Genomic DNA, 42,964 nt, shown 5'->3' with positions numbered 1-42,964 from the left:
GGCAACCGCCCGTTCGCGTCGTGCCGTCACGAATCGTCGGTGATCGTCAGGGCTCGATCACGCGACTACCCTGAATCAGAGGAGGTGCGTCGTGATCTACCTGTTGGCGCTCGTCGGGCTGGTGACGCTGGCCGTGTTGCTGTGGAAGGCCTTCGGGCCGGACACCCAGGCTCCGCCCGCCGGCCGAGTCGTGGGACCGGACGACGATCCGGAGTTCTTGTGGCGGATGAATCGACGGAACCACCCGCGATCCGGCGACACCCCGGACAGCAACCCGGGTGACCACTCCGACTGAAAGTCGCGCGGCCGATCAGGCCGGCGGCTTGGCGAGCGCCTTGAACATCCGGTCGGTCATCTTGACCGCCTGATCGCCGCCGTCCGCGTTCTGCACGAAGACCGCAAACGCCAGGTCACCGCGGGAACCGTAGAACCAGCGATCGTCGTCGTGCGCGCCCGTCGCGCCGACCAGGTCTCCGTAGCCCGCGAGCAGGTTGGCGCTGCCGCGCTGCACCGTGTCGCGCATGACCCCGCGCAGCTGGTCGACCACCGCCGACGGCAGCGCCGGCGCCGTCTCCGTGGTCGTTGCGGGCTGTCCCGCCGCGATCACCGGGACGGTCGGGGCGCCACGCGAGATCGCCGCGGCCACCAGCGCCATCCCGAACGGGCTGACCATCACGTCGTCGGACTTCTTGTCCGACGCCGCCCGCATCAGGTTGGGTCCGCCGCTCGGGAAGGTCGCGGTCTGCTGGTCGAGGCCGGGAATCTTGTAGCCGAGCGCGAGTCCGAGCTCCTTCGCCGCATGCTCGACGTCGGTGTTCTGCGCGGCGGCGGCGGTGCGGACCAGGTCGAGCGCGGACCCGGACGGGTACAGCCCGGTGAACGCGATCGGCCCCTGGTCGCTGGCCTGGTTGTTCTGTGCGACCGCGAGCAGGGCACCGGTCGACGGCTGGATCGCGACGATCGCAGCGGGCGTGCCCACGCTCACCACCGCGTCCTCGGCGGCCAGCTGCAGGCGCGGCTCGAGGGTCGACCGGATGTCCGGCCCGGGCGGACCCTGGTAGCCGGTCAGCGGAGTCCGCGAGCCGTCCTGGGCCACCGCGTTCACCGCCCACCCTGCCGTCTCGTCACGGTTGGCCTGCCAGACGTTGCGCATCGCGTCCACGACCGGGCTGGTGACTCGACGGTCCACGGTGATGAGCTTGGGCTGGGTGTCGATCACCACACCGGGGATCGCCCTCAGGTCGCTCTCGAGGACGGCGAAGTCGCCGTCACGCAGGCTCACCGCGGTGACCTGCTTGCCGTGCGCCGCGGCGAGGTCCTGCTGCATCGACTCCGGGGTGATCAGCGGCGCGACCGGTTCGATGACCTTCGCCAGCCGGACGGTGGTGCCGACCGGATCGGGCATGGTCGCGGGATCGAGCTTCACGGCGTTGATGCGCTGCTCGGTCATCATCGGCACGCCCGCGATGTCGAACACGGTCGGCGGTGCGGCGTCGGTGCGGTCCAGCCGGAGGATGCGGCCGTTGCCGATGCCGGGGGCGACCGTCTGCGGGTTCCACGACACCCGCCAGCCGACGGACAGCTTCCGGACCCACCCGTCGACGTTGTACTTCCAGGTGCGGTCCTTGCCGAGGTCCCAGGTCGCCGCGGCGTTGAACATCCCGGAGTCGGCGCCGAGGCTGATCACCTGGTTGACGTCGAAGTCGACCTTCTCGGGTTCGAGCGCATCGAACATCTGCTTCATCGACGCCTTCGCGGCGCTCGGGTAGGAGGTCAGATCGGCGGCGGCGTCCACGTCGTGGGCGTTGAGTGCCCCGACGAACCGCGCGACCACCGTGTCGGGATCGTCAGTCGGTTTGTGCAGGACTCCGGAGACGACGCCCACCCCGAGCACCAGCGCCGTGCCCAGCGCGATTCCGTTCCAGACCCGAAGTGACCCCCGAACCGTGCGCATGTATCGATCATCGGGTATCCGCGGCCCCGATGTCGGACGACCGAACCTCCGAAGTGGTCACAACTACGCCACAGTTCCGTGACCTTCGGGCGCGATGGCGGCTCTTCCGAAATCAGCTCGTGACCTTCCGCCGATCACGCGCCCGAACGGTGACGATTCGCCCCGATTCCGGGCGGCGATCAGCTCAGGCCGGCGTAGGAGTGCAGGCCCGAGACCACCATGTTGATGATGAACAGATTGAACAACATAGCCACGAAGCCGGCGATGTTGATCCACGCCGCACGGGTGTTCCGCCAACCCGAGGTCGCGCGCGCGTGCAGGTAGGCGGCGTAGATGACCCAGGCGATGAAGGACACGGTCTCCTTGGGGTCCCATCCCCAGAACCGGCCCCACGCGGCCTCCGCCCAGATCGCACCGAGGATCACGCCTGCGCCGAACAGCGGGAAGGCGATGATCGTGGTCTTGTAGGCGAGCCGGTCGAGGGTCTGGGCATCGGGCAGTCGGGACGCGAGCTTGCCCCAGAAGCTGCTGGACTCCTCGCCCTTCGGCTGGCGCAGCCGCAGCAGGAACATCAGGCTGGCGACGCCGGCGACCATGAAGATGCCGCTGCCGACGCTGATGATCGTCACGTGGATCGGCAGCCAGTAGGACCGGAGCGCGGGCACGACCGGAGCGGCGTCGGCGTAGAGCACCGTGGCCGCCAGGAACATCAGCGGAATGACCACGACCAGCACGTACACCCACAGGGACCGGTACGCCTGGCTGCGCAGCGCGATCAGCCCGACCACCATCGAGGCGGCGGTGGCCATGGTCACGAACTCGTACATGTTGCCCAGCGGGAACCGGTCGGTGGCGAACCCGCGCAACACGATCGACGCGATCTGGAGCGCGACACCGACGACGAGGACGGCCATCGCCATGTTGCCGAGCCGTTCGGACCAGGGCTTGCTGGGCTCCTCGACCACCCGACCGGGTACCGCCGCGCTCGGTGCGGGGCTGGGCCCGCCGGCCCCGACGAGCTCACGCGCCTCACGCTGCGCCGCCGCGTCGGCCTTGGTCGTGGCGAACTGCGCGATCAGCAGCACGAAGGCCAGCACGTAGATCGCGAACGAGGACTGGAATGCCAGGTCGCTGTAGCGGGCCAGGGTTTCGTTGATCGGCATCGTGTGTCTCCTGCGCTCAGGCGCGGTTCTGCGGGGTCGACTGGTCTGTGTTCGCTTCGCCGGCGCCGCCTCGCAGGTCGCCCAGCAGGCGGCCGGAGAGGCGGTCGAACTCGTCGCCCCAACCGGCCTGGTCGGTGCGGGCGAGCCCACCCAGTTCTACTACGGTACGTCGTCGTTGCGGGTCCAATGTATCCGACACGGTGTCGGCATCAGCCGGCGCGGGGTACACCCGAACCCAGATGCGCCTGCGCTTGACCACCAGCGAGACCAGCAGCCCGGCCATCATGGTCAGCGCGAACACCAGCACCCACCCCTGCGCCGGATCGTGCGAGACCTGCAGGTTCACGAACTCCTTGGCGCCGTCGAACCGCACCTGGGTGCCGTCCGGCAGCGTGGAGCTCTCCCCCGGCCGCAGGTTGACGCGATCCTGCTTCGTCAGCCGGCCCTGGTTCACCAGTTCCTTGCTCAACGAGAAGATCGACTGCGGCAGGCCGGTGTCCAGGCCGGTGTCGCCCTTGTAGATGTCGATGGCGACCGCCGGGTCGCGCATCGCCGGGTAGCTCGACGAGAGCAAGTTGCCGTGCATCAGCGCGGTCGGCGCGAACAGCCCCTCGAGCGCGATCTGGTTCTTGCGGCGCTCGGCCGAGTCCGGATACATCCCCCCCGGCGGGTCGAACCGCATGGCACCGCTGGACAGGAAGGTCACCGCGTCGTCGGGCCGCCACTGCAGGGTCTCGGTGCGGGTCTCGCCGTTCGGGAAGGTCACCGTGAACGTCGGGGCGAACCCGTGTCCCTGCAGGTAGACCCGGTCGCCCGCGACCCGGAGCGGATGGTTGACCTGCAACTGGTCGCTGCGCCAGGTGTCCGACGCGATGTCGTCGCCGGACTGGTACTCGATGTTCGAGGTGAACATCTCGGCCTGCCCGTTGTCCAGGTAGTCGGCCTTGAAGTCCTTGACCCGCACGCACAGCGGGGTCATGCCGGTGCCGTCCTCCTCCAGGCCGGCCCGGAACGAGTCGAACACCGCGGTCGACGTGGTGCAGATACCGGGGCCGTCGTCGGCGATCACAATGACGTTGCCCTCGTAGCTGAACAGCTTGCCGATCGCGATCGCAGCGAGCAGGCCCACCAGCGACAGGTGGAAAACCAGGTTGCCCGCTTCCCGCAGGTACCCCTTCTCCGCCGACACCGTGATCTCGCCCGGCCTGCCCGCGCGCAGGTCCGCTCCGGTGCGGGTACTCGTCTTCCAGCCCCGCAGCCGCGTGCGGACCGCCTCGGCGACCGCCTCGGGCTCGACGTCGACCGTCGCGTCGGTGTGATGCGGCAGTCGGGCCAGGTTGCGCGGCGCGGCCACCGGCTTGGCACGCAGGGCCTGGTAGTGCTCCCAGCAGCGCGGCGTGATGCAGCCGATCAGGGACACGAACAGCAGCACGTACACGGCGGTGAACCAGAAGCTGGCGAACACGTCGAACAGTTCGAGCTTGTCCATCAGCGGCCCGAGCGTGGGCCGGTTGGCGATGTACTCGTCGACCTTGCCCGCGTTGAGGCTGCGCTGCGGCAGCAGCGCGCCCGGAATGGCCGCGAACGCGAGCAGGAACAGCAGCACCAGCGCGGTCCGCATGGAGGTCAGGCCGCGCCAGGTGTTGCGCACCAGCGCGACCGCCCGGCGGGCGAGCGACTGTCGCGTCGGCGGAGTCGGCGCGGCGGCGTCCCCGTCCACGATCTGTTCTTCGTTGACCGTCATATCGGCAACGTCACCTCCGATATGAACGCGTCCCGAACCCACCCGACAAAGACGTCCCACATGCCGGTGACCAGGGCCAGGCCCACCGCCACCAGCATCACGCCGCCGAAGATCTGAATCAGCCGCGCGTTGCGTCGCAGCCAGCCGACGCCGCGCAGCGCGCTCACCGATCCGAAGGCCAGGATCACGAACGGCAACCCCAGGCCGACGCAGTACGCCACGATGAGCGCCACCCCGCGCGCGGCGGTCGCGCCCTCGGTGCCCGCCGCGACCGACAGCACGCCGGCCAGCGTCGGCCCCAGGCAGGGCGTCCACCCGAGCCCGAACACCGCGCCCAGCATCGGCGCCCCGATCAGCCCGGACACCCGCCGCGGCTCGAACCGGACGTCGCGCTGCAGCGCGGGCACCAGACCGATGAACACCAGACCCATCGCGATGGTGACCACGCCGCCGATCCGCTGGAGCACCTCGCGGTTGACCGTGACGGCGGAGATGAGGCCGAACACCGAGACCGTGGCCAGCACGAACACCACGGTGAAGCCGAGCACGAACAGTCCCGCCGCGCCCGCGACGCGCAGTCGAGCCGCGGCCTTGGTGTCGGTTCGGCTCTTCAGCGCGCCCGCCTCGGCCGCGGTGACCGCGGGGGCGTCGGCGCCGACGACGCCGGCCAGGTACGACAGGTAGCCGGGCACCAGCGGCACCACGCACGGCGACGCGAACGAGACCAGCCCGGCCAGCATGCACGCGCCGAGGGCGAGCAGCAGCGGTCCGGAGGCCGCGGTGTTCTGGAAGCTCTCGCCTATCCCGGCTGCGAGCGTTGCGGTACTCACTGTTCTCGCGCGACCCTCTCCACCACCGGCTGCAGATCCTCCGCGAGCAGCGCCTTGAGGAACACCGCGGCGACCCGGTGCTCCCGGTCGAGGACCAGGGTGGACGGGATGACGCTGGTCGGGAAGCTGCCGCCGAGCGCGGTCAGCGTGCGCATGGACGGGTCGTAGATCGACGGGTAGCCGACCTTGTGGTTGACGATGAAGTCCTGCGCGGCCTGCTTGCTGTCCTTGACGTTGATACCGAGGAACTCCACTCCGAGGTCCTTGGTGTTGTCGTACACCGTCTCGAGGTCGTCGGCCTCACCGCGGCACGGGCCGCACCACTGACCCCACAGGTTGACCACGACGACCTTCCCGTCGAAGTCGGACAGCGCGGTGGTCTTGCCGTCGACCGTCACGTCGGGCCCGGACATCTGCCCGAGCGTGCCGCGCTCGCTCGGCGGGTCGTAGTAGATCTCGGTCTTGCCGCCCGGCGAGACGAAGTCGAAGGTGCCGCCCTGCGCGACCGCGTCGGAACCGGTGCCGCAGGCGGTCACGAGCACGGCGGTCGCCAGGACCGCCGCCACCCCCGCCAGCGCACGGGGTGCGGCCGCAAGTCGCCTCATGCCCCGGTCACCCTCGGATCGGACGCGCCCGCGGGCTCCGAGTAGACGATGTCGACGAGGGTGTCGCCCTCGTACACCAGCGAGGTGAGCGAGGCGAGGCCGCACTGACGGTGCCGCGGGTCGTGCCAAAGTCGCTCGCCCTGCAGGAACCGGCGCAGCGTCCACACCGGCAGCTGATGGCTCACGCAGACGGCCTCGTGCCCGACCGCCGCGACGCGGGCCGCGTTGACCGCGGCGAGCATTCGGTGCGCGATCTGCAGGTACGGCTCGCCCCAGGACGGGGTGAAGGGATCGCGCAGCTTCCACCAGTGCCGCGGGCGGCGCAGCGCGCCGTCGCCGACGGAGACCTTGAGCCCCTCGAACTCGTTGCCCGCCTCGATCAGGTTGTCGTCGGTGGCCAGCGTCAGACCGTGCTCGTCGGCGATCGGCGTCGCCGTCTCCTGCGCCCGCTGCAGCGGCGAGGCCACCACGTGGGTGATGTCGTGGCCAGCCAGCACCGACGCGACCGTGCGCGCCTGCGACTGACCGGTGACGGAGAGCCGGTAACCGGGGAGCCTGCCGTACAGGATCCCCTTGGGGTTGTGGACCTCGCCGTGCCGGAGAACGTGCACGATGGTGCGGGATTCGGCCGGGTCTGCGGGCGGCGTCTGCTGAAGGCTGGTCACGTGGTCTGCTCCGTGAGCTAAGGGGCGGGAAGAACGGTCGGGTCTAGCTGGTCGGCTTCGCGGCTGCGGCTGCCCGCGCGGCGGCGGGCAGCGCGTCCGCAATGCGGTCGAACGCGGCGTCGTCGAGGGCGGCCGAAACGAACCACGCCTCGTAGGCACTCGGGGGCGGGTACACGCCGCGGGAGAGCAGCGTGTGGAAGAAGGCTGGGAACCGCCAGGTCTCGCTGGCCTTCGCCGCCGCATAGTCGGTGACGGGGCGGTCGGCGAAGAACACGCTCACCATGGTGCCTGCAAATTGCACCTGGTGCTCGACCCCGGCCTCGGTGAGGGCGTCACCGAGCAGTCGGCCGAGGGTCGCGGCGTTGCGCTCGAGGGCGTCGTAGACGCTCTGGTCCGCGGCGCGCAGGCTGGCCAGTCCGGCGGCAACGGCGACAGGATTCCCGGACAGCGTGCCGGCCTGGTAGACCGGACCGGCCGGTGCCAGGTGTGCCATCACGTCGGCGCGACCGCCGAACGCGGCCGCGGGCAGTCCACCGCTCATCACCTTGCCGAAGGTCGTCAGGTCGCCGGCGACGCCGTCGAGCCCGTACCAGCCGGCGGAGCTGACGCGGAAGCCCGTCATCACCTCGTCCATGATCAGCAGCGCGTCGTGGGCGGTGCACAGCCGGCGCAGGCCCTCGTTGAAGCCGGGCACGGGCGCGATCGCGCCCATGTTGCCCGCGGCGGCCTCGGTGATCACACACGCGATCTGACCGGGGTTCGCGGCGAAGACGCGGGCGACCGCGTCGAGGTCGTTGTAGGGCAGCACGATGGTGTCCGAGGACTGTGCGCCGGTGACACCGGGCGAGGTGGGCAGGCCGAAGGTCGCCAGCCCCGAGCCCGCCTCGGCGAGCAGCGCATCGACGTGGCCGTGGTAGCAGCCGGCGAACTTGACGATCTTGGTGCGGCCGGTGAAGCCGCGGGCCAGGCGCACGGCGCTCATCGTCGCCTCGGTGCCGGAGTTGACCAGCCGGACCGCGTCGACCGAGCCGACCCGGTCCACGATGGTCTCGGCGAGTTCGATCTCGCCCTCGGTGGGGGCACCGAAGGACAGTCCGGTGGTCGCCGCCTCGCGCACGGCCTCGACGACCGCGGGGTGCGCGTGACCGAGGATCATCGGACCCCACGAGCACACCAGGTCGACGTAGTCGTTGCCGTCCACGTCGGTGAGGGTGCAGCCGGAGGCGCTGGCGATGAATCGGGGCGTGCCGCCCACCGAGCCGAACGCCCGAACCGGGGAGTTGACTCCTCCGGGGATGACCGCACTGGCACGTTCGAAGAGCTGGGCGGACTTCGCGGGAACATGCCCGGCGCCGCCAGGAGTGGGCTGCGCGGATGCGCCGGTGGATACAGTCACGGCCCCCAGTGTCCCAGTTCCTGCGATCTTGACAACGACAGGGTGTAGGAGATTGGGCCGGAACGAGGCGAAACACCGGACCGCACCCTGCACGGCGGCCCGAAACACCAGGTGAGCGGTCGGCGCCTCGACTCGGCGGAGGTGCGGAGTGACATATCAGACAGTCCGGTCACGCAGAATGTCCGCATGGAACCCACGATCGACGCGTTGCAGGACCACCGCCACGAGCTCTACGAACGATTCCAGGTCGCCCAGGTGGCGGTGTCCGCCGACGGTCGCGAGGTGTCCTTCGCGGGACCGCTGGAGACCGGCGTCGAGGTCGGCGGGTTCGCGGTGATCGAGTTCGACGGCGGCCGCGGGGTCGTGGTTCAGATTCGGGAGGTCGGCCTGGTCGAGCGCGAGGGCCCGCAGCTCGACTTCACCGTGCGCGACGGAATGGCCCGGCTCGGCGTGGTCTCGGCCAGCGCACGCCCGCTGATGCGCGCGCTGCACGGGGCCGCGACCACCCTCGGCGAGTTCACCGACCGCGGTTTCGTCGAGCAGCGTGCGGTCGAACCGTTCGGCGAGCGCCCGATCCGGCCGGCGAGCGGCGCTGAGACCGCCGCGATCGCCGCGGGCCTGACCGGGACCGCCGCGACCATCGAGATCGGCGTGCTGCGCCAGGCGCCGGACGTGCCGGCCCGGCTGCGGGCGAAGGGGTTCGCGCGGCACACGTTCATGTGCGGTCAGTCCGGCTCCGGCAAGACGTACACCACCGGCGGCCTGCTCGAGCGGCTGCTCGGCTCGACCGAGCTGCCGATCGTGGTGCTCGACCCGAACTCGGATCACGTGTTCCTCGGCTCCTGCGATCCCGAGGACGGGTCCGAAGCGGCGGCGCGGCACCGAGAGGTCGCACCGGGGGTGCACGTGGCGCGGGCGCGCGGCTACGGCGCGAAGCACACCCTGTGCATCGACTTCAGCGACCTCGACCTGGACGCGCAGGCACTGCTGCTGCGGATGGACCCGATCCGCGACCTCGACGAGTTCCGGGCGCTGCGCCAGGTCACCGCGACCCTGGCCGCGCCCTACTCGATCCACGACCTGGCGGCCGCGGCCGCCGGTCACCGGGACACCGAGCGGCTCGCCGCCCGGATCGGCAACCTGCGCATCGCGGAGTGGGACCTGTGGCGTCGCGGCGACGAACGATCGGCGATCGAGTACGACATGAGCGCCGCCCGCTGCGTCGTCGTCGACCTCGGGAGCCTGTCGCGCCCGGACGAGCGGACGGCGGTCGCGCTGGCGATCCTCGGCAGGCGCTGGGCGGGCAGGCGTCGCCGCGAGCCGGTGCTGCTGGTCGTCGACGAGGCGCACAACGTGCTGCCCGCCGTCACCGACGACCCGCTCCTGCGGGCCACCGCCGACCTCGGCGTCCTGATCGCCGGGGAGGGCCGCAAGTTCGGCCTGCACCTGTTCGTGGCGACGCAGCGACCCGGGAAGGTGCACCCGAACGTGGTCTCCCAGTGCGACAACCTGGTGCTGATGCGGATGAACGGCGCCGCCGACATCGAGGACCTGAGCACCCTGTTCTCGCACGTGCCCGCCCCGATGCTGCACCGGGCGACCGGGTTCGGGCTGGGACAGGCCCTGTTCGCCGGGCCCATCGCGCCCGTTCCGCTGCTGACTCAGGTGGGGGTGCGGGTCAGCCCCGAAGGTGGCGGGGACGTGCCCACGACGTGGGCACGGGTGACTAGATGACGGGCGTGGGGTTGTCCACGATCAGCCCGTGGCACACGCCGGTCGGCAGGCAGAACTCGTTGACGCGGACCATCCCGATCCGGACGCCGTCGACGACCCGGTAGAAGGAGAAGCTGCGGCCGTCGATGCTGTGCGCCCGCACGTCGGGCAGCGTGGTGAGGTCCTTGTTCGTGTTGAACAGGTCGTCCTGGTTGAGGACCGGGTTGACCAGGAACTCGGTGTGCGAGCCGTCGGCCAGCGGGGTGAACCGCTCGGCGCCGGGGGCGGCCGGCGCCGCGGTTGCGATGGCGGCCGAGGCGGCCAGCACGGCGACGGATCCGGCAGTGGCGGCGACGATGCGGGTGACTCGGGTGACTGCGCTCATAGTTCACAGATAGAACACGACCGGCGCATCATTTGCCAGGCCAACCAATACCGATCGGGTCACGGTGCCCCGATCCGGGGCGGACGTGCTCGGCCGTATCCGGGTGGGCGTGCGGCTCACAGGTTCCCGCGCGCGGCCTGCTCCCGCTCGATGGACTCGAACAGGGCCCGGAAGTTGCCCTTGCCGAAGCCGAGCGAGCCGTGCCGCTCGATCAGCTCGAAGAACACGGTCGGCCGGTCGCCGAGCGGCCTGGTGAAGATCTGCAGCAGGTAACCGTCCTCGTCGCGGTCGACGAGGACGCCGCGCGCCTTGAGCTGGTCGACCGGCACCCGGACCCGCCCGATCCTGGCCCGCAGCTGCGGGTCGTCGTAGTAGGCGTCCGGGGTGTCGAGGAACTCCACCCCCGCCGCCCGCAGGGCGTCGACCGCGCTGAGGATGTCGTCGGTGGCCAGGGCCAGGTGCTGGCAGCCGGGTTCGCCGTAGAAGTCGAGGTACTCGTCGATCTGCGAGCGCTTGCGTCCGACCGCAGGCTCGTTGAGCGGGAACTTCACCCGGTGGTTGCCGTTCGCGACGACCTTGCTCATCAGGGCGGAGTACTCGGTGGCGATGTCGTCCCCGACGAACTCGGCCAGGTTCGTGAACCCCATGACCTCGTTGTAGAAGTGCACCCAGTCGTTCATCCGGCCCATCTCGACGTTCCCGACGGCGTGGTCGAGCGCCTGGAACAGCGGACGCGGCCCGCCCTCGAATCCGCTTGTCCGCGGGACGAATCCGGGCAGGTACACCCCGTGGTACCGGGACCGGTCGACGAGGGTGTGCCGGGTGCTGCCGTAGGTCGCGAGCGCGGCGAGCCGGACGGTGCCGTGCTCGTCGGTCTCGTCGTGCGGTTCCTCGAGGACAGTGGCGCCGTGGGCGCGGGCGTGCTCGACGCAGCGGTCGACGTCGAGGACCTCCATCGCCAGGTCCACCACGCCGTCGCCGTGCCTGCGGTGGTGGTCGGCCAGTGCGCTGCCGGGGTCGACGGCGCCGGTCAGCACGAACCGCACCGAACCGGACTCGAGCACGAACGACTTGTGGTCGCGCTGACCGGTTTCCGGTCCGGCGTAGGCGACGAGTGTCATCCCCCAGGCGGAGGCGAAGTAGTGCGCGCTCTGGGTGGCGTTGCCGCACACGAAGACCACGGCGTCCATCCCGACGACCGGGAACGGGTCCGCAGCGTCGTCGTGGTCGACGAGCCCGACGAGGCGCCGCAGCCTGGCGCGGCCCAGGTGGGCGGCACGCTCGTGCGGGGTGAGCCGCGCGGTGGTCATGTCCCCACTGTGACCCCGCGCCGACGACTGCGCAACGACACCGGTTGACGCTGGTCACCATGTACAGAATGCTGGCCTGTGAGCGGGTTCTGCTGGACATGTTGACCACCGATCCCGCCGACGGGAGGGCACCGATGAGCATCGACCGCCTGGACGCGGACCTACTGGACCTGCTGCACGCCGAACCGCGGGTGGGGGTGCTCGAGGCCTCCCGACGACTGGGTGTCGCGCGCGGCACCGCCGCGGCGCGCCTGTCCCGCCTCGAGCGCACCGGGGTGATCGCCGGCCTCGCCCCGACCCTCGACGCCGCGGCCATGGGCTTCCCGGTCACCGCGTTCGCCACGCTCGAGATCGCGCAGGGTCAGGGGCACGGCGCGGTGGTCGAGCACCTCGCGGCGATCCCGGAGGTGCTCGAGGCGCACACCATCACCGGGGCCGGCGACGTCCTGATCCGGGTGGTCGCCCGCACGCACGCCGATCTGCAGCGGGTGATCAACCAGATCGTGGACGGCACCCACGTGCTGCGGTCCGCGACGTCGATCGCGTTGGAGACGCCGATTCCGTTGCGGCACCAGCAGTTGGTACGGATCGCCGCCGACTGATCACCCCACGGACAGGTGCGGGTCGAGCGCCCGCAGGATCGCCGCCCGCGGCTTCGCGCCGGTCAGTCGCTCGACCAGTTGCCCACCGACGAACAACGCCAGCGTCGGCGTGCCCATCACCTGGTAGTCGCGGGTGACGTGGGGGTTGGCGTCGACGTCGACGGTGACGACGCTCAGTCGCCCGGCCTCGTCGGTCGCGATCTGCTCGAGCACGGGCGCGATCATCTTGCAGGGCCCGCACTGCGTCGCGGTGAAGTCGACGAGCACCGGCGTGCTCGATGCGAGTACGTCGGCGGCGAAGTCGGCGTCGGTGGTGGCAGCGAGGGCCATGGTCAGTCCTTCTCTCTCGGGCGGCCGGGTCGGGGTCGAGCCGGTCAACGGTTCACTTGGGCGATCAGTCTCTGGTGCACACCGGCTTCCGCGCCGCACTCGCAGACGAGGCGGGCGGTGACGCGACCGCCGCAGCCGCCGTGCCGGTAGACCACCTCGGATACGGCGCCGGGCGCGAGGTGCCGCTCGCCCCAGTCGGTCAGCGCGGCGAGGACCGGCAACAGGTCGAGCCCGGCGTCGGTGAGCGCGTACTCGAGGCGGGCACGACTGCCGGGCAGCCGGTACTCACGGGTGTCGAGCACGCCCGCGGCGACGAGGCGCTGCAGCCGGTCCGAGAGCACCCCCCGGGGTGCACCGGTCGCGTCGCGGAGTTCGTCGAAGCGACGCAGCCCGAGCGAGACCTCCCGGACCACGAGCAGTGCCCAGCGCTCCCCGACCACGGCCAGGGTCTCGGCCAGAGTGATGTCCACGAAGCTGAATCTATATTTCGGACTCAGCTTTGGCTAGTCGGATCTGCGGTGCGGCACGAATTCGAGGGTCAGCAGCACGAACGCCGCGATCGGCAGCATCCGGAAGCTCAGCAGGACGTAGCGGCGGTCACCGATCGAGTGGAACTTCTTCAGGTAGCGGTAGAGCGATTCGAGCGCCAGCAACGAGTCACCGAGGTGGATCACGTTGAACAGCACCTGACGGAGCCACCCGCGGTCCTTCTCGTCGAACAGTTCGGGGAACGCCGCGAAGGCGAGCGAGACGCGTGTGCCACCGTGGTCGCGGGCGTAGTCGATCATCGCCACGCTCAGCCTCTCGTCGATGCCGTTGGGCGCGCCCTTGCGCCGCCACGGCACGTCGAGGCTGATCTCGGTGCCGCGTCCGGCGACCGCGTAGCGCTGGAATCCCTGTACGACGCCGTCCTGATCCCGGGCAAGGACGATCAGCATGCCGGGGTACCGGCCGTCGAGGGCATGGTCGAGGATCATCGAGAAGCCGCGCTCGGCCTGCACACCGTGCGTCTGTGACGCGATCTCGCGCAGTTCCGCCGACAGCGCGTCGGGCAGGTCCGTCTCCGCGATCACCTCGGTGGTCAGACCGGCGTTGCGCGTGCGGCTCACAGCCTGGCGGAGGTTGCGGAATCTCCTGCCGACCATGTCGAAGGTGCCGACCTCGACCACCACGTCGCGTCCGATGGGGACCGCCCGCAGCGGTGGCCACACCGCCGTGTCCCACAGCCCGCGACGTCCTTCACTGGAACCGAGCACCACGATCCGCCAGCCGCGCTCCCGGCAGAACCGCTGAAATTGGGCCACCAACGCCGGAAAATCCGCCGGCTCACCGATCGGGTCGCCACCGACCACCGCCACACCGAGCCTGGCGTGGTAGCCGATCGCCGCCGACTGGTCCTCGGTGAAGAAGTAGCTCTTGAGCGAGTGCATCGCAAACGGCGCGAGCGGATCCGCGACCGTCCGGTCGACCAGTGCGTACACGCTCGGCAGGCGTTCCGGCTGCGGCCGACTGGACGTCGGCCACATCAGCACCAGTCCGCTGAGGGCGAGCACGGTCAGCGCGATCGCCGAATGTCCGGTCGCCTGGATCATCAGCGCGGCCAGCACGGCGGCCGCGGCCGCGGCGGCGTGCGTGCCGGTGACGGGCCTGCCCAGGTGCACACCCCGCGCAACGAACAGCGCGGCGACTGCGAGCGCGAAAACCCAGAGGTGGTGGCCGTTGAAGTGCTTGGCGGTCCCGATCGCGAGCACCACGAGCACGATCGCCGGCAGCCCCACGGCCCCGGCGTAGTACGCCGGGTTGTGAGTCGGTCTCGCGACGCGGCTCCGGGTGCCGACGGCATCGAATGCCGCTGCCCGATCTCGTGTCCCGGCCACGCGACTCCCTCCCGAACTGTCGGTCGACCGTTGCTCAGGTCACACCACCAGAAGAAACGGCCTTACGCCACAGAATATTTCCGGCCGACGGTCAGCCGGAGCCGTCCGGACCGAGCCATTCCCCACGGGTGCGGGGCAGCCCGCTGGCCCCGCGCTCCCCCGGCCGGACGGCGAGCACCTGGTTGACGCCGATCCGGCCGCGTTCGAACGCGAGCACGCTCGCCGTCAGGTACAGCAGCCAGGTACGCGCCCGCGACGCCCCGACCAGGCGCACCACCTCCACCCACTCGCGTCGGAGGTTCGCAACCCAGTGACGCAGGGTCGACGCGTAGTGCTCCCGCAGCGCCTCACAGTCTCGGGTCTCGAGCCCGGCGTGCTCGAGCCCGTCGAGAACCCGGCTGAGCGGCAACAGTTCTCCGTCCGGAAAGATGTAGCGGTCGGTGAAGGTCGGCGCCGTGTGCTTCGCGTCCACGAGCGGCGCGATCGACGAGATCGCGTGGTTGAGCAGGCGTCCTCCCGGGCGAAGCAGCGCCGCCATGCCGGCCGCGTAGGCGTTCAGTTGCCGGTCGCCGACGTGCTCGGACATCCCGATGCTGGAGATCGCGTCGTACGGCCCGTCGCGGACGTCGCGATAGTCCTGCAGGCGAATCTCGACCCGGTCCGCGACCCCGGCCTCCTCGACCAGCGCGCGGGCCAGGTCGTGCTGCTGGCGGCTGATCGTCACCCCTACCGCGGAAACCCCGTAGTGCCGCGCGGCGTGGATCGGCATCGACCCCCAGCCGCAGCCGACGTCGAGCAGTCGCATGCCCGGCCGCAGCCCCAGCTTTCGGCACACCAGATCCAGCTTGTCGTACTGGGCGTCCTCGAGCGAACCACCCTCACCCCGCGCCCAGTAGCCGCACGAGTAGACCATCGACGGTCCGAGAATCAGCCGGTAGAAGTCGTTTCCGATGTCGTAGTGGTGCGAGACGACCGCGGCGTCGCGCTTCTTGCTGTGCCTGCTCCCCCGCCGCCGGGCAACCTCGAGGGCGGGCGGTCGCGGGGGCGGCCCGATCGCGCCGAGCCGCAGGAACGTCGACGCGAAATGGGCCACCTCCTGCCGGCCGAACGTACGCAGATCCTTCCGCGCGACCCTCTCGATCACGTCCGGTCCGTCGAGCAGCTCGAACAGGTCGCCCTCGACACCGAGATCGCCGGAGACGTAGGCCCGCGCGAGGCCGAGCTCGTTGGGCGACCAGAGAATTCGGCGCAGCGCCCGACGGTTCCGGAAAACCACGGCAACGTGCGCGGACGACGGTCCGGCGGTCGACCCGTCCCAGCAGCGGACCCGCACCGGCAACGAACCACCGGCGACGGCCTCGAACACCGACAGCACTTGGGGCGCGGCTGGTTTCATCGAACCACCTCCGACTGGCGGAAGTGATTTTACCCGGCGGCCGTGAGCGGCACGCCGTCGAAAGCTCATCCGCGGATCTTTCCGGGTATCACATACGCGAACGCTGACCTAGTATCCAGATTGCTACGCATCTACGGAACTCATGCTGAGGTGTCACACATGTCGTCGATACGCGTCAAGGACGCCGCCGGACTGCTCGGTGTCAGCGACGACACCGTGCGCCGCTGGATCGACAGCGGGGCCCTCACCGCGGGCAAGGACGAGTCCGGGCGCAAGGTGATCGACGGCGAGGTGCTCGCCGAGTTCGCCCGAGCCCACGCCAGTCCCCCGCCCGATCCGCTCGGCACGAGCAGTTCCGCGCGGAACCGGTTCGTCGGACTCGTCACCAAGGTCACCGAGGACAAGGTGATGGCCGAGGTACAGATGCAGTGCGGCCCGTTCACCGTCGTCTCCCTGATGAGCAGCGCGTCCGCGCGTGAGCTCGGCCTGGCGCCCGGCAAGGTCGCCGTCGCCATGGTCAAGGCCACCACCGTCGTCGTCGAAACCCCCGACACCCACCACCATGGAGGATCCTCGTGAAGCGCACCCTCGGAGCGGCCCTGGTCGCAATCATCGCTACGGCCCTGGTGGCAGGGTGCGGGAGCTCGACCACCGAGGATTCGGGGGCGACCACCACGAGCGGGGCCGCGCCCGTCACCGGCGAGATCACCGTGTTCGCCGCGGCGTCGCTCAAGTCCACCTTCGGCGAACTCGGCAGGCAGTTCGAGCAGCAGCACCCCGGGACCACCGTGAAGTTGAACTTCGCCGGCTCCTCGGACCTGGTCGCGCAGCTCACCCAGGGCGCGCCCGGAGACGTGTTCGCCTCCGCCGACACGGCCAACATGACCAAGGCCACCGACGCCGGACTGGTCGCGGGCACTCCGGTCGACTTCGCCACGAACACCCTGACCATCGTCACCCCGCCCGGTAACCCCGCACACATCGAGACATTCGCGGACCTGGCGCGACCGGATGCCCAGGTGGTGGTGTGCGCGCCGCAGGTCCCGTGCGGCGCCGCGACGAAGAAGATCGAGACCGCCACCGGCACCACCCTGCATCCGGTCAGCGAGGAGTCCTCGGTGACCGACGTGCTCGGGAAGGTCACCTCGGGGCAGGCCGATGCGGGCCTGGTCTACGTCACCGACGCGGCGGGCGCGGGCGCCAAGGTCACCACGGTCGCGTTCCCCGAGTCCGCGGGCGCTGTGAACACCTACCCGATCGCCACCCTGAAGGCCTCCGGGAACCCGGTCGCCGCACAGGAGTTCGTCGCCCTGGTCACCGGCGACGACGGCCGGAAGGTGCTGTCCGCAGCGGGGTTCGCCGCACCGTGACCCGGGCGCGCGGCGGCGGAGCGGTCCGGGTGGGGCTTCCCACCTGGGCCTATCTGCCCGCCGCGCTCGGCGCCGCCTTCCTGCTGCTGCCGCTGGTCTCGATCCTGGCCGAGATCGACTGGGCGAACTTCGTGCCGCTGATCACCTCCGAATCCTCGCGCGTCGCACTGCTGTTGAGCCTGAAGACCGCGACGGCGAGCACCGCCGTGTGCCTGCTTCTGGGCATCCCCCTCGCACTGGTGCTGGCACGCGGGAGCTTTCGCGGACGGTCGCTGCTGCGCGCACTGGTGCTGCTCCCGCTGGTACTGCCGCCGGTGGTCGGGGGCATCGCGCTGCTGTACACCTTCGGCAGGCAGGGCCTGCTCGGGCATCAGCTCGAGGTCATCGGTCTCCGGATCGCCTTCTCCACCACCGCGGTCGTGCTGGCCCAGGCCTTCGTCTCCCTGCCGTTCCTCGTGGTCAGCCTCGAGGGGTCGCTGCGGGTGGCGGGCCGCGAGTTCGAGGCGGTCGCGGCCACACTCGGCGCCCGCCCGACGACAGTGCTGCGCCGGGTGACGCTGCCGCTGGTGCTGCCGGGGCTGGTGTCCGGCACGGTGCTCGCCTTCGCTCGCGCCCTCGGCGAGTTCGGCGCGACCATCACCTTCGCCGGTTCGCTGCAGGGCGTCACCCGCACCCTGCCGCTGGAGATCTACCTGCAACGCGAGACCGATCCCGATGCGGCGGTGGCACTCTCGCTGCTGCTCATCGTGGTCGCCGCGCTGATCGTGCTCGCCACGCGCGGCCGCCGCATCGCGGGCGCGCTGTGATGTCGGGTGCGCCGTGAGCGGCGTACAGGTCAGCGCGCGCCTCGATCAGCGCGACGTCGAGTTCGACGTCACGGTCGCCGACGGGGAGGTGCTCGCGGTGCTCGGCCCCAACGGGGCCGGGAAGTCGACGCTGCTCGCGCTGATCGCCGGACTGCTGCGCCCCGATCGCGGCACCGTCACCGTCGGCGGCAAAGTCCTGACCGACACCGAGTCGGGGGTGTTCGTCGCACCGCACGCGCGCGGGGTGGCGCTGCTCAGCCAGCGCCCGCTGCTGTTTCCGCACCTGACGGCTGCCGCGAACGTCGGCTTCGCCCCGCGCAGCCGCGGCGCCGGGCGGTCGACCGCCCGGGCGGTCGCGGCCCGGTGGCTGCGCGAGGTCGACGCCGAGGACCTCGCCCGCACGCGTCCCGCGCAGCTCTCCGGGGGTCAGGCCCAGCGGATTGCGATCGCGCGCGCCCTCGCCGCCGAGCCGCGGGTCCTGCTCCTGGACGAGCCGATGGCCGCATTGGACGTCGCGGTCGCGCCCGCGCTGCGGCGACTGCTGCGTCGCATCCTCCGCGAGCAAGGGCGCACCGCGGTGATCGTCACCCACGACCTGCTCGACGCGCTGGCCCTGGCGGATCGGGTGGTCGTGGTCGAGGCCGGCCGGGTGGTCGAGTCCGGCACCGTGCGGGAAGTCCTCACCACCCCGCGCAGCGCCTTCGCTGCCCGCATCGCCGGCGTCAATCTGGTCTCGGGTCGGATCGTCGAACCGGGCACTCTCGAAACATCCTGGGGCGCCTCTGTTTCCGGAACCGGCGAGGTGGAACCGGGCGCTCCCGCGGTCGCCCTGTTCCGGCCCGCTTCGGTCGCCGTGCACCTGGAACCTCCGCATGCCAGCCCCCGCAACGTCTTTCCGGTGACGATCGCCGAGCTGGAGGTGCACGGAGCGGCGGTGCGGGTGCACGGCGAGCAGAACCCGGACGGCAGCGCGGGCCTGACCGCCGACGTGACACCCGCGGCGGTCGCGGACCTCGACCTGCACCCCGGCGTCGGGGTGTACTTCGTGGTGAAGACCCAGGAGGTCGAGGTGCTCGCCGCCCTGCCGGGATCGGGCGCGGCATCCGCGGACGGCTAGAACAGTTCGTGCACACCCCGGTCCACCCGACGGGTCTGCATCCGGTACTGCCACGAGAAGCCCGGCCACAGTGAGTGATTGGATCCCTGCGCATCCACGTACCAGCTGCGGCATCCGCCGGTGCTCCACACCGCGGTGGCGAGCTTGCCGTGCAGTTCCTCGTGAAACTCCGCCTGCGCGTCCGCTCGCACGTCGATCGCCCGCGCGCCGGCGCCCGCCACCAGGTCCATCGCCGCGAGCACGTACCGCACCTGCGACTCGATCATGAACACCACCGAGGTGTGGCCGAGTCCGGTGTTCGGACCGGTCAGCAGGAACGCGTTGGGCAGCCCCGACACCGTGATGCCGAGGTGCGTGCGGATCCCGTCCCGCAGCCACCGCTGCTGGAGACCGACACCGCCGCGCCCGACGAGCGGCATCCCGGCGAGCGCCCCGGCCACCCGGAATCCGGTGGCGTAGACGATGACGTCCACCGGACGGACGGTTCCGTCCGCGGCGACGACGGCGTGCGGGCGGATCTCGGCGATGCGCTCGGTGATCACCTCGGTGCGCGGCCCGGCCACCGCCGGGAAATAGGTGTTGGATCGGAGGATTCGCTTGCACCCGATCCGGTAGTCGGGCGTGAGGGTGGCGCGGAGCGCCGGATCGCCGACCTGCCGGCGCAGATGCCGGAGCGCCCGGCGCTCGAGCGGCCGGACCAGCGCCGGGTGACCGTTCAGCCCGACCGCCAGCGTCTCGGCGCCGCAGTAGGTCAACCCCCGAAGGACCTTGGCGCCCAGCGCAGTACGCGGCACGGGCAGCCGTTCGCGGCGCGGCAGCACCCACGGCGGCGTGCGCTGGTACAGCTGCAGCGATCCCGCGCGGTCGGCGATCTGCGGGACCACCTGAATCGCGCTGGCGCCGGTACCGACCACCGCCACCGACTTGCCGGCCAGATCCACCGAGTGGTCCCAGTGCGCCGTGTGGAACTGCGCGCCACGGAAGGACTCGGCACCGGGGATCGTCGGCACCTTCGGCAGGTGCAGGGCACCCGTCGCAACGACGAGGAATCGGGCCACGTACTCGCGGCCCGTGGTCGTCCGCACGTGCCAGCGGGCACCGGACTCGTCCCAGCGAGCGTTCGCGACCTCGACTCCGAACTCGATGCGCTCGCGGATCCGGTGCTCGTCCGCCACGCGACCGAGATAGCGCAGGATCTCCGACTGCGCCGCCCGCACCCCGCTCCAACGACTGTTCGGCGAGAACGAGTACGAGTACAGGACCGACGGCACGTCGCACTCGCAGCCGGGATAGATGTTCTCCCGCCAGGTACCGCCGAGGTCGTCGGCCTTCTCGAGGACGACGAAATCGGACCGTCCGGCTCGGACCAGACCCGCGGCCATGCCGAGTCCGGCGAACCCGGCCCCGATCACCACGGTGTGGTGCACCCTCTGTGTCACTGCACTCCCTCCAACTTGAACAGTGTTCAAGTTGGAGGGAGTGCAGCGCAAATCGTGTGGCCGGACCGCCGCGGTCAGCCGCCCGACGGCGTCGCGGGAGTCGGCCTACCCACCAGGACGGCCGTCAGGAGCGGACCAGCCGGGCGATCGCGTCCGACGCTTCCTTGACCTTGGCGTCCGCCTCCGGGCCGCCCTTCTTCGCGGCCTCGACGACGCAGTGCGCGAGGTGCTGGTCGAGCAGCTTGAGCGAAACCGACTGCAGTGCACTGGTCACGGCCGACACCTGTGTAAGGATGTCGATGCAGTACCGATCGCCTTCGACCATCCGCGAGATACCGGCGACCTGCCCCTCGATGCGACGCAGCCGCTTGAGGAGAGCTTCCTTCTCGGGCGTGTAACCGTTCATGCCCCATAGGGTACCCCCCATGGGTATTTTCCGCTAGTCTCTCAGGGCCCGCCGGATCACGTCGATCACCAGCAGACCCGCCGCGACGACCGACGCGGTCGCGGCACCGATCCAGGCCCCCGAGTAGTGCGTCGTCGAGAACGGCGGCGCCCCCTCGGCGAGCGGGGCGAAATCCGACGTCTGCACGCCCCTGTTCCAGCACCACACACTCAACGCCACGAAGGCCACCGCCAGGCCCGCCTCCGCGACGCGCACCACCCGAGCACTCACCGCCCGCTCCCCTCGCCGTCACCGTCGCGGACCGCGCCCTCGAGCACGGCCCGCAGTGCGTCACCGTCGCGGGCCCACGCCCGAACCAGCTCACCGCCGTGCAGCCGGAGTCCGATCCCCGTACGGCGACGAGGCACCCCCGACAGGTCGCCCAGGGCGCGCGCCGACTCCCACGGTTCCAGATCATCCGCGAACGGGTCCGCCTCCGGCAGCACCTCGGCGATATCCGCCAGATCCACGGTCTCGGTGCCGCAGCGCACGGTGGTCGCGGTGACCTCCACGCTCGCGTGCCTGCGCGCGGCGATCACCTGCAGGGACACCAGCCCCGCCAGCACCGCCGCGAAGAGCGTCAGCCCCAGCAGATGCACCCCGGCACCGATGAACAGGTCCGCGACGAGCACCACCAGGCACAGCACGGGACCGACGGCCACCACCCGCCAGCGGGCGCCGGGCTCCTCGAAAACGGGCTTCGCGACGTCGGGTGCCTGCTCGCCGGCGGACTCACTCACGCGCGAACCATCCGGTCGCGGACCGCAGGTACACCAGCGCACTCGCCGCCGACAGCACGATCGACACCAGCAGCATGGGCGCCTGGCCCAGGCCGGTGAGCAGCAACGCGCACTGCAGCAGGGTGTAGACCACCGACAACGCGACCACCGCGCGCCGGAACCGGGGGTCGCCCGCACGCGTCGGCCCGGCCATCAGCCCGACCGCGAGCCCGACGACCAGCGACACCACCCCGGACCCGCGGAGGAGAAGCACCAGGGCGTCGACGCTGTCCGGGTCGGCGCCGCGCCCGGCCAGCGTCTCGCGGAGCGCCGACCCCGAGGTGGTGACGGCGAGCAGACCGAACAGCACGAGCAGCGCCGCACTCGCCAGCCAGAGCCAGTACGCGATCTCGACCGGCCGCGGCCGGGTTGGCGCGTCGCCCACCTCCGCTACCGGCCGTTCACCGCGGGCAGGAAGTAGCGGTTGGAATCCGCCCGATGCATCAGCACCACGGCGCCGACCGACAACACGGCCTGCAGGATGCCCGCGCCGCCGGAGACCATCGCGCCCGCTCCGCCGCCTGCGCCCAGCCCGAACAGGGTCGGCACCGCGAGGAACACCATCAGGACGCCCGCCATGGTGACGAGCATCCGGGCCCAGTTCCGGCCGCGTCGCATCTTGTACACGAACAGCAGGTACAGCGCGGTGATCGCGAGGCCGATCAGCGCGGACACCCCGAGGCCCACCAGCATGAGGGCGTCCACGGTGCTCTCGCTGAAGTTGAGCGTCGGATCCTGCGCGCGTAGGTCGCGCATCAACTGGTCCACGTAGGTCGCGCGGTCGCCGTACACGGCGGCCAGCGAAGCGAACAGGTTGACGACCCCGAGAGCCGCAACGCCGCACAGCAATTGGAACGCGGTGAGCACATCCACGGGCGGCTGCCGGTCGACATTGCCGATCGGATCCATCGGCGGCTGGGCCGCGCCCTGCCAGTTCCCGCCCTGCTCCGGCGGCACGGGGGCCGTCACAGCCGGCCCGCCACTTCGGCGGCCCAGTAGGTCAGCACGATGTCCGCGCCGGCCCGCCGGATGCACAGCAGCGACTCGTCGATCGCGGCGTCCCGGTCGATCCAGCCGTTCTGCGCGGCTGCGGTGATCATCGAGTACTCACCCGAGATCTGGTACGCCGCAACGGGAACGGTGGACATGTCGGCGGTCTCGCGCAGCACGTCGAGGTAGCTCATGGCGGGCTTGACCATCACCATGTCGGCGCCCTCCTCGAGGTCGAGGTCCACCTCGCGCAGCGACTCACGACGATTCGCCGGATCCTGTTGGTAGGTGCGGCGATCGCCCTCGAGCGACGAGCCGACGGCCTCCCGGAACGGCCCGTAGAAAGCCGAGGCGTACTTCGTCGCGTACGCCAGGATCCCGGTGTCGACATGACCGGCGTCGTCGAGACCCTCGCGGATCGCCGCGACCTGGCCGTCCATCATGCCGCTCGGTCCGAGCAGGTGCGCACCGGACTCCGCCTGCGCCACCGCCATGTCCACGTACCGGGTGAGGGTGGCGTCGTTGTCGACCGTGCCGTCGGCGGACAGCACGCCGCAGTGACCGTGCGCGGTGAACTCGTCGAGGCAGGTGTCGGCCATGATCACCGTGTCGTCGCCGAGATCGGCACGGAGCGCACGCAGGCCCCGATTGAGGATGCCGTCCGGGTCGGTCGCCCCCGACCCCTGCGCGTCCTTGTCCTCGGGCCGCGGGACACCGAAGAGCATCAGCCCGCCGACCCCGGCCGCGACCGCCTCGGTCGCGGCGGTGCGCAGCGAGTCGAGGGTGTGCTGGAAGACGCCGGGCATGGAGCTGATCTCCCGCGGCGCGTCGATACCGTCGGCGACGAACATCGGCAGCACGAGATGTCGTGGCTCGAGCGAGGTTTCGGCGACCAGGCGGCGCAGCGCCTTGGTGCTGCGCAGGCGTCTCGGGCGTTCGGCGGGGAACAAGGACGGGCCTCCTTCGGTCGGCCTGTGAGTCCTTCCGGCCCGCCCGGGACCGGAAAGACTCACAGGCTCGTCAGCGCCTAGCGCCTACGGGACTTCTTGCGCGGCGGCGGCAGCGCTCCCTCGGCACGCAGCCGGGCCGCGTGCTCGGCGAGCGCCTCCACCAGCGGTCCGACCTGGGCGGTCTCCGGCTGCACGTCGACCCGCAGGCCGAACTCGATCGCCGTCTCCGCGGTCTTCGGGCCGATGCACGCGACAAGGGTGCGCGCGTGCGGCTTGCCCGCGATGCCGACCAGGTTCCGGACGGTGGACGAGGAGGTGAAGCACACCGCGTCGAATCCGCCGGTCTTGATCATCTCGCGGGTCTCGGCCGGCGGCGGCGCCGCCCGCACCGTGCGGTACGCGGTGACGTCGTCGATCTCCCAGCCGCGCTGACGCAGCCCCTCCGCGAGGGTCTCGGTTGCGATGTCCGCGCGGGGCAGCAGCACCCGGTTGACCGGATCGAAAACGTCGTCGTACGGGGCGAATTCGGCGAGCAGGCCCTCGCTGGACTGCTCGCCGGAGGGCACCAGTTCGGGGTTGATGCCGAAGCTGCGCACCTTGTCCGCGGTGGCCTGTCCGACGCAGGCGATCTTCACGCCGGAGAAGGCACGGGCGTCCAGACCGAACTCCTCGAACTTCTCCCAGACCGCGCGCACCGCGTTGGTGGAGGTGAACACCACCCACTGGTAGCGGCCGTCGACCAGGCCCTTGACCGAGCGCTCCATCTGCGCCGGACTGCGCGGCGGCTCGACGGCGATGGTCGGGACCTCGATCGGGATGGCCCCGTGCGTGACGAGGCGATCGCTCATCTCGCCGGCCTGGTCCTTGGTGCGCGGCACCAGCACGGTCCAGCCGTACAGGGCCCGCGACTCCCACCAGGACATCTTGTTGCGGTGGCTGACGATCTTGCCGACGGTGACGACCAGCGAACCGACCAGTTCCGACCCCGCCTCGTTCAGCGTCGCGAGGGTCGCCTCGACGGTGCGCTGCTGCCGGGTGGTGCCGCGGACGGTGATCGCGGCCGGGGTCTGCGGGGCCAGGCCGTGCTCGACCAGTGCGCTCGCGGTCTCGGCGAGGTGCGCGGCGCCGGCGTGCAGCACCAGCGGGCCGGGTGCCGCGGCCAGCGCCGCCCAGTCCACCTCGCCGCGCACGTCGGCCTCGGTGTGCCCGGAGCCGAGCGCCATCCCGGCGTAGCTCGGCACGGCGGACCCCGCGGGCAGGCCCGGCAGGATCTCGAACTGCACCTGGGTGCGTGCGACCGCCGTGACCTCGGCGATGACCGAGTCGGTGGTCAGCGGGTCGCCCGAGACGAGCCGGACCACGTCGTGGCCGTTCTTCGCCTCGTGCACCAGGGTCTTCGCGACCTCCGCCGGCTCACCGAGCGCGGGACGGACCTCCGAGAGCGGGTGCTCGGGATCGACCTCGACGCCCGCGACCTCGAGCGCGGTGCCGACCAGCGCCGTGACGCCCTTGTCGACATCCGGGTCGGTGTAAGCGAGGGTCGCGTTCGCGAGCACGTCCCGGGCCCGGACCGTGAGCAGCGCCGGATCGCCCGGGCCGGAGCCCACGAACAGGATCCGTCCGGGGGTGTTCTTACGGACTCGGCTCATCGGTTGTTCTCCAGTGCGTTCAGGATTCCAGCAGTGCGGGGTCGTGCGGAGTCGGGTGTGATTGTGGGCCAGAGCGGTGGCAGCACGCGCGGTTTCGAGCGGTACCTGGGATCAGTCATCGGACGATCCCTCCTCCGCCTCGGCGGCCACCATCAGGTCCCTGGCACCCAGGTCGAGCAGTTCGCGGGCGACGGCGCGACCGAGCTCCTCGGCGTGGGCCGGCGAGCCGACCGCCGACGCGCGGATCGAGTCCGACCCGTCGACCGCGGCGGCGCAGCCTCGCACCGACAGCTCGTCGAAAATCTTGCCGTCGTCGTCGATGGACTCGACGACCTCAGCGAGCGCACCGACCGGTGCCGTGCAGCCGGCCTCGAGCTCGGCGAGCAAGGCCCGCTCCGCGACCACCGCGGCGCGAGCGGCCGGGTCGTCGAGCTCGGCGAGGACGGCGATCAGCGTGGGGTCGTCGGTGCGGCACTCGACCGCCAGCGCGCCCTGCGACGGCGCGGGCAGCATCTGCACGGGCTCGAGCGACTCGGTGATCGCATCCAGGCGGCCGATCCGGGACAGTCCGGCACGCGCGATCACGATCGCGTCGAGTTCACCCGACGCGACCTTCCCGAGTCTGGTGTCGATGTTGCCGCGCAGCGGCGCGATCTCCAGGCCGAGTCCGAGCGCGCGCAGCTGGGCGCGGCGGCGCGGCGCGGAGGTCCCGACCTTCGATCCGGGCGGCAGCTCGCCGAGCACCAGACCGTCGCGGGCGACCAGCGCGTCGCGCGGGTCCTCGCGGGGCGGGACCGCGGCGATCGTCAGCTCCGCCGGCTGCGCCGTCGGCAGGTCCTTGTACGAGTGGACGGCCACGTCCACCTCGCCCGCGAGCAGGGCCTCGCGCAGCTCCGCGACGAACACGCCGACCCCGATGCGCTGCACCGGGCCCGCGGTGACGTCGCCCTTGGTCGTGATGATCACCAGCTCCGCGGGGTGTCCGGCGGCGATCAGCGTGTCGCGGACCGTGCCGGCCTGTGTGGTGGCCAGGAGGCTGCCACGGGTGCCGATCCGGAGGGTCTTCGGGACCGCCTGCGCGGTCGGCTGGGGCGGGGCACTCATTCCTGCATCCCCTTCCACCAGTTCTGTGCGTTCTCGTTCTCGTGGCCCGCGGTGAAGTCGTCGGCGAGCTCGACCGCGCGCAACTCCATCGGCGTGGCCACGGCCTCCGCGGACCCGGGCGCCAGCTCGAACAGCTCGCGCAGGGCCGCCGCGTAGGCGTCGCCGCCCGGCGTGGAGGCGAGCTGCTTGACCCGCACGGTCGGGGCGTGCAGCAGTTTGTCGACCACGCGGCGCACGGTCCGTGCCACCTCGTCGCGCTGCGGATCGTCCAGTCCGGGCAGCCGCGACTCGAGCCGTAGCAGTTCGCCCTCGACCACCTCGGCGGCGCGCTGGCGCAGGGCGGTGACGGTCGGGGTGACCTCCGCGAGACGCTGGCCCGCCAGGTAGGTGGCGAGTTCGCCCGCGACGATCTCGCGGGCGGCGTCCTCGTCCGACGCCGCCGCACCGGCGGCGGGGTCGGCCTGCATCGACGCCATGTCGAGCAGGCTCACGCCGGGCAGTCCGGCAACCGAAGGCTCGACGTCGCGGGGCAGCCCGAGGTCGCAGATGACCAGCGGTCGCACCGCGGGATCCCGCTTCGCGAGCGCGAGATGCGCGTCCGCGAGGGTCACCACGGCGCCGACCGCGCCGGTACACGTGATCATCACGTCGGCCTCGGCGAGGGCAACGGTGAGGTCGCCGAAGTCCACCGTGGCCGCGTCGACGCCGGCCGCGCGGACGGTGTCGGCGAGGTGCTCGGCACGCTCACGGGTGCGGTTGACCACCACGATCCGGCCGATGCCGGCCCGGGTCAGGTGCGCCACCGACAGTCCGCCCATCGCCCCGGCGCCGACGACCACCGCGGTACGGCCCGCGAGTCCGTCGTGGCCGTTGCTCGCGCCGAGCAGCACCGCGGCCCGGTCCAGCGCCACCGAGACGACCGACGCGCCCGCCTTGTCGATTCCGGTTTCGGAGTGCACCCGCTTGCCGACCCGCAGCGCCTGCTGGGCCAGCTCGTGCAGCACGCGGCCCGCGGCCTTCTGGCCGTCGGAGGTCGCGTACGCGGTGCGGATCTGTCCGAGGATCTGCTGCTCGCCGATCACCATCGAGTCCAGTCCGCTGGCGACCGCGAACAGGTGCTCGGCGGCGGCCTCGCTGTAGCGGACGTAGGCGTGCTTGGTGACCTCGCCGAGGGCGAGCCCGGAGTGTTCGGTGAGCAGGTCGCCGACCGTGGCGAGCGCACCGTGGAAGGCGTCCACGACCGAGTAGATCTCGACCCGGTTGCAGGTCGAGACGATCATGACCTCGGAGATGTGCGGCGAGGCCAGCATCTTGTCGATCAGCTTCGGCCGATCCGTGTCGCCGACGGCGACCTTCTCGAGGATGGAGACGGGCGCACTTCGGTGCGAAATCCCGACCAGGAGAACACTCACGGTGCAATCACCGATCCATTCTTTGTCGAACCCAGAGCCGTCGAAGTCGAGCGTGCGGGGGCGGTGCGCGCCGTGCTCGCGCGGGCAGCGCCGAGCCCGACGGCCGTGGCGGCCACGTCGGGTTCGGAGTCGGCGTTGCGCGCGCTACGGAACGAGAGCACCTGCATCTCGACGGCGAGATCCACTCGACGGATCTCGACGTGCCTGGGTACATCCAGCGGCGAGGCCGCGAAGGTCAGGATGCAGCGCACACCCGCGTTGACGAGGTGGTCGCACACCTCCTGCGCCGAGTCGTCGGGCGTCGCGACGACGCCGATGGTGGCGTGCAGTTCACGACAGTCCGCCTCGAGATCCGCGACGTCGCGGACGGCGAGCCCGTCGACGACGGTGCCGATGCGGGCGGGATCCCGGTCGAACAGCCCGACCATGGTGAATCCGCGCCTGCCGAAGCCGCCGTACCGGGCCAGTGCCTGGCCGAGGTTGCCGACGCCGACCAGCACCACCTGGTGGCCACGGTCGAGACCGAGCGCGGCCTCGATCCGGGCGCGCAGTTTGGTGACGTCGTAGCCGACGCCGCGGACACCGTTGGGGCCGAGGAACGACAGGTCCTTGCGCAGTTTCGCCGAGCCGACGCCGGCGGCGGTCGCGAGTTCCTCGCTGGAGACGATGAGCGTGCCGTCGTCGGCCATCAGACCGAGCACTCGGAGGTACGCCGCGAGCCGGGTGACGGTGGCTTGCGGCAGGTCCCGCACGGTCGCGTCGGTCCGCGACGGATCGGGACGAGCGCCCCCGTCAGCCCCGGCGTCGCCACGGGCGGAGAACCCATGCGGCTGGTGCTGTTCGGTCACGTTCGTGGCTCCTCGTCCGGCCATGCACACGACCGGTCTTCACGTTGATCCGGGGGACTGTTCACACCACGGTAACTGCTTGTGAAGCCATGCACAAAGTCGCAACGATTCCGACAACACCCGCCGCGACCTGCGCAGCGACCGACTGTCGCGGCGCACAGGTCGACCTCAGATTGTCAAATCCGAACGCAGTCTGACCTCGTCGACCTCCCAGTAGCTGTGCTCACGGCCGTCGAGCAGTACGACGGGCAGCCGGTCGCCGTACTCGGCCCGGAGCTCGGGATCCACAGCGGCCACCTCGTCGACGTCGACGGATTCGAGCGGAATGCCGAATTCCTCACACAGCGGGACCAACCGATCGAGGGCGGTCACGCACGAGGAACAGCCGGCTCGGGTCAGCAGGGTGATGGTGTGGGCGGGGGCCGTCATGGGTCCACTGTGCCATCACCGCAGCCCGCACCGGCCGGGGCTACCAGCCGAGACGGACGTCACAGCAGCGCCGTAGCCCGGCGATCCGGCCGGTGCGCCCGCGAAACGGAAGATAGGGTTAGCCGCAAGAAGCAGCGAGGCCCGCGACGCGACCTGGAATGTTGCCTGGCGCGAGCGAAGCGACGGGGGAACGCCCCCGAAACGGGAGGTACGAGTGCCTGGTCTGACGGGTCCGACGGGTTCGGGACTGGGCGCGGGCTGGCGCGGCGTGGGAGGTCGGCGACGCAACCGGAACCCGCTCGGCCCGAGCGACGCGGAGCTGCGCGCCAACCTGGCCGGTGAGGCCAGCGCCGATGCCGCCCTGGCGTTGCACGAGGCGGAGTCGGTGGTCGCGGAGGGCGCCGCCGCCGTCGACGGCGTGGAGGTCGAGTCCGCGGTCCCGCGCGATCTCACCGCAGCCGCGTTCTTCGACGTGGACAACACCATGGTCCAGGGCGCCTCGATCATCCACTTCGCCCGGGGACTCGCCGCTCGCAAGTACATCTCCCTCGCCGACATGGCCCGCTTCGGCTGGCAGCAGCTCAAGTTCCGCGTGACCGGCAAGGAGAACAGCGACGACGTCGCCAGCGGCAAGGAGAAGGCGCTCGCCTTCATCGCGGGCCGCGAGACCGCCGAATTCACTCGGCTCGGCGAGGACATCTACGACCAGCTGATCGCCGACAAGATCTGGCCGGGCACCCGGGCGCTAGCGCAGATGCACCTCGACGCGGGTCAACAGGTGTGGCTGGTGACCGCGACGCCGGTGGAACTGGCCCAGGTGATCGCCAAGCGCCTCGGCCTGACCGGCGCCCTCGGCACCGTCGTCGAGTCCGAGGACGGCAAGTTCACCGGGCGACTCGTCGGCGACATCCTGCACGGTGCGGGCAAGGCGCACGCGGTGCGCACCCTCGCCGTGCGCGAGGGGCTCAACCTCAAGCGCTGCACCGCGTACTCGGACAGCCACAACGACGTGCCGATGCTCTCGCTCGTCGGCACCGCGGTGGCGATCAACCCGGACGCGGACCTGAAGGAACTCGCCCGCAACCGCGGCTGGGAGATCCGGGACTACCGCACCGGCCGCAAGGCAGCGAAGATCGGCGTGCCCACGGCGCTGGCGCTCGGCGCGGCGGGCGGCGCGCTTGCGGCGGTCCTCGGCCGCCGCAAGCACTGAGGCGGGTGCCCTAACCGAGGAAGACGTTCCGGCGCTGTGCCAGCAATCGGTAGAGCGTCTGCTGAATGGTCTCGCGCACGTGGTCGGTCAGCTCGAAGAGCACCATCGGGTCCTCCGCGCTGGCCGCGTCGTACGAGTCGGTGACGATCGGCTCACCGAACTCGATGTACCACTTGGACGGCAGCGGAATCAGCCCCAACGGGCCGAAGTGCGGGAACAGCGGCGTCACCGGGAAGTACGGCATGCCGAGCAGTCGTGCCAGCGACTTGAGGTCGCCGATCTTCGGATAGATCTCCTCGGAACCGACGATCGAGCACGGCACGATCGGCACACCCGTGCGCAGGGCCGCCGAGACGAACCCACCGCGCCCGAACCGCTGCAGCTTGTACCGCTCGCCGAACGGCTTGCCGATGCCCTTGAAACCCTCCGGGAACACCGCCGCGACCTCCCCGCCACGCAGCAGTCGTTCGGCGTCCGGGTTGCACGCCAGGGTGTGCCCGGCCTTGCGCGCGATATTGCCGACCACCGGCATCTCGAACGCCAGGTCGGCGGCGAGCATCCGCAGCGGCCGGTGCGCGGGATGCTTGTCGAACATCGCGACCGATGTCATCAGGCCGTCGATCGGCACCACGCCGGCATGGTTCGCGACCACCAGCGCGCCGCCCTCGGCGGGCACGTTCTCGATGCCGCGCACCTCCACCCGGAACCACGAGTCGAACAGTGGCCGCAGCAACGGCAGCCAGACGTTCTCGGCGAAGTGCGGGTCGAAACCGAATTCGTCGACCTGGTAGTCGCCGGTCAGCCGGCGGCGAATGAACTCCGCCGTCGCCACCACCTGGTCCGCGACGAGTCCGCGCGCCGACTCGAGCACCGAATCCGTCAGTGACGACGGGCTCGCGGCCGCCTCCGGCCGCGAGGCGAACAGTTGGGTCGGACTCGCCGACCCACCGTCCGGGCCGGTGCGCGGCGTCCGCGCCCTGGGCCGGCGCGGAACCGAGTCGCCGTGCAGTGGAATCACCTTGGCCACCTCGTTCATCGCGCACCTCCGCCCGCGCCGACGAGGTTCTGCAGTCCAGTCTCCACCGATTCCAGCCAGTCGCGGCTCAGTACCGGACGGAACCCGACGCCGCTGATCATGTCGTCGAGCGCCTGCATCGTGGTCCACCGCGGTTCGAAGCCGAGTTCGGATCTCATCCGCCCGGTGTCGAGGCCGCAGCCGAAGTAGAAGTACTCGAGTTGTTCCTTGGTGAACTGGCGCAGGGACGAACCCATCACAACCCTCCCGAGCGTGCGGAACAGCTGGAACGGGACCGGCACGGCTACGCCGCCCGCCCGCCGGATGGCCTGGGAGAGCATGACGACGCCGTCCGCCGCGACGTTGAACGTCCCGGCCGGGCCGCTGACCGTGGCCCGCTCGAGTGCCGCGAGAGCGTCCTCCTCGTGCAGCAGCTGCATGCGGGCGTCGCGGCCGAGGATCATCGGGACGACCGGCGAGTTCAGGTACTGGGAAACGGAGCCGTGCAACCGGGGCCCGATCAGCGGCGCCATCCGCAGCAGCGACACCGCGATCTCCGGCCGGCGCCTGCCGAGGCCACGCGCATACCCCTCGATCTCGATCGTGTCACGGGCGAAGGCTCCCTGCGGAGGCCTCCGCGCGCTCATCTCCTCGGTGAACTTCGCCGGGTCCTTGGCACTGCAGCCGTACACCGCCGCGGACGAGCGCACCACCACCTTGCGCACGTCCGGCGACTTCTGGCAGACGGCGAACAGTTGCATGGCGCCGAGCACGTTCATGTCCTTCATCGCGGCGCGACTGCCGGATTTCGGGGCCTTGACGATGGTGGCCGCGTGCACGACGGTGTCCACCTTCGCGCCCCGGATCACCTTTCCGATGAGCGGGTTGCGGATGTCTGCCCGGACGAACTCGGCGCGACCCATCCGGCGGAGCATGTCCTTGCTCGGCGAGACGGCGTCGACGGCGATGACCCGCTCGATGCTCGGATCCTGGGCGAGTCTGGTCACCAGGTACCCACCGAGGAACCTGCTGGCCCCGGTCACCAGTACCACTCCTGGCGGTTCTACCCGCCGATCCCCGACCGTCACGATTCCACCCCTGTTCGTCACTGCGTCACCCGCTCCCCCGCGAGCCTAGCCGCTCCCGACACGACTACCCAAAGACTTTACGATGCCGAAACGTACTGTCCACCAACCGTTTTGTGACCTAACAAATGGACAATCGACCAGATTGCCCCCGGAACGCAACGATGCCCGCCACCGTGAGGTGACGGGCATCGTTTCGGGCGCGAGCCCAAGCCTGCGAACTCGGCAGACTACTTGCCGAGTTTCCTACGCTGCACGCGCGTCCTGCGAAGCAGCTTGCGGTGCTTCTTCTTCGACATGCGCTTGCGTCGCTTCTTGATCACTGAACCCATGGCGGGTGTCCCTCACGTTCTTCTCTAGCGTTCCTGCGCACGCAGGTCACGTACGCGTGCGTTACAGCTACTCTCCACCAACGTGGCGCTGTGGCCTCGTCTCGACTAACCCAGCGCCTGACGACACCCGGCTGGCACGACAAGTAGTCATCGTACCGGTGCCGCCGTGCTCGCCCGAAACCGAGCATCGATTCGGCCGTCAGTCGGCGTTGAACCGGCCCTCAGCCGGCGTCGAAATACGAGGTCTCCAGATAGTCGTGCACCGCCTTCGCGTGCACCCTGAATGAACGCCCCACCCGAACGGCGGGTAGCTCACCACTGTGCACCAGCCGGTACACCGTCATCTTCGACACCCGCATCAACGTCGCCACCTCGGCGACGGTGAGGAACTGAGTGCCGCCGAGGACGGGTTGCCCTTCTGGAGTGGAGCTCTTGCTCTTGTTCGTCGGAGCCGACTTGTTCGCCGGCGTCGACTTGTTTGTAGACACCATTAATCCGCATACCTCCGGCACGTGTCGCGCCGCCGGCTTCCCCTCCGGCGGAACAGACACGCACGTGCTGTAACGAGTTTAGCGGGACTGATGGGGTTACTGCGACGGGTGTGCGCAAACGAATTCCGATCGCGCCACCCGTTGCGGCAGCGCGACGGCGCCTATTCCGGCGAGGCGCCGAGCGCCGCGGACCTGCTCTTCGCCGCCACGAGGGCCTCGTAGAAGGCCGTCCGCAGGCCCCCGCGCTCGAGCTCGCGCACGGCCGCGGCGGTGGTGCCACCGGGCGAGGTCACGGCCGCCCGCAGATCGTGCGCGGACTCGCCGGAGCTGTCGAGCATGGCCGCGGCCCCCAGCATCGTCTGGACCACCAGCTCGGTGGTGGTCGCGCGGGTCAGCCCGAGTCCGACGCCCGCCTCGATCATCGCCTCGGCGACCAGGAACAGGTACGCCGGACCCGAACCGGACACGGCGGTGACCGCGTCGATCTGCGACTCCGCCACGGTGACCACCTTGCCGACCGACTCGAGAATCTCGCGGACCGTCTGCATGTGCTCCGCGGTCGCGTAGCGGCCCGCGGCGATGGCGCTGACGCCCTCGCCGACGAGCATCGGAGTGTTGGGCATGACCCGCACCACCGGGAAGCCGGCCGGCAGCTTCGCCTCGTAGCGGGCGGTCGGCAGGCCGGCCGCCAGCGTGACGACGAGCTGTTCGACTTCGCCGTCGAGGTCCATCGACGCGAGCTCGGTCATCACCGAGTCGACGTCGGCGGGCTTGACCGCGACGACGATGACGTGGGCGCCCTCTGCGGCATCGACGATCGTCGTGGCCCGGATCCCGAACTGGCCCGACAGCTCCTCCGCCCGGGGGGCGTACTGCTCGGCGACCACGAGGTCCTTGGGTGCGCGACCCGCCTTCAACAGACCCGAGATCAGCGCCTCGCCGATCCGGCCGCCACCGATCACTGCAATTCTCGTCATGGCAGCAAGCCTGCCATGCACGGACGCAGGTCAGCCCTTCGGGATCATCGCGAGCTGGCGGGACTGCACCACGGTCTGGCCGGAGGCGTCGAGCACCACGTGGTCCTCCTCGAACCAGGTGTCGCCGAGCACCGTCGCGCTGGCCTGCACGCGCATCCAGCCGGGCGCCGGCCGGTGCCGCAGATAGGTGGTGAGCTGAACCGTCGGGGCCCAGCCGAACATCCCGAGGTTCATCGTCACCGGGGCACTGATGTCGCCGAGCATGAGGGCGAACAGAGCCGCGGTGTCGGGATCGGCCTCGTCCTCGGCGAAGGGCCGCACCCACATCCGATTCACCGGATCGCCCTGCTCGCCCGCGAGGTACCGGGCGGCGTGCGGATCGACGCGCAAGTCGCAACCCTTGGCGACGTGCACGATCTGGCCCATCGGGTGATCGGGCGTGATGTGGATCGCGCCGGCCGGCGGCTCCGCGGACAGCCCCGCGAGGGCCGACGGCTCCTCGTGCCGCGGTGCCCCGACGTCCGGAACGCCGAGGGTCACGGCCGCGGACACCGCGATCCGGTCGCCCTGCACGAGGTCGACGTCGACGAGCGAGACCTGCCTACCTTGCTTGCGCACGGTCGTCACCAGCCGCACCTCTCCCGGGTCCGGGGCACTGAGGTAGTTCGCGCTCACCGAGACCGGCTGCATCACGCCCGCCTCGTCGCCCGCGGCCCTGATCGCGTCGCGGGCCGCCGCCGCGCAGACGGCCATCATGCAGCCGCCGTGCACCTTGGGCCCGATGGTCCAGACCGAGTCGATCGTCGCCGCGAACGTGCCCCCGCCGAGGTCGGCGAGGGTGGTCAGCTCCCCGAACGGTCGGGTGGAGGTCACGGTGGTGGATTCTGACATCAGTGTTCCTCTCGGGTTTCCGGCATGTCCTGCAAGAAGATTCGGGTTGCGAGGTCCTGGTAGGCGACGCGCCGCATGGCGGCGATCACCGGCTCGTAGACGGCGGTGCCGAGCACGGCGTACTCGACCGCGGCGGCGGAGTCCGTCGGCATGAGGCCGAGTTCCATCCGGGCGATGCCCATGATGTGCCGGCCGTACGCATCGATGCGCTCGTCGGTCATCGGGATGCCGACCTCCTCGACCGCCTTGAGGGCGCGTTCGAGCTGCGCGACCGCCGGGAACTCGGGGTCGTAGACCTGACCGAGCCGTTCGAGCACGCGCCGGGCGCGGGGGTAGTCGGGGCCGCGGTCGGCGCCCTCACCGTCCGGGTACGGGGGCAACATGGCGATGGCGCGACCGAGGGTGGTGTAGAGGTCGTCGCCGGGTTCGTCGACGAGCGCGGCGACGGCGCGGATCTTGTGGATGGGCAGTCCCGCGCCGGCCAGGGCCTTGATCAGCGCCAGCCGCTGCACGTGCTGATCCCCGTACCGGGACTGTGTCGCGCTGGTCGACTCGCCGGGCATGAGCACGCCCTCACGCAGGTAGTACTTGATCGTCGCCAGGGGCACCCCGGAGCGTTCCACGAGCTCGGAAACGCGCATCGAACCTCCCTTGACGGCCAAATTGGATAGCTTTAGTATCCAATTTGGATACTATCACTATCCAATCCGCAGCAGCCCGCACCCCGAGGAGCCCTTCATGGACCCCGTACTCACGCTCGTCGTCGGCGTCACCCTGCTCACCGTCGTGGGAATCGCATTCGGCGGCACCTTCATGCTCAGAGTCGTCAGCGGCGCGCAGGGCGCCAACCCACTGCAGAAGACCATGTTCCGGGCCGGCCACGCGCACGCAGGCGTGCTCGTCACCCTCGGACTGGTGGTCGCACTGCTCACCCAGGCGGCCGGCGTCGGGCCGGTGTGGTCCGCCACCGGCTCGATCCTGGTGCTCTGCGCGGCGATCTTCGTCCCGGCCGGCTTCTTCTTCTCCGTGCTCGGCACCGACCCCCAACGCCCGAACGGGTGGATCCGCTCGGTATGGGCCGGGTTCACCGTCCTGGTCCTCGGACTGATCGTCGCGGGAGTCTCGGTGATCGCCGCCGGCGTCTCCGGGCTCTGACCGGCCTTCAGGAGAGGTGTTCGCGCGCGAAGCTCAGCGACTGGGCGAGCATCGACGCCCGCTCGGCGCGGGTGCGGGCGTTCTGGGTGTTGATCTCGAGGACCGCCTGGCCGTCGAATCCCGACGCGACCAGGTGCCGGCACACCTGCGCGCAGGGCTGTGTGCCGTGCCCGGGAATGAGGTGCTCGTCCACCGAGGCGCCGCGCCCGTCCGCGAGGTGCAGGTGGGTGAGGCCGCGGCCCATCCGGTCCGCGAGTTCGATCGCGTCCATTCCCGCGGTCGCCGTGTGCGACAGGTCGAGCGTGTAGTGCTCGTGGCCGGTGTCGGTCGGGTCGTAGGAGGGCGCGAACGCGGACAGTCCCGGCCCGGGACCGCCGCGCTTCTCCAGTCGCTCCGCCGAGCGCGCCTTCCGGCCCCAGAACCGGTCGGCTCGCATCGGAAACATGTTCTCCACCGCGACCGCCACGTCGCTGCGCTCCTCGAGTTCACGGACCTGGTCGGCGAACCCGTCGGCGTAGCGACGCTGCCAGCGGAACGGCGGGTGGACCACCACGGTCCGGGCGCCGAGTGCCTCGGCCGCGCGGACCGACTTCTCCAGTTTGGCGACCGGGTCCGCGCCCCACACGCGCTGGGAGATCAGCAGGCACGGCGCGTGCACCGCCTGCACCGGGACCGCGTACTTGCGGACCAGCGCCTGCACCGCCTTCATGTCCTGGCTCACGGACTCGGCCCACACCATCAGCTCGATGCCGTCGTAGCCCAGTTCGGCAGCGAACTCGAACGCCGCCTCGGTGTTCTGCGGGTACACCGACGCTGTCGAGAGGCCGACCAGGATCCTGCGTGCACCGTCGCGGGCCACCGTGCCTCCGTCAGCTCGAGCTGAGCACGAAAACGAGCGGACCGATGGTCACGAAGACGCCGACGATCACCGCGATCAGCAGGCTCAGGATGTCCTCGGTCTGGCGCAGGATGCGGACCACCGCGACCAGCCCCGCGATGACCAGCACGGCGAGCACGAGCGCCACCCAGGGCAGCGACTCCCACAGCTTCTCGAAGCCCTTGAACAGCAGCGCGCCCGCCACGATCGCGACGACCGCCTGTCCCGCCAGGACCGCCCACTGGCGGGTGGGGCTCCCCTCGGCGGCCGGCTGGTCGGCGTCCTCGTCCGGCTCGTACGCGGCGTCGGAGACCTCGTCGTCGACGGGTGCGGGGGCCTCACGGCGCGGCGTGTCAGTGATGCGCGGGAACTCACCGGTGGTGTGCACCAGCGCCCTCGCCTCGTCGAGCGACTCGCTGCGGGCGGTGCGCTCACTGGCCTGCCGCATCAGGTCGCCCTCGAGGCTGGACGATCCCGACAGCAGCGCGGGCTCGCGGGCCACGGATCCGGTGTAGGGCACGAAACCGGCACGAACGGCCGGCTTCTCCGCTTCCTTCGGCGCGGCGGGCGCGTCCTTCGGCGCGGCGGGAGCTTCCTTCGGCGCGGCGGCGGGCTTCGTCGCCGCGGTCGAGACAGCGGCACCGAAGGTGGCCGCCCCCATCGCCTGGGTCTTCGGCCCGGTCGGCGACGCGGGTTCGGGCGTGGCCGCGTCCTGTCCTGCCGTGCGCGCGGCGGCGGCCTTGCGATCCGCGTCGGCCTTCGCCAGCACCGCGCGCCGCAGGGCGGGGATGTGCTGGGTGCGGTCGACCACCTCGGGCGTCGCCTGGTACTGCGACGGAAGGGCCGGAGTCGGTGTCGACGGCTCGACGCTCGGCGTCGTGGGGGTGCGGAACTGCGAGGGTGTGTCGGCCAGCGGCGCGAACGCGCCGAGCTTCGACGAGAGGGGTGCGGGCGTGACCTCGGCGGCCGGCGGTGTCGGCGCGGGAGCCGGTGCGGGCGCGGGAGCCGGTGCGGGCGCGGGAGGAGGTGTGGGCGCGGGTTCGGGCGTCGGCTCCGGCAGCGACCGGTCGACGACCCGCTCCCGGATCACCGGAATGTCACCGGTCAGCTCCGCCACGCTGATTCCCCCGGCGACGCCCCGACGCCGCCGGCCACCGCGCGATTCGACCTGCTGGCCGTTGCGGGCGAGCAGCTCCGCGACCGAGATCTGACCGGTGTTCTCCGAACCCTCGCTCATCTCGTCACCACCAATTCTCCGCCCATCTCGGTATCCAGTTTGCGCAGGATCAGGCCTTCCCGCAGCGCCCAGGGGCAGATCTCGAGGGAATCGACCGACAGTGCCCGCATGCTCGCCTCCGCAATCAGGGCGCCGGCGACGATCTGCTGCGACCGGTCGGCGCTCACGCCTTCCAATTCTGCGCGATCCGCCGCCGTCATCCGCGATATGAACGCGATCAGTTGACGCAAACCGCTCGCCGTCAGTGTCCTCTGCACGCGCGGTCCCGCGGCGGAGGGCGCGGCGCCGGTGAGTCGTGCGAGCGATCGGAAGGTCTTCGACGTCCCGACGATCCGGTCCGGGGCGCCGGCCGCGCGCAGCGCCTTCGCCGGCTCCACGAGTTCCGCGTCGAGCCAGTCCCGCAGCACCGCGACCCGCCGCTTTCCGGGCGGGTCGCCCTGCAGCCAGTCCCGGGTCAGGCGTCCGGCGCCGAGCTGCAGCGAGAACGCGACGTCCGGGTCCTCGTCACCGCCGGAGGTCAGTTCCAGCGAACCGCCGCCGATGTCGAAGTTCATGATGCGTCCGGCGCTCCAGCCGTACCAGCGGCGCACCGCGAGGAAGGTCAGACGCGCCTCGTCCACCCCGGACAGCACCTCGAGGTTGACGCCGGTCTCGGCCCTGACCCGGGCCAGCACCGACTCGGAGTTGTTCGCGTCGCGCACCGCGGAGGTCGCGAACGCCATCAGCTCTCCGCACCCCGACGACGCCGCGATGGACGCGAAGTCGCCGACCGCCGCGACCAGCCGGTCGCCGCCCGTCTTCGTGATGTCGCCGTTGTCGTCGGTGTTCTCGGCCAGCCGCAGCGTGGACTTGGTCGAGCTCATCGGCGTGGGATGCGCACCCCTGTGGGCGTCCACCACGAGGAGGTGCACGGTGTTGCTTCCGACGTCGAGTACCCCTAATCGCACGTGACCACGGTACTGGGTCTACCGTCGGGCACTGTGACAGCAGGCAATACCCCGTCCTCGGAGAAGATGACTCCGACGCCCGAAGTGGCCCTCGACTTCCCGCGCGAATGGATCGAATTCGTCGACCCGTCGAACGCGGAGCACGTCATCGTCGCGGACCTCACGTGGCTGCTTTCGCGCTGGACCTGCGTGTTCGGCACCCCCGCGTGCCAGGGCACCGTGGCGGACCGGCCCGACGACGGCTGCTGTTCGCACGGCGCGTTCCTCTCCGACGCCGACGACCGGGACAAGCTCGACCGGTCGGTGATGATGCTCACTCCGCGGGACTGGCAGTTCATGGACAAGGGCCTCGGCAAGAAGGGGTACGTCGAGGAGGACGACCTCGACGACGAGCCCGCGCTGCGGACGCGGCGGTACAAGGGCGCGTGCATCTTCCTCAACCGTCCGGGTTTCGAGGGCGGAATCGGCTGCGCGCTGCACTCGATGGCGCTGCGCCAGGGCATCGAGCCGCTCGAGGTCAAGCCGGACGTGTGCTGGCAGCTGCCGATTCGCCGGACCCAGGACTGGGTCGAACGCCCGGACGGCGAGCAGATCCTCAAGACCACGATCACCGAGTACGACCGCCGCGGCTGGGGCGAGGGCGGCGAGGAGCTGCACTGGTACTGCTCGGGCTCGCCGGACGCGCACGTCGGCACCAAGCCGGTGTGGCAGAGCTACGGCCCGGAGCTGACCGAACTCCTCGGCGCCCCCGCCTACGAGGAGCTGGTCAAGCACTGCCGTCGCCGGGCCGGACTGGGGCTGATCGCGGTGCATCCCGCGACGACCGCGGCCCGCGAGGCGAAGGCGGCGGCCACGCAGCGACTGCGTCCGTAACGATCGGTCTGCGTCCGGCGACGACAGAAGCAGGAGGGCACACCGACCCTCCCCGTCGCAAGGGGACGCCCATGTTCACTCGCACGCTGGCAGCAGCGGCACTCGCCGTCGGGGCGGCACTCGCGCTGGCGCCGGGCGCGTCGGCCGCCGATCCCGACGATCCCTACGGCTTCAACTCGATTCGCGACCGGACCGACTACTTCGTCGCGCCCCTCGATCCCGGCGCGTTGATCGGCGCGAACGTCGCCAAGCCGATCATCCTGAGTCCGTACGGCGCCACGCGCAAGATCGAGTGTCGCGGCGACGGGCACTACGTCGGGATCCACGAGTGCAGGCAGTACGACACGAAGAACGTCGCGCACGAGCTCCGGCTGTTGGCCAACCCGATCCGTCCGGTCTACCTGTACATGTTCTGACCGCGGGCAGCGGACGCGCCGCGACCGGCGCGTCCGCTCGCACCGCGGGGCGTCAGCCCTCCAGCTTGTAGCCCAGACCACGCACGGTGACGAGGTGCTCCGGCTTCGCCGGATCCGCCTCGATCTTCGAGCGCAGCCGCTTGACGTGCACGTCGAGGGTCTTGGTGTCGCCGACGTAGTCCGCGCCCCACACCCGGTCGATCAGCTGGCCGCGGGTGAGCACCCGGCCGGAGTTGCGCAGCAGGTACTCGAGCAGGTCGAACTCCTTGAGCGGCAGGGTGACCGTCTCGCCCCCGACCACCACGATGTGCCGGTCCACATCCATCCGCACCGGCCCCGCCTCGAGCACGCCGTCGCTGAGCACGGCATCGGCGTCGTTGTCCGCGCCGCGGCGCAGCACCGCGCGGATCCGGGCGATCAACTCGCGCGCGGAGTACGGCTTGGTGACGTAGTCGTCGGCGCCGAGCTCGAGCCCGACCACCTTGTCGATCTCGCTGTCGCGGGCGGTCACCATGATCACGGGAACCCCGGACCGGGCGCGTAGCTGCTTGCACACGTCGGTGCCGCTCATCCCGGGCAGCATCAGGTCGAGCAGGACGATGTCCGCCCCGGAGCGGTCGAACTCCGCGAGCGCGGACGGTCCGTCCGACACCACGGTGGTCTCGAAGCCCTCCTTGCGGAGCAGGAACGCCAACGGGTCGGCCAGCGACTCCTCGTCCTCCACGATCAACACATTCGTCACCGATTGGCCTCCATACTCGTCGCGGCCGGTGTCGGCCGCACTGTGTGCGCTGTCGATACGGTTTTCACTGGTGGAACGGTCGTGCCGAACCCGGACACGGTGGTCGCCGGCGGCAATTCGTCCGACTCGTCGTCCGGTTCGAGGTGGGCGGGCACCAGCAGGGTGAACGTCGACCCGGTGCCGGGCTTGCTCCACAGCGTGATGGAGCCGTTGTGGTTGGCGGCGATGTGCTTGGCGATCGCCAGGCCCAGTCCGGTGCCACCGGTCGCTCGCGCGCGGGCCTTGTCCACCCGGAAGAAGCGCTCGAACACCCGCTCCTGGTCCTCCTTCGCGATGCCGATGCCGCGGTCGGTGACGGCGACGGCCACCTCGTCGCCGCGAACGGACCGGCTCACCGTCACCGGCGAGCCCTCCGCCGAGTACGCGATCGCGTTCTGCACGAGGTTGGACAGCGCGGTGACCAGGAGGGCGCGGTCGCCGAGGACCTCGAGCCCGCTGGGACGGTCGGTGGTGACGGTGATCCCGGCGGTCTCGGCGGTGACCTTGGAGCGGCGCAGCGCCTCGTCGATCACCTCGTCGACATCCACCGGTTCGAGGTCGGGCAGTTTCTCGGCACCGGTCAGCCGCGACAGCGCGATCAGTTCGCCGACCATGTTCCCGAGCCGCTTGGACTCGCCGAGCACCCGCTCGCCGAAGTGCCGGACCGACTCCGGGTCGTCGGCAGACTCGAGCAGCGCCTCGGCCAGCAGCCCCATCGCCCCGACCGGGGTCTTGAGCTCGTGGCTGACATTGGCGACGAAGTCGCGGCGGGTGGCCTCCATCCGCACCTGCTCGGAGTCGTCGTCGGCGAACAGGACCACGAACCGGCGGTCCTGTTCGCTGAGCAGTCGGGCCAGGCCGCGGACCGCGATCTTGCCGCGGCCGCGAACCGGGTTCTTGATGCTCAGGTCCACCTCGACGGGCTCACCGGTGTCGAGGACCTGGTTGGCGGCCGCCCACGCGCGTGGCTCGACGGTCCGGTTGTGCACCAGGCCCAGCTCCTCGGCCCGCGGGTTGAACAGCACCACATCGTGGAAACGGTCGACCACGGCGATGCCGCTGCGGGAGGCCAGCACGATCAGGTCGAGCACCTGGGACATGGTCAGCCCGGCCTGCTCGGATTCGCGCCTGCTGTATCTGCTCTTGATCTGCGGGATCAGGACACCGCCGACCAGGTAACCACCGACGGCGGCGACCAGGGCCAGCATGACGGCCTGAACAACACTCACACCCGAATCGTACGGCCGCGAAAACCCGGACCGGCGTCGGGTTGAGGCATTTCACAGCACGTCACGGGCCCGCCCGGCCCCGTTTCCCCCCTGTTCACCTGCAGTTCGACTCGAACACCTCGGCCCGGCCCCCGCAGATG

48 protein-coding genes are annotated in these 42,964 nt (G+C 70.6%); 11 read left to right on the top strand and 37 right to left on the bottom strand.

The features are described from left to right. Nucleotides 1–91: 91 nt before the first annotated feature. Entirely contained in the window at nucleotides 92–295 is a 204-nt protein-coding gene (locus ACFXGJ_RS10130; RefSeq protein ID WP_378618434.1) for a hypothetical protein, read from the top strand. Nucleotides 296–310: 15 nt separating this feature from the next. On the opposite strand, the gene ACFXGJ_RS10125 is transcribed toward ACFXGJ_RS10130, so the two are convergent. The 7 genes from ACFXGJ_RS10125 to hemL all read right to left on the bottom strand — a co-directional run bounded on the left by ACFXGJ_RS10125 (nucleotide 311) and on the right by hemL (nucleotide 8,258). Beyond that, nucleotides 311–1,954, bottom strand: a complete 1,644-nt coding sequence (locus ACFXGJ_RS10125) for an NTF2-like N-terminal transpeptidase domain-containing protein (protein ID WP_378618431.1) — start codon at nucleotides 1,952–1,954, stop codon at nucleotides 311–313. Between the two features lie 179 nt (nucleotides 1,955–2,133). Then, nucleotides 2,134–3,117 (bottom strand): c-type cytochrome biogenesis protein CcsB, encoded by a 984-nt coding sequence (gene ccsB, locus ACFXGJ_RS10120; protein ID WP_378618429.1) that lies wholly within the window; start codon nucleotides 3,115–3,117, stop codon nucleotides 2,134–2,136. Nucleotides 3,118–3,133: 16 nt separating this feature from the next. After that, complete coding sequence (locus tag ACFXGJ_RS10115) at nucleotides 3,134–4,861, bottom strand: cytochrome c biogenesis protein ResB (protein WP_378618426.1); 1,728 nt, start codon at nucleotides 4,859–4,861, stop codon at nucleotides 3,134–3,136. Further along, nucleotides 4,858–5,691 (bottom strand): cytochrome c biogenesis CcdA family protein, encoded by an 834-nt coding sequence (locus tag ACFXGJ_RS10110; protein WP_378618425.1) that lies wholly within the window; start codon nucleotides 5,689–5,691, stop codon nucleotides 4,858–4,860. The genes ACFXGJ_RS10115 and ACFXGJ_RS10110 overlap by 4 nt, the downstream gene beginning before the upstream one ends. Continuing rightward, nucleotides 5,688–6,296, bottom strand: a complete 609-nt coding sequence (locus tag ACFXGJ_RS10105) for a TlpA family protein disulfide reductase (RefSeq protein ID WP_378618422.1) — start codon at nucleotides 6,294–6,296, stop codon at nucleotides 5,688–5,690. The genes ACFXGJ_RS10110 and ACFXGJ_RS10105 overlap by 4 nt, the downstream gene beginning before the upstream one ends. Next, a complete protein-coding gene (locus ACFXGJ_RS10100; protein WP_378618420.1) occupies nucleotides 6,293–6,961 on the bottom strand; it encodes a histidine phosphatase family protein in 669 nt (222 codons plus the stop codon). Before ACFXGJ_RS10100 ends, ACFXGJ_RS10105 begins: the two co-directional genes overlap by 4 nt. Nucleotides 6,962–7,004: 43 nt before the next feature. Further along, the gene (gene hemL, locus ACFXGJ_RS10095) at nucleotides 7,005–8,258 is read right to left on the bottom strand and encodes a glutamate-1-semialdehyde 2,1-aminomutase (protein WP_378618448.1); all 1,254 of its coding nucleotides are present in this window, start codon (nucleotides 8,256–8,258) and stop codon (nucleotides 7,005–7,007) included. A 285-nt stretch (nucleotides 8,259–8,543) separates the two neighbouring features. Between hemL and ACFXGJ_RS10090 the strand changes: the two genes are divergently transcribed. After that, complete coding sequence (locus ACFXGJ_RS10090; protein ID WP_378618417.1) at nucleotides 8,544–10,091, top strand: ATP-binding protein; 1,548 nt, start codon at nucleotides 8,544–8,546, stop codon at nucleotides 10,089–10,091. On the opposite strand, the gene ACFXGJ_RS10085 is transcribed toward ACFXGJ_RS10090, so the two are convergent. Beyond that, nucleotides 10,084–10,455 (bottom strand): hypothetical protein, encoded by a 372-nt coding sequence (locus tag ACFXGJ_RS10085; RefSeq protein ID WP_378618415.1) that lies wholly within the window; start codon nucleotides 10,453–10,455, stop codon nucleotides 10,084–10,086. The two genes, ACFXGJ_RS10090 and ACFXGJ_RS10085, sit on opposite strands and share 8 nt — an antisense overlap. Before the next feature lie 116 nt (nucleotides 10,456–10,571). Then, nucleotides 10,572–11,765 carry a 4-hydroxyphenylpyruvate dioxygenase gene (hppD, locus tag ACFXGJ_RS10080; RefSeq protein WP_378618412.1) on the bottom strand — a complete coding sequence of 398 codons (1,194 nt, stop codon included), beginning with the start codon at nucleotides 11,763–11,765 and terminating at the stop codon, nucleotides 10,572–10,574. 134 nt (nucleotides 11,766–11,899) lie between these two features. On the opposite strand from hppD, the gene ACFXGJ_RS10075 reads away from it, so the two are divergent. Further along, the gene (locus ACFXGJ_RS10075; protein ID WP_378618445.1) at nucleotides 11,900–12,367 is read left to right on the top strand and encodes an Lrp/AsnC family transcriptional regulator; all 468 of its coding nucleotides are present in this window, start codon (nucleotides 11,900–11,902) and stop codon (nucleotides 12,365–12,367) included. On the opposite strand, the gene ACFXGJ_RS10070 is transcribed toward ACFXGJ_RS10075, so the two are convergent. From ACFXGJ_RS10070 to ACFXGJ_RS10055, 4 genes are all read right to left on the bottom strand, one after another. Beyond that, nucleotides 12,368–12,697: a thioredoxin family protein gene (locus ACFXGJ_RS10070; protein WP_378618410.1), complete on the bottom strand. Its 330-nt coding sequence runs from the start codon at nucleotides 12,695–12,697 to the stop codon at nucleotides 12,368–12,370. Between the two features lie 44 nt (nucleotides 12,698–12,741). Then, the gene (locus ACFXGJ_RS10065) at nucleotides 12,742–13,167 is read right to left on the bottom strand and encodes a winged helix-turn-helix transcriptional regulator (protein ID WP_378618407.1); all 426 of its coding nucleotides are present in this window, start codon (nucleotides 13,165–13,167) and stop codon (nucleotides 12,742–12,744) included. A gap of 33 nt (nucleotides 13,168–13,200) precedes the next feature. Then, nucleotides 13,201–14,574 carry a bifunctional lysylphosphatidylglycerol flippase/synthetase MprF gene (locus ACFXGJ_RS10060; RefSeq protein ID WP_378618404.1) on the bottom strand — a complete coding sequence of 458 codons (1,374 nt, stop codon included), beginning with the start codon at nucleotides 14,572–14,574 and terminating at the stop codon, nucleotides 13,201–13,203. 91 nt (nucleotides 14,575–14,665) lie between these two features. After that, nucleotides 14,666–15,970: a class I SAM-dependent methyltransferase gene (locus tag ACFXGJ_RS10055; RefSeq protein ID WP_378618401.1), complete on the bottom strand. Its 1,305-nt coding sequence runs from the start codon at nucleotides 15,968–15,970 to the stop codon at nucleotides 14,666–14,668. Nucleotides 15,971–16,129: 159 nt separating this feature from the next. Between ACFXGJ_RS10055 and ACFXGJ_RS10050 the strand changes: the two genes are divergently transcribed. The 4 genes from ACFXGJ_RS10050 to ACFXGJ_RS10035 are packed head-to-tail and all read left to right on the top strand — an operon-like array spanning nucleotide 16,130 to nucleotide 19,263. Continuing rightward, entirely contained in the window at nucleotides 16,130–16,549 is a 420-nt protein-coding gene (locus tag ACFXGJ_RS10050) for a molybdopterin-binding protein (protein WP_378618398.1), read from the top strand. Continuing rightward, a complete protein-coding gene (gene modA / locus ACFXGJ_RS10045; RefSeq protein ID WP_378618395.1) occupies nucleotides 16,546–17,340 on the top strand; it encodes a molybdate ABC transporter substrate-binding protein in 795 nt (264 codons plus the stop codon). Before ACFXGJ_RS10050 ends, modA begins: the two co-directional genes overlap by 4 nt. Beyond that, nucleotides 17,337–18,146, top strand: coding sequence for an ABC transporter permease (locus ACFXGJ_RS10040; protein WP_378618392.1), 810 nt, complete (start codon nucleotides 17,337–17,339; stop codon nucleotides 18,144–18,146). Before modA ends, ACFXGJ_RS10040 begins: the two co-directional genes overlap by 4 nt. 13 nt (nucleotides 18,147–18,159) lie before the next feature. Then, nucleotides 18,160–19,263 (top strand): sulfate/molybdate ABC transporter ATP-binding protein, encoded by a 1,104-nt coding sequence (locus tag ACFXGJ_RS10035; RefSeq protein ID WP_378618389.1) that lies wholly within the window; start codon nucleotides 18,160–18,162, stop codon nucleotides 19,261–19,263. Here the strand turns inward: ACFXGJ_RS10035 and ACFXGJ_RS10030 are convergent. From ACFXGJ_RS10030 to ACFXGJ_RS09975, 12 genes are all read right to left on the bottom strand, one after another. Continuing rightward, the gene (locus ACFXGJ_RS10030) at nucleotides 19,260–20,702 is read right to left on the bottom strand and encodes a flavin-containing monooxygenase (protein WP_378618386.1); all 1,443 of its coding nucleotides are present in this window, start codon (nucleotides 20,700–20,702) and stop codon (nucleotides 19,260–19,262) included. The two genes, ACFXGJ_RS10035 and ACFXGJ_RS10030, sit on opposite strands and share 4 nt — an antisense overlap. A 124-nt stretch (nucleotides 20,703–20,826) precedes the next feature. Then, nucleotides 20,827–21,108 (bottom strand): metal-sensitive transcriptional regulator, encoded by a 282-nt coding sequence (locus tag ACFXGJ_RS10025; RefSeq protein ID WP_378618383.1) that lies wholly within the window; start codon nucleotides 21,106–21,108, stop codon nucleotides 20,827–20,829. A 33-nt stretch (nucleotides 21,109–21,141) separates the two neighbouring features. Next, nucleotides 21,142–21,378, bottom strand: a complete 237-nt coding sequence (locus ACFXGJ_RS10020) for a hypothetical protein (RefSeq protein WP_378618380.1) — start codon at nucleotides 21,376–21,378, stop codon at nucleotides 21,142–21,144. After that, complete coding sequence (locus ACFXGJ_RS10015; protein WP_378618377.1) at nucleotides 21,375–21,887, bottom strand: hypothetical protein; 513 nt, start codon at nucleotides 21,885–21,887, stop codon at nucleotides 21,375–21,377. Before ACFXGJ_RS10015 ends, ACFXGJ_RS10020 begins: the two co-directional genes overlap by 4 nt. Further along, complete coding sequence (locus ACFXGJ_RS10010; protein WP_378618374.1) at nucleotides 21,880–22,311, bottom strand: hypothetical protein; 432 nt, start codon at nucleotides 22,309–22,311, stop codon at nucleotides 21,880–21,882. Before ACFXGJ_RS10010 ends, ACFXGJ_RS10015 begins: the two co-directional genes overlap by 8 nt. 5 nt (nucleotides 22,312–22,316) lie before the next feature. Beyond that, on the bottom strand, nucleotides 22,317–22,895 hold the full coding sequence (locus tag ACFXGJ_RS10005; RefSeq protein ID WP_378618372.1) for a hypothetical protein: 579 nt from the start codon (nucleotides 22,893–22,895) through the stop codon (nucleotides 22,317–22,319). Further along, complete coding sequence (gene hemB / locus ACFXGJ_RS10000; RefSeq protein ID WP_378618369.1) at nucleotides 22,892–23,866, bottom strand: porphobilinogen synthase; 975 nt, start codon at nucleotides 23,864–23,866, stop codon at nucleotides 22,892–22,894. The genes ACFXGJ_RS10005 and hemB overlap by 4 nt, the downstream gene beginning before the upstream one ends. Before the next feature lie 77 nt (nucleotides 23,867–23,943). Continuing rightward, a complete protein-coding gene (locus ACFXGJ_RS09995) occupies nucleotides 23,944–25,515 on the bottom strand; it encodes a uroporphyrinogen-III synthase (protein ID WP_378618366.1) in 1,572 nt (523 codons plus the stop codon). A 111-nt stretch (nucleotides 25,516–25,626) separates the two neighbouring features. Next, entirely contained in the window at nucleotides 25,627–26,619 is a 993-nt protein-coding gene (gene hemC / locus ACFXGJ_RS09990; RefSeq protein ID WP_378618363.1) for a hydroxymethylbilane synthase, read from the bottom strand. Then, nucleotides 26,616–28,031, bottom strand: coding sequence for a glutamyl-tRNA reductase (locus ACFXGJ_RS09985; protein WP_378618360.1), 1,416 nt, complete (start codon nucleotides 28,029–28,031; stop codon nucleotides 26,616–26,618). Before ACFXGJ_RS09985 ends, hemC begins: the two co-directional genes overlap by 4 nt. After that, nucleotides 28,028–28,879, bottom strand: a complete 852-nt coding sequence (locus tag ACFXGJ_RS09980; protein ID WP_378618357.1) for a redox-sensing transcriptional repressor Rex — start codon at nucleotides 28,877–28,879, stop codon at nucleotides 28,028–28,030. The genes ACFXGJ_RS09985 and ACFXGJ_RS09980 overlap by 4 nt, the downstream gene beginning before the upstream one ends. A gap of 168 nt (nucleotides 28,880–29,047) precedes the next feature. Then, nucleotides 29,048–29,308 (bottom strand): glutaredoxin family protein, encoded by a 261-nt coding sequence (locus tag ACFXGJ_RS09975; RefSeq protein ID WP_378618355.1) that lies wholly within the window; start codon nucleotides 29,306–29,308, stop codon nucleotides 29,048–29,050. A 214-nt stretch (nucleotides 29,309–29,522) separates the two neighbouring features. Here ACFXGJ_RS09975 and ACFXGJ_RS09970 point away from each other — a divergent pair, with 214 nt between their 5' ends. Continuing rightward, a complete protein-coding gene (locus ACFXGJ_RS09970; protein WP_378618352.1) occupies nucleotides 29,523–30,518 on the top strand; it encodes an HAD family hydrolase in 996 nt (331 codons plus the stop codon). A 10-nt stretch (nucleotides 30,519–30,528) separates the two neighbouring features. On the opposite strand, the gene ACFXGJ_RS09965 is transcribed toward ACFXGJ_RS09970, so the two are convergent. From ACFXGJ_RS09965 to ACFXGJ_RS09935, 7 genes are all read right to left on the bottom strand, one after another. After that, nucleotides 30,529–31,554 (bottom strand): lysophospholipid acyltransferase family protein, encoded by a 1,026-nt coding sequence (locus tag ACFXGJ_RS09965; protein ID WP_378618349.1) that lies wholly within the window; start codon nucleotides 31,552–31,554, stop codon nucleotides 30,529–30,531. After that, nucleotides 31,551–32,624 carry an NAD-dependent epimerase/dehydratase family protein gene (locus ACFXGJ_RS09960; protein ID WP_378618442.1) on the bottom strand — a complete coding sequence of 358 codons (1,074 nt, stop codon included), beginning with the start codon at nucleotides 32,622–32,624 and terminating at the stop codon, nucleotides 31,551–31,553. The genes ACFXGJ_RS09965 and ACFXGJ_RS09960 overlap by 4 nt, the downstream gene beginning before the upstream one ends. Nucleotides 32,625–32,848: 224 nt before the next feature. Then, a complete protein-coding gene (locus tag ACFXGJ_RS09955) occupies nucleotides 32,849–32,950 on the bottom strand; it encodes a 30S ribosomal protein bS22 (RefSeq protein ID WP_003402602.1) in 102 nt (33 codons plus the stop codon). Nucleotides 32,951–33,171: 221 nt separating this feature from the next. Further along, entirely contained in the window at nucleotides 33,172–33,441 is a 270-nt protein-coding gene (locus ACFXGJ_RS09950; RefSeq protein WP_378421800.1) for a helix-turn-helix domain-containing protein, read from the bottom strand. A 161-nt stretch (nucleotides 33,442–33,602) separates the two neighbouring features. After that, entirely contained in the window at nucleotides 33,603–34,418 is an 816-nt protein-coding gene (gene proC / locus ACFXGJ_RS09945; RefSeq protein ID WP_378618346.1) for a pyrroline-5-carboxylate reductase, read from the bottom strand. A gap of 30 nt (nucleotides 34,419–34,448) precedes the next feature. Next, entirely contained in the window at nucleotides 34,449–35,309 is an 861-nt protein-coding gene (locus ACFXGJ_RS09940) for a thioesterase family protein (RefSeq protein ID WP_378618343.1), read from the bottom strand. Beyond that, entirely contained in the window at nucleotides 35,309–35,950 is a 642-nt protein-coding gene (locus tag ACFXGJ_RS09935; RefSeq protein WP_378618341.1) for a MerR family transcriptional regulator, read from the bottom strand. The genes ACFXGJ_RS09940 and ACFXGJ_RS09935 overlap by 1 nt, the downstream gene beginning before the upstream one ends. Nucleotides 35,951–36,047: 97 nt before the next feature. Here ACFXGJ_RS09935 and ACFXGJ_RS09930 point away from each other — a divergent pair, with 97 nt between their 5' ends. Beyond that, on the top strand, nucleotides 36,048–36,464 hold the full coding sequence (locus ACFXGJ_RS09930) for a hypothetical protein (RefSeq protein ID WP_378618339.1): 417 nt from the start codon (nucleotides 36,048–36,050) through the stop codon (nucleotides 36,462–36,464). Between the two features lie 7 nt (nucleotides 36,465–36,471). On the opposite strand, the gene ACFXGJ_RS09925 is transcribed toward ACFXGJ_RS09930, so the two are convergent. Genes ACFXGJ_RS09925 through ACFXGJ_RS09915 form a run of 3 tightly spaced genes read right to left on the bottom strand, consistent with a single transcriptional unit; the run spans nucleotide 36,472 to nucleotide 39,525 of the window. Then, nucleotides 36,472–37,323, bottom strand: coding sequence for a sugar phosphate isomerase/epimerase family protein (locus ACFXGJ_RS09925; protein WP_378618336.1), 852 nt, complete (start codon nucleotides 37,321–37,323; stop codon nucleotides 36,472–36,474). Between the two features lie 10 nt (nucleotides 37,324–37,333). Continuing rightward, complete coding sequence (locus ACFXGJ_RS09920) at nucleotides 37,334–38,578, bottom strand: hypothetical protein (protein ID WP_378618334.1); 1,245 nt, start codon at nucleotides 38,576–38,578, stop codon at nucleotides 37,334–37,336. Beyond that, on the bottom strand, nucleotides 38,575–39,525 hold the full coding sequence (locus tag ACFXGJ_RS09915) for a hypothetical protein (RefSeq protein ID WP_378618332.1): 951 nt from the start codon (nucleotides 39,523–39,525) through the stop codon (nucleotides 38,575–38,577). Before ACFXGJ_RS09915 ends, ACFXGJ_RS09920 begins: the two co-directional genes overlap by 4 nt. Nucleotides 39,526–39,591: 66 nt before the next feature. Between ACFXGJ_RS09915 and ACFXGJ_RS09910 the strand changes: the two genes are divergently transcribed. Together ACFXGJ_RS09910 and ACFXGJ_RS09905 are read left to right on the top strand one after the other, a co-directional pair. After that, on the top strand, nucleotides 39,592–40,398 hold the full coding sequence (locus tag ACFXGJ_RS09910) for a hypothetical protein (protein WP_378618439.1): 807 nt from the start codon (nucleotides 39,592–39,594) through the stop codon (nucleotides 40,396–40,398). Nucleotides 40,399–40,469: 71 nt separating this feature from the next. Then, the gene (locus tag ACFXGJ_RS09905; protein WP_378618329.1) at nucleotides 40,470–40,814 is read left to right on the top strand and encodes a hypothetical protein; all 345 of its coding nucleotides are present in this window, start codon (nucleotides 40,470–40,472) and stop codon (nucleotides 40,812–40,814) included. Between the two features lie 52 nt (nucleotides 40,815–40,866). Here ACFXGJ_RS09905 and ACFXGJ_RS09900 read toward each other — a convergent pair whose 3' ends face one another. Both ACFXGJ_RS09900 and ACFXGJ_RS09895 read right to left on the bottom strand, forming a co-directional pair. Then, nucleotides 40,867–41,556 (bottom strand): winged helix-turn-helix domain-containing protein, encoded by a 690-nt coding sequence (locus ACFXGJ_RS09900; RefSeq protein WP_378618327.1) that lies wholly within the window; start codon nucleotides 41,554–41,556, stop codon nucleotides 40,867–40,869. Beyond that, nucleotides 41,553–42,803 (bottom strand): sensor histidine kinase, encoded by a 1,251-nt coding sequence (locus ACFXGJ_RS09895; RefSeq protein ID WP_378618436.1) that lies wholly within the window; start codon nucleotides 42,801–42,803, stop codon nucleotides 41,553–41,555. Before ACFXGJ_RS09895 ends, ACFXGJ_RS09900 begins: the two co-directional genes overlap by 4 nt. Between the last annotated feature and the right edge of the window lie 161 nt (nucleotides 42,804–42,964).

The sequence above is a fragment of the Rhodococcus sp. NPDC059234 genome, assembly GCF_042754225.1.
In the GTDB taxonomy this organism is placed as follows: Bacteria; Actinomycetota; Actinomycetes; order Mycobacteriales; family Mycobacteriaceae; genus Rhodococcus_G.
Note: the sequence above shows the minus strand (reverse complement) of the source record. Positions and strands in the feature narration are given on the sequence as shown.

What these genes read in the sequence shown, in the direction of transcription:
- ACFXGJ_RS10125 (WP_378618431.1), bottom strand. Translation starts at nt 1,954, where the DNA reads ATGCGCACGGTTCGGGGGTCACTTCGGGTCTGGAACGGAATCGCGCTG.
- ccsB (WP_378618429.1), bottom strand. Translation starts at nt 3,117, where the DNA reads ATGCCGATCAACGAAACCCTGGCCCGCTACAGCGACCTGGCATTCCAG.
- ACFXGJ_RS10115 (WP_378618426.1), bottom strand. Translation starts at nt 4,861, where the DNA reads ATGACGGTCAACGAAGAACAGATCGTGGACGGGGACGCCGCCGCGCCG.
- ACFXGJ_RS10105 (WP_378618422.1), bottom strand. Translation starts at nt 6,296, where the DNA reads ATGAGGCGACTTGCGGCCGCACCCCGTGCGCTGGCGGGGGTGGCGGCG.
- ACFXGJ_RS10090 (WP_378618417.1), top strand. Translation starts at nt 8,544, where the DNA reads ATGGAACCCACGATCGACGCGTTGCAGGACCACCGCCACGAGCTCTAC.
- ACFXGJ_RS10085 (WP_378618415.1), bottom strand. Translation starts at nt 10,455, where the DNA reads ATGAGCGCAGTCACCCGAGTCACCCGCATCGTCGCCGCCACTGCCGGA.
- hppD (WP_378618412.1), bottom strand. Translation starts at nt 11,765, where the DNA reads ATGACCACCGCGCGGCTCACCCCGCACGAGCGTGCCGCCCACCTGGGC.
- ACFXGJ_RS10075 (WP_378618445.1), top strand. Translation starts at nt 11,900, where the DNA reads ATGAGCATCGACCGCCTGGACGCGGACCTACTGGACCTGCTGCACGCC.
- ACFXGJ_RS10070 (WP_378618410.1), bottom strand. Translation starts at nt 12,697, where the DNA reads ATGGCCCTCGCTGCCACCACCGACGCCGACTTCGCCGCCGACGTACTC.
- ACFXGJ_RS10055 (WP_378618401.1), bottom strand. Translation starts at nt 15,970, where the DNA reads ATGAAACCAGCCGCGCCCCAAGTGCTGTCGGTGTTCGAGGCCGTCGCC.
- ACFXGJ_RS10050 (WP_378618398.1), top strand. Translation starts at nt 16,130, where the DNA reads ATGTCGTCGATACGCGTCAAGGACGCCGCCGGACTGCTCGGTGTCAGC.
- ACFXGJ_RS10025 (WP_378618383.1), bottom strand. Translation starts at nt 21,108, where the DNA reads ATGAACGGTTACACGCCCGAGAAGGAAGCTCTCCTCAAGCGGCTGCGT.
- ACFXGJ_RS09995 (WP_378618366.1), bottom strand. Translation starts at nt 25,515, where the DNA reads ATGAGCCGAGTCCGTAAGAACACCCCCGGACGGATCCTGTTCGTGGGC.
- hemC (WP_378618363.1), bottom strand. Translation starts at nt 26,619, where the DNA reads ATGAGTGCCCCGCCCCAGCCGACCGCGCAGGCGGTCCCGAAGACCCTC.
- ACFXGJ_RS09975 (WP_378618355.1), bottom strand. Translation starts at nt 29,308, where the DNA reads ATGACGGCCCCCGCCCACACCATCACCCTGCTGACCCGAGCCGGCTGT.
- ACFXGJ_RS09965 (WP_378618349.1), bottom strand. Translation starts at nt 31,554, where the DNA reads ATGAACGAGGTGGCCAAGGTGATTCCACTGCACGGCGACTCGGTTCCG.
- ACFXGJ_RS09955 (WP_003402602.1), bottom strand. Translation starts at nt 32,950, where the DNA reads ATGGGTTCAGTGATCAAGAAGCGACGCAAGCGCATGTCGAAGAAGAAG.
- ACFXGJ_RS09950 (WP_378421800.1), bottom strand. Translation starts at nt 33,441, where the DNA reads ATGGTGTCTACAAACAAGTCGACGCCGGCGAACAAGTCGGCTCCGACG.
- proC (WP_378618346.1), bottom strand. Translation starts at nt 34,418, where the DNA reads ATGACGAGAATTGCAGTGATCGGTGGCGGCCGGATCGGCGAGGCGCTG.
- ACFXGJ_RS09940 (WP_378618343.1), bottom strand. Translation starts at nt 35,309, where the DNA reads ATGTCAGAATCCACCACCGTGACCTCCACCCGACCGTTCGGGGAGCTG.
- ACFXGJ_RS09935 (WP_378618341.1), bottom strand. Translation starts at nt 35,950, where the DNA reads ATGCGCGTTTCCGAGCTCGTGGAACGCTCCGGGGTGCCCCTGGCGACG.
- ACFXGJ_RS09930 (WP_378618339.1), top strand. Translation starts at nt 36,048, where the DNA reads ATGGACCCCGTACTCACGCTCGTCGTCGGCGTCACCCTGCTCACCGTC.
- ACFXGJ_RS09920 (WP_378618334.1), bottom strand. Translation starts at nt 38,578, where the DNA reads ATGAGCGAGGGTTCGGAGAACACCGGTCAGATCTCGGTCGCGGAGCTG.
- ACFXGJ_RS09910 (WP_378618439.1), top strand. Translation starts at nt 39,592, where the DNA reads ATGACTCCGACGCCCGAAGTGGCCCTCGACTTCCCGCGCGAATGGATC.
- ACFXGJ_RS09905 (WP_378618329.1), top strand. Translation starts at nt 40,470, where the DNA reads ATGTTCACTCGCACGCTGGCAGCAGCGGCACTCGCCGTCGGGGCGGCA.
- ACFXGJ_RS09895 (WP_378618436.1), bottom strand. Translation starts at nt 42,803, where the DNA reads ATGCTGGCCCTGGTCGCCGCCGTCGGTGGTTACCTGGTCGGCGGTGTC.